The 57,671-nt window shown below is 50.1% G+C and carries 58 protein-coding genes (2 of these 58 cut by a window edge); 41 read left to right on the plus strand and 17 right to left on the minus strand.

The genetic code is table 11. The features are described 5' to 3' along the window. Positions 1-438: the 5' portion of a peptidylprolyl isomerase gene (locus GIW82_RS10445; RefSeq protein ID WP_154749888.1), read on the minus strand. Its footprint begins 3 nt before the window's first position; the window shows 438 of its 441 coding nt (coding positions 1-438); its start codon is at positions 436-438; its stop codon lies beyond the left edge, outside the window. Positions 439-514: 76 nt separating this feature from the next. Beyond that, positions 515-1,306, minus strand: coding sequence for an SDR family oxidoreductase (locus GIW82_RS10450; RefSeq protein WP_154749889.1), 792 nt, complete (start codon positions 1,304-1,306; stop codon positions 515-517). Between the two features lie 225 nt (positions 1,307-1,531). On the opposite strand from GIW82_RS10450, the gene GIW82_RS10455 reads away from it, so the two are divergent. The 5 genes from GIW82_RS10455 (at position 1,532) to GIW82_RS10475 (ending at position 5,846) form a co-directional block, all read left to right on the plus strand. Further along, positions 1,532-2,518, plus strand: coding sequence for an NAD(P)/FAD-dependent oxidoreductase (locus GIW82_RS10455; RefSeq protein ID WP_154749890.1), 987 nt, complete (start codon positions 1,532-1,534; stop codon positions 2,516-2,518). Positions 2,519-2,783: 265 nt separating this feature from the next. Further along, positions 2,784-3,581 carry a LysM peptidoglycan-binding and 3D domain-containing protein gene (locus GIW82_RS10460; protein ID WP_154749891.1) on the plus strand — a complete coding sequence of 266 codons (798 nt, stop codon included), beginning with the start codon at positions 2,784-2,786 and terminating at the stop codon, positions 3,579-3,581. Positions 3,582-4,654: 1,073 nt separating this feature from the next. Beyond that, entirely contained in the window at positions 4,655-5,125 is a 471-nt protein-coding gene (locus GIW82_RS10465) for a GNAT family N-acetyltransferase (RefSeq protein ID WP_154749892.1), read from the plus strand. Between the two features lie 80 nt (positions 5,126-5,205). Continuing rightward, the gene (locus tag GIW82_RS10470) at positions 5,206-5,616 is read left to right on the plus strand and encodes an NUDIX hydrolase (RefSeq protein ID WP_154749893.1); all 411 of its coding nucleotides are present in this window, start codon (positions 5,206-5,208) and stop codon (positions 5,614-5,616) included. 50 nt (positions 5,617-5,666) lie between these two features. Then, positions 5,667-5,846 (plus strand): hypothetical protein, encoded by a 180-nt coding sequence (locus GIW82_RS10475; RefSeq protein ID WP_154749894.1) that lies wholly within the window; start codon positions 5,667-5,669, stop codon positions 5,844-5,846. A 32-nt stretch (positions 5,847-5,878) separates the two neighbouring features. Here GIW82_RS10475 and GIW82_RS10480 read toward each other — a convergent pair whose 3' ends face one another. Continuing rightward, complete coding sequence (locus tag GIW82_RS10480) at positions 5,879-6,247, minus strand: winged helix-turn-helix transcriptional regulator (protein ID WP_154749895.1); 369 nt, start codon at positions 6,245-6,247, stop codon at positions 5,879-5,881. Between the two features lie 124 nt (positions 6,248-6,371). On the opposite strand from GIW82_RS10480, the gene GIW82_RS10485 reads away from it, so the two are divergent. Continuing rightward, complete coding sequence (locus GIW82_RS10485; RefSeq protein WP_154749896.1) at positions 6,372-7,223, plus strand: VOC family protein; 852 nt, start codon at positions 6,372-6,374, stop codon at positions 7,221-7,223. 55 nt (positions 7,224-7,278) lie between these two features. On the opposite strand, the gene GIW82_RS14750 is transcribed toward GIW82_RS10485, so the two are convergent. Next, a complete protein-coding gene (locus GIW82_RS14750; protein WP_195914027.1) occupies positions 7,279-7,419 on the minus strand; it encodes a hypothetical protein in 141 nt (46 codons plus the stop codon). Positions 7,420-7,669: 250 nt separating this feature from the next. Between GIW82_RS14750 and GIW82_RS10495 the strand changes: the two genes are divergently transcribed. From GIW82_RS10495 to GIW82_RS10505, 3 genes are all read left to right on the plus strand, one after another. Continuing rightward, positions 7,670-8,737 carry an NAD(P)H-dependent flavin oxidoreductase gene (locus GIW82_RS10495; RefSeq protein ID WP_370456201.1) on the plus strand — a complete coding sequence of 356 codons (1,068 nt, stop codon included), beginning with the start codon at positions 7,670-7,672 and terminating at the stop codon, positions 8,735-8,737. A 73-nt stretch (positions 8,738-8,810) separates the two neighbouring features. Then, complete coding sequence (locus GIW82_RS10500; protein WP_154749899.1) at positions 8,811-9,686, plus strand: DUF368 domain-containing protein; 876 nt, start codon at positions 8,811-8,813, stop codon at positions 9,684-9,686. A 133-nt stretch (positions 9,687-9,819) separates the two neighbouring features. Continuing rightward, complete coding sequence (locus GIW82_RS10505) at positions 9,820-10,917, plus strand: CAP domain-containing protein (protein ID WP_370456211.1); 1,098 nt, start codon at positions 9,820-9,822, stop codon at positions 10,915-10,917. Between the two features lie 66 nt (positions 10,918-10,983). Here GIW82_RS10505 and GIW82_RS10510 read toward each other — a convergent pair whose 3' ends face one another. Beyond that, positions 10,984-11,814, minus strand: coding sequence for an undecaprenyl-diphosphate phosphatase (locus GIW82_RS10510; protein ID WP_154749901.1), 831 nt, complete (start codon positions 11,812-11,814; stop codon positions 10,984-10,986). A gap of 151 nt (positions 11,815-11,965) precedes the next feature. On the opposite strand from GIW82_RS10510, the gene GIW82_RS10515 reads away from it, so the two are divergent. From GIW82_RS10515 to GIW82_RS15055, 6 genes are all read left to right on the plus strand, one after another. Then, positions 11,966-13,045: an AI-2E family transporter gene (locus GIW82_RS10515; RefSeq protein WP_154749902.1), complete on the plus strand. Its 1,080-nt coding sequence runs from the start codon at positions 11,966-11,968 to the stop codon at positions 13,043-13,045. Between the two features lie 441 nt (positions 13,046-13,486). After that, positions 13,487-13,930, plus strand: coding sequence for a MarR family winged helix-turn-helix transcriptional regulator (locus GIW82_RS10520; protein ID WP_154749903.1), 444 nt, complete (start codon positions 13,487-13,489; stop codon positions 13,928-13,930). 3 nt (positions 13,931-13,933) lie between these two features. Continuing rightward, the gene (locus GIW82_RS10525; protein WP_154749904.1) at positions 13,934-16,558 is read left to right on the plus strand and encodes an MMPL family transporter; all 2,625 of its coding nucleotides are present in this window, start codon (positions 13,934-13,936) and stop codon (positions 16,556-16,558) included. Between the two features lie 139 nt (positions 16,559-16,697). Continuing rightward, positions 16,698-16,958, plus strand: a complete 261-nt coding sequence (locus tag GIW82_RS10530) for a hypothetical protein (protein ID WP_154749905.1) — start codon at positions 16,698-16,700, stop codon at positions 16,956-16,958. A 137-nt stretch (positions 16,959-17,095) separates the two neighbouring features. Next, the gene (locus GIW82_RS10535; protein ID WP_154749906.1) at positions 17,096-17,548 is read left to right on the plus strand and encodes a hypothetical protein; all 453 of its coding nucleotides are present in this window, start codon (positions 17,096-17,098) and stop codon (positions 17,546-17,548) included. 212 nt (positions 17,549-17,760) lie between these two features. Continuing rightward, positions 17,761-19,437 (plus strand): serine hydrolase, encoded by a 1,677-nt coding sequence (locus GIW82_RS15055; protein ID WP_370456202.1) that lies wholly within the window; start codon positions 17,761-17,763, stop codon positions 19,435-19,437. A gap of 232 nt (positions 19,438-19,669) precedes the next feature. Here GIW82_RS15055 and GIW82_RS10545 read toward each other — a convergent pair whose 3' ends face one another. Continuing rightward, positions 19,670-19,870, minus strand: coding sequence for a cold-shock protein (locus tag GIW82_RS10545; protein WP_154749908.1), 201 nt, complete (start codon positions 19,868-19,870; stop codon positions 19,670-19,672). Between the two features lie 244 nt (positions 19,871-20,114). On the opposite strand from GIW82_RS10545, the gene GIW82_RS10550 reads away from it, so the two are divergent. The 4 genes from GIW82_RS10550 to GIW82_RS10565 all read left to right on the plus strand — a co-directional run bounded on the left by GIW82_RS10550 (position 20,115) and on the right by GIW82_RS10565 (position 24,101). Continuing rightward, positions 20,115-20,834, plus strand: coding sequence for a hypothetical protein (locus GIW82_RS10550; protein WP_154749909.1), 720 nt, complete (start codon positions 20,115-20,117; stop codon positions 20,832-20,834). A 218-nt stretch (positions 20,835-21,052) separates the two neighbouring features. Next, on the plus strand, positions 21,053-22,438 hold the full coding sequence (gene fumC, locus GIW82_RS10555) for a class II fumarate hydratase (RefSeq protein WP_154749910.1): 1,386 nt from the start codon (positions 21,053-21,055) through the stop codon (positions 22,436-22,438). 54 nt (positions 22,439-22,492) lie between these two features. Further along, complete coding sequence (locus GIW82_RS10560; RefSeq protein WP_154749911.1) at positions 22,493-23,146, plus strand: Dph6-related ATP pyrophosphatase; 654 nt, start codon at positions 22,493-22,495, stop codon at positions 23,144-23,146. A 16-nt stretch (positions 23,147-23,162) separates the two neighbouring features. Further along, positions 23,163-24,101 (plus strand): 1,4-dihydroxy-2-naphthoate polyprenyltransferase, encoded by a 939-nt coding sequence (locus GIW82_RS10565; protein WP_370456203.1) that lies wholly within the window; start codon positions 23,163-23,165, stop codon positions 24,099-24,101. A gap of 297 nt (positions 24,102-24,398) precedes the next feature. Here GIW82_RS10565 and GIW82_RS10570 read toward each other — a convergent pair whose 3' ends face one another. Further along, positions 24,399-25,448, minus strand: a complete 1,050-nt coding sequence (locus GIW82_RS10570; protein ID WP_370456204.1) for a glycosyltransferase — start codon at positions 25,446-25,448, stop codon at positions 24,399-24,401. A 232-nt stretch (positions 25,449-25,680) separates the two neighbouring features. Here GIW82_RS10570 and GIW82_RS10575 point away from each other — a divergent pair, with 232 nt between their 5' ends. After that, positions 25,681-26,379 (plus strand): ABC transporter ATP-binding protein, encoded by a 699-nt coding sequence (locus tag GIW82_RS10575; RefSeq protein ID WP_154749914.1) that lies wholly within the window; start codon positions 25,681-25,683, stop codon positions 26,377-26,379. 28 nt (positions 26,380-26,407) lie between these two features. Further along, complete coding sequence (locus GIW82_RS10580) at positions 26,408-27,637, plus strand: ABC transporter permease (protein WP_230309363.1); 1,230 nt, start codon at positions 26,408-26,410, stop codon at positions 27,635-27,637. Positions 27,638-27,722: 85 nt separating this feature from the next. On the opposite strand, the gene GIW82_RS10585 is transcribed toward GIW82_RS10580, so the two are convergent. Continuing rightward, positions 27,723-28,283, minus strand: a complete 561-nt coding sequence (locus tag GIW82_RS10585; protein ID WP_154749916.1) for a M15 family metallopeptidase — start codon at positions 28,281-28,283, stop codon at positions 27,723-27,725. Between the two features lie 103 nt (positions 28,284-28,386). On the opposite strand from GIW82_RS10585, the gene nfsA reads away from it, so the two are divergent. After that, entirely contained in the window at positions 28,387-29,118 is a 732-nt protein-coding gene (gene nfsA / locus GIW82_RS10590) for an oxygen-insensitive NADPH nitroreductase (protein ID WP_154749917.1), read from the plus strand. A gap of 48 nt (positions 29,119-29,166) precedes the next feature. On the opposite strand, the gene GIW82_RS10595 is transcribed toward nfsA, so the two are convergent. From GIW82_RS10595 to GIW82_RS10605, 3 genes are read right to left on the minus strand one after another with little or no spacing between them, the layout of a single operon-like run. Further along, entirely contained in the window at positions 29,167-29,871 is a 705-nt protein-coding gene (locus GIW82_RS10595; RefSeq protein WP_370456205.1) for an ATP-binding cassette domain-containing protein, read from the minus strand. After that, positions 29,868-30,227 carry a GntR family transcriptional regulator gene (locus GIW82_RS10600; protein WP_154749918.1) on the minus strand — a complete coding sequence of 120 codons (360 nt, stop codon included), beginning with the start codon at positions 30,225-30,227 and terminating at the stop codon, positions 29,868-29,870. Before GIW82_RS10600 ends, GIW82_RS10595 begins: the two co-directional genes overlap by 4 nt. Before the next feature lies 1 nt (position 30,228). Then, a complete protein-coding gene (locus GIW82_RS10605) occupies positions 30,229-30,999 on the minus strand; it encodes a hypothetical protein (RefSeq protein WP_154749919.1) in 771 nt (256 codons plus the stop codon). Between the two features lie 134 nt (positions 31,000-31,133). Between GIW82_RS10605 and GIW82_RS10610 the strand changes: the two genes are divergently transcribed. From GIW82_RS10610 to cydC, 4 genes are all read left to right on the plus strand, one after another. Continuing rightward, entirely contained in the window at positions 31,134-31,541 is a 408-nt protein-coding gene (locus tag GIW82_RS10610; protein WP_154749920.1) for a hypothetical protein, read from the plus strand. A gap of 447 nt (positions 31,542-31,988) precedes the next feature. After that, a complete protein-coding gene (locus GIW82_RS10615) occupies positions 31,989-33,626 on the plus strand; it encodes an AMP-binding protein (RefSeq protein WP_154749921.1) in 1,638 nt (545 codons plus the stop codon). 379 nt (positions 33,627-34,005) lie between these two features. Next, complete coding sequence (gene cydD / locus GIW82_RS10620) at positions 34,006-35,730, plus strand: thiol reductant ABC exporter subunit CydD (RefSeq protein ID WP_154749922.1); 1,725 nt, start codon at positions 34,006-34,008, stop codon at positions 35,728-35,730. After that, positions 35,727-37,433, plus strand: a complete 1,707-nt coding sequence (cydC, locus tag GIW82_RS10625; protein ID WP_154749923.1) for a thiol reductant ABC exporter subunit CydC — start codon at positions 35,727-35,729, stop codon at positions 37,431-37,433. The genes cydD and cydC overlap by 4 nt, the downstream gene beginning before the upstream one ends. Positions 37,434-37,491: 58 nt before the next feature. On the opposite strand, the gene GIW82_RS10630 is transcribed toward cydC, so the two are convergent. Continuing rightward, entirely contained in the window at positions 37,492-37,722 is a 231-nt protein-coding gene (locus GIW82_RS10630) for a hypothetical protein (protein WP_154749924.1), read from the minus strand. Positions 37,723-37,910: 188 nt separating this feature from the next. Here GIW82_RS10630 and desA point away from each other — a divergent pair, with 188 nt between their 5' ends. The 3 genes from desA to GIW82_RS10645 all read left to right on the plus strand — a co-directional run bounded on the left by desA (position 37,911) and on the right by GIW82_RS10645 (position 40,735). After that, entirely contained in the window at positions 37,911-38,930 is a 1,020-nt protein-coding gene (desA, locus tag GIW82_RS10635; protein ID WP_154749925.1) for a Delta(5) desaturase DesA, read from the plus strand. 66 nt (positions 38,931-38,996) lie between these two features. Then, entirely contained in the window at positions 38,997-40,139 is a 1,143-nt protein-coding gene (locus GIW82_RS10640) for a sensor histidine kinase (protein WP_154749926.1), read from the plus strand. Then, positions 40,136-40,735, plus strand: coding sequence for a response regulator (locus GIW82_RS10645; protein WP_370456206.1), 600 nt, complete (start codon positions 40,136-40,138; stop codon positions 40,733-40,735). The genes GIW82_RS10640 and GIW82_RS10645 overlap by 4 nt, the downstream gene beginning before the upstream one ends. Before the next feature lie 5 nt (positions 40,736-40,740). On the opposite strand, the gene GIW82_RS14995 is transcribed toward GIW82_RS10645, so the two are convergent. Beyond that, positions 40,741-40,863, minus strand: coding sequence for a hypothetical protein (locus tag GIW82_RS14995; RefSeq protein ID WP_255475169.1), 123 nt, complete (start codon positions 40,861-40,863; stop codon positions 40,741-40,743). After that, positions 40,864-41,226, minus strand: coding sequence for a DUF2188 domain-containing protein (locus GIW82_RS10650; RefSeq protein WP_154749927.1), 363 nt, complete (start codon positions 41,224-41,226; stop codon positions 40,864-40,866). A 108-nt stretch (positions 41,227-41,334) separates the two neighbouring features. Here GIW82_RS10650 and putP point away from each other — a divergent pair, with 108 nt between their 5' ends. Further along, positions 41,335-42,855 (plus strand): sodium/proline symporter PutP, encoded by a 1,521-nt coding sequence (gene putP, locus GIW82_RS10655; protein ID WP_154749928.1) that lies wholly within the window; start codon positions 41,335-41,337, stop codon positions 42,853-42,855. Positions 42,856-42,922: 67 nt separating this feature from the next. On the opposite strand, the gene GIW82_RS10660 is transcribed toward putP, so the two are convergent. Further along, positions 42,923-44,476, minus strand: coding sequence for a BCCT family transporter (locus GIW82_RS10660; protein ID WP_154749929.1), 1,554 nt, complete (start codon positions 44,474-44,476; stop codon positions 42,923-42,925). Positions 44,477-44,639: 163 nt separating this feature from the next. On the opposite strand from GIW82_RS10660, the gene hflX reads away from it, so the two are divergent. Further along, the gene (hflX, locus tag GIW82_RS10665; protein WP_154749930.1) at positions 44,640-45,920 is read left to right on the plus strand and encodes a GTPase HflX; all 1,281 of its coding nucleotides are present in this window, start codon (positions 44,640-44,642) and stop codon (positions 45,918-45,920) included. An 83-nt stretch (positions 45,921-46,003) separates the two neighbouring features. Here the strand turns inward: hflX and GIW82_RS10670 are convergent, their stop codons facing one another. Continuing rightward, on the minus strand, positions 46,004-47,734 hold the full coding sequence (locus GIW82_RS10670; protein ID WP_154749931.1) for an ABC transporter ATP-binding protein: 1,731 nt from the start codon (positions 47,732-47,734) through the stop codon (positions 46,004-46,006). Positions 47,735-47,893: 159 nt separating this feature from the next. Between GIW82_RS10670 and GIW82_RS10675 the strand changes: the two genes are divergently transcribed. Further along, positions 47,894-48,763, plus strand: a complete 870-nt coding sequence (locus GIW82_RS10675; protein ID WP_154749932.1) for a DUF6612 family protein — start codon at positions 47,894-47,896, stop codon at positions 48,761-48,763. Between the two features lie 174 nt (positions 48,764-48,937). Here the strand turns inward: GIW82_RS10675 and GIW82_RS10680 are convergent, their stop codons facing one another. Continuing rightward, positions 48,938-49,135 carry a hypothetical protein gene (locus tag GIW82_RS10680; RefSeq protein WP_154749933.1) on the minus strand — a complete coding sequence of 66 codons (198 nt, stop codon included), beginning with the start codon at positions 49,133-49,135 and terminating at the stop codon, positions 48,938-48,940. A gap of 178 nt (positions 49,136-49,313) precedes the next feature. Between GIW82_RS10680 and GIW82_RS10685 the strand changes: the two genes are divergently transcribed. From GIW82_RS10685 to GIW82_RS10725, 9 genes are all read left to right on the plus strand, one after another. Next, positions 49,314-50,264, plus strand: a complete 951-nt coding sequence (locus tag GIW82_RS10685; protein ID WP_154749934.1) for an ABC transporter permease — start codon at positions 49,314-49,316, stop codon at positions 50,262-50,264. Next, positions 50,257-51,207 (plus strand): iron chelate uptake ABC transporter family permease subunit, encoded by a 951-nt coding sequence (locus tag GIW82_RS10690; protein ID WP_154749935.1) that lies wholly within the window; start codon positions 50,257-50,259, stop codon positions 51,205-51,207. Before GIW82_RS10685 ends, GIW82_RS10690 begins: the two co-directional genes overlap by 8 nt. Beyond that, the gene (locus tag GIW82_RS10695) at positions 51,204-51,965 is read left to right on the plus strand and encodes an iron ABC transporter ATP-binding protein (RefSeq protein ID WP_154749936.1); all 762 of its coding nucleotides are present in this window, start codon (positions 51,204-51,206) and stop codon (positions 51,963-51,965) included. Before GIW82_RS10690 ends, GIW82_RS10695 begins: the two co-directional genes overlap by 4 nt. A 27-nt stretch (positions 51,966-51,992) precedes the next feature. Beyond that, positions 51,993-52,946: a siderophore ABC transporter substrate-binding protein gene (locus GIW82_RS10700; protein WP_154749937.1), complete on the plus strand. Its 954-nt coding sequence runs from the start codon at positions 51,993-51,995 to the stop codon at positions 52,944-52,946. A gap of 122 nt (positions 52,947-53,068) precedes the next feature. Continuing rightward, positions 53,069-53,677, plus strand: a complete 609-nt coding sequence (locus tag GIW82_RS10705; protein WP_154749938.1) for a phosphatase PAP2 family protein — start codon at positions 53,069-53,071, stop codon at positions 53,675-53,677. 88 nt (positions 53,678-53,765) lie between these two features. Beyond that, a complete protein-coding gene (locus GIW82_RS10710) occupies positions 53,766-54,410 on the plus strand; it encodes a uracil-DNA glycosylase (protein WP_154749939.1) in 645 nt (214 codons plus the stop codon). A gap of 89 nt (positions 54,411-54,499) precedes the next feature. After that, positions 54,500-55,309 carry a zinc transporter ZupT gene (zupT, locus tag GIW82_RS10715; RefSeq protein WP_154749940.1) on the plus strand — a complete coding sequence of 270 codons (810 nt, stop codon included), beginning with the start codon at positions 54,500-54,502 and terminating at the stop codon, positions 55,307-55,309. Positions 55,310-55,478: 169 nt separating this feature from the next. After that, complete coding sequence (locus GIW82_RS10720; RefSeq protein ID WP_154749941.1) at positions 55,479-56,696, plus strand: MFS transporter; 1,218 nt, start codon at positions 55,479-55,481, stop codon at positions 56,694-56,696. A gap of 283 nt (positions 56,697-56,979) precedes the next feature. Next, on the plus strand, positions 56,980-57,671 hold the 5' portion of the coding sequence (locus GIW82_RS10725) for an ABC transporter ATP-binding protein (RefSeq protein WP_154749942.1). It continues 289 nt past the right edge of the window; the window shows 692 of its 981 coding nt (coding positions 1-692); the start codon lies at positions 56,980-56,982; its stop codon lies off the right edge, out of view.

Here is a 57,671-nt window from a genome sequence, read left to right on the forward strand (position 1 = left end):
TTCTTCGTCAAATACGTGCACTTTTGTCATTGTGTCTCCAGCTTTCATTGCTTTCGCAGTATCGAGACCTGAAGTCACTTGACCGAATACTGTGTGTACGCCGTCTAGGTGAGGCTGTGCTTCGTGGACGATGAAGAATTGGCTTGAGCCAGTGTCGCGTCCAGCATGTGCCATAGACAAGCTGCCCGGTACGTGTTTGTGCGGGTTACCTTGTGTTTCACATTTGATTGTTTTGCCGCTTCCGCCTGTACCTGTACCAGTCGGGTCGCCGCCTTGTGAGACGAAACCAGGAATGATGCGATGGAAAATGACACCGTTGTAGAAGCCGGAATTCGCAAGCTCCTCGAAGTTTGCTACTGTGTTTGGTGCTTCATTCGGGAATAGGTCGAATTCGATGATTTCACCGTTTTCCATGTGAATGTGGCCTTTTTTTGCCATATGAAACATCTCCTTTTCTAATTACGTTCTTTCTTAGTATAACGACTTTTGAAGCTCCTGCCTAATCATTTGCCGCCTAGAGCGCCTTCAGAAGACCACCATCCACGACGAGCGATTGGCCCGTCAGATAAGCGTTGGCCGGGGAGGCGAGGAAGACGATGATCTGTGCGAACTCATCCGGCGTCCCAAGCCGCCCAGCCGGAATTTGTGCGATGCTGCGCCCGAGCATTTCTTCGGCAGAAATCCCTTGCTTCTTGGCGTTTTCTGCATTCAGCTCGGTCATGCGGTCAGTCGAAATCCGACCAGGTCCAACCGTATTGACCAAAATATTATCTGCAGCGACTTCACGCGCCAATGTTTTGGCGAAGCCGACCATGCCGGCACGGAATGTATTCGAGAGAATCAAGCCGTCGATCACTTCCTTCGTGGAAGAAGAAGAGATATTGACGATTCGTCCGAATTGCCGCTCCTTCATATATGGAAGCACAGCCCGGCTTGTCCGGATATAGCTCAGCAAGTTCTTCTCGAAGGCCGACAGCCAGTCGCTGTCCTGCACATCATTGAAACCGCCTGGGGCCGGCCCGCCGACGTTGTTGATGAGGATGTCAACGCCGCCGCTTTTCTCCGCTACTTGAGTGAAAAATGAAGTGATTGCTCCCTCGTCAGAGACGTCGCAAGTGATGGCATGCACGTCTTTATTGTTCGTTGCACTAATGATTTCATCGCGTGTTTTGTGCAGTTCTGCTTCTTGTCGGCTGGAGATATACACCGTTGCGCCTTCCATTGCGAATGCCAGTGCCGTTGCTTTCCCCAGGCCTTTACTTGCGGCCATGACCGCTACCGTTTTCTCTGCTAATCCAAGATCCATTTTCCTCGCTCCTTTTCATGTTTCTTCTAGCATAGCTGAAAAATGTGCCGAGGGGAGCAACTGGAGTCTTGGTGCACATGTTTAACCTTGTTTGGATTCGGAAATGGAGGTGTGGACCAGTGTGGAAAAAATGAATTATTTCCGATTTCCGTCATAAGTCCAATGGCGTGAAATAGGGGGGAATATGATAGGATATAAATAGTGACTAAATTAGGAGTGTTAACTATGACAGAACGTGAAGTTTACGATATTACCATCATCGGCGGAGGTCCGACCGGATTGTTCGCTTCCTTCTATGGCGGCATGCGTAAGATGAAAGTGAAAATCATCGACAGTCTTCCACAATTGGGTGGACAGCTGAGCGAGTTATATCCGGATAAATATATTTATGATATAGGCGGTTTCCAGAAAGTATTGGCGAAGGACCTTGTGACGAACCTTGTCGAACAAGCGAATTATGCCGATCCGGCAATTTGTCTCGAAGAAGCGGTGATGACAGTGAACCGTGAAGACGACATTTTCACGATTACGACGGACAAAGATGCGCATTATTCCAAAGCGATCCTTTTGACGGCAGGCGTCGGTGCATTCCAGCCGAGACGCATCGGGGTAGAAGGCGCAGAAGCATTCGAAGGCACATCGATCCATTACGGCGTGAAAGACTTGACGCTATTCAATGACAAGAAAGTCGTCGTCCTTGGCGGCGGTGATTCAGCTGTCGACTGGGCAATGATGCTTGAAGAAGTGGCATCTCACGTAACGTTGAGCCATCGCCGTGAAAAAATGACGGCACATGAAGCGAATGTCGAAACATTGCTCAATTCTTCGGTCGAAGTGAAAAAGCCATTCGGCATCAAAGAGTTGATCGGCGAAGACGGACAGCTTCGTGAAATCGTCCTGATCGATAAAGAAGGCAACGAAGAACGCATCGAAGCGGATCATGTCATCGTCAACTACGGCAACATTACCTCTCTTGGTCCAATAAAAGAATGGGGACTTGAGATGGAGAAGACGTCAGTCGTCGTCAACTCGAAGATGGAGACGAGCATCGAAGGCATCTACGCTGCAGGCGATATCGCGACATATGAGGGAAAAGTCAAATTGATTGCTGTCGGCTTCGGTGAAGCACCGACTGCCATCAATAACGCAAAGGCATACTTGGATCCAAAATCCAGAGTACAGCCACTGCACAGTACAAGCGTCTTCAAATAAACAATCGAAAGCCCGGCCAAGTGTCGGGCTTTTTGTGTGGATAAAAAAATGCGTATAGAACAGTCTGCACTGCTTACGACTTATTAAATAACGAAAGAAAAATAATAGTAAAGTAAAAAGAGTGAAAAGTGCTTATATAACACTGTGTAATAATTCCTATACCCGTGTAATACAATTGTTATGTTTCATCCGACGGTTTGTCATGTTCCTGCAATGTTAGGGTGTTATGATTCTGCTTGTTAGTGAAAAGGAGGAATTTCATTTTATGAAAAAACAAATTATCGCACTAACGGCAGCACTCACTCTAAGCGCAGGAGTAGCTGCTCAAGCGAGCGCACAATCATCTTATACAGTACAGTCAGGCGATACACTTTGGGCGATTTCCCAAAAACATAACGTTTCGGTACAAGAAATCAAAGGGTGGAATGACCTATCTTCCGACCTGATCTTCCCGAATCAGCAATTGTCAGTCGAAAGCAGCAAGCAAGCTGCTCAAGTAACACAATCAGCTCCTGCTAAGTCATCGGAAGCAAAATCGACATATACAGTTAAAAGCGGTGACACGCTTTACCGCATCGCGACAAACCACGGCATCTCATTGAACACATTGATGAGCTGGAACGGTATCACGGGCCACTTGATCTATCCAGGAGATAAATTGGTAGTCAACGGAGGAAGTGCAACAGCACCGAAATCTTCCCAACCAGCAAGCAATAAAAGCCAATCTTCAGCACCGGCTAAAACTTCTTCACCTGCAGCGTCAGCTCAGTCAGGTAAAGAAATGACTGTAACGGCAACAGCGTACACAGCATATTGTGCAGGGTGTTCAGGTGTGACAGCAACAGGAATCAACCTGCGTGCCAACCCGAACCAAAAAGTCATTGCAGTTGACCCATCAGTCATCCCACTCGGTTCAAAAGTTTGGGTTGAAGGATACGGAGAAGCAATCGCAGGCGACACTGGCGGAGCAATCAAAGGCAACAAAATCGATGTGTTCATCCCATCGAAAGACGCTGCTTTGAATTGGGGCCGCAAAACAGTCAAAATCAAGATCTTGAACTGATCGAACGAACCAAATAGAGTCCAAGCAACAAAGCCGAGGTGACCATTCCCTTGGCCTTTTTTTATTGCTGATTTTCCTTTCGCGAGGAGTGAATTAGCTAGAGATCGGCTGACCTGCATTCCAGAGATCGCGAGTTGGAGACGCGGTACCGAGCCACCTAGGTCGCTCGCGCTCTCAGAGTCGCTCAGTCGCTATGCTCCTTCACTGCTCCTCTAGCACGCTCACTCTTCCATTCCAGCTCAGCTCCTTCGATAATGGGAGTTTTATGTGATTTTAGGGAGTGGGACGATATCTGCATAAGGTGCTTACTTCGCTTTCTATCAGAAGGTGTTACATATTAGCAGGCAGGTCCAGCTGGCATACTCATCCTGCAGTTAGTCGCGACTCGCAGTTTTTGCACTTAAAATGAGCAGGTGGATTCCGTTGATCGCACGTCACAAGTATGCAGTCCTATCTCGTCAATTTCTAAGATCAATGTGATGCTGCCTAAGTATTCCTCGATGATGAAAAGCTCCCCATATTTTCCTCGCACACCAAATTAAAATCCCAGCGGTCTACGCAGTCAGCCGCCCCAACATATATGTGAAACCAAATTAGAAAGAAATGAAAATGATCACTCACTCCCAATCCAACTACTCTCAAAGCGAAGGGGCTGGCTTGGACTGGGCGGAGGAAGAAGACGAGCGTTCCCTAGCTTGGCTTCTTCCGGGAGCCCTGTCCGAAGCCCCGCAGCGGGTTCACATGCGACACCCGATTTCCCTCTGATACTCACCGCCCTAAGACCCCCGGCGGCCTACGCAGTCAGCCGCCCGAACATTTACCTCAACACCAACAATAGAAAGAAATACTCGTGCGCACTCTCTAACATTCAACCCGCACTCCAGCGAAGTGGGAGCCATGTCCTTAAGCCGCAAGCGATTTCCTATGCGACGCCCGAGCTTGCGCCTCCAAGCGACACCCACCACTCCATCTCACAACACCCTTTTAGAAAGAATTTTCTGCTTATTAAAGATATTTCGTCCAGCATCCGATATACTGAAGTAGAACACATCATTGACAAAGGAAGTGATCGAATGGCTGGACGAATCGAAAAAATCGAAGACTTACAGGCAAGTGAACTTTCGAAACTCGTGGAAGAAAGTGAAGCGGAAGGATACCGGTTTGTCAGAAGACTGGTCGATCAATATGAAGATGGAACGAACCGTTTCGATCAGACAGGCGAAATCCTCTATGGCATCCGGGAAGCGAACGGTGAACTCGTAGCAATCGGTGGCTTGAACAGAGATCCGTATGCTGGCAGCGCGGATGTCGGAAGGCTACGCCGCTTCTATATTTGTGAAGCGTCCCGACGGCAAGGCATCGGTACGCAATTGCTCGAAGCAATTGTGGCTCATGCCCGCAATCACTTCAGTGAAGTGGTGGTCCGCACAGACTCGTCGGCGGCAGACGCATTTTACCGCGCGAATGGTTTCCAAGGAGATCTCGGGCTTCCAGAAGCGACACACGGCATGTCATTGAGAAGCACAGAACAAGTATCAGGGTGATGGGAGAAAAGCGACAGGCGGATGCAGGTCGCTTTTTCCTATGCTAAAGTATAGAAAAACAGGTTCGAGGAGCGATTCAGATGGAAATGTCCAATTGGCAAGGAGCCGGCGCGATTTGTTTGAATGCCGAAGGGAAGGTATTGCTCGTGCGGCAAGGTCCGCCGGATGAAGAGAAGAAGTGGAGCGTACCTTCAGCTGGACTTGAGCAGGGGGAAAGCATGGAGCAGACGTGTAGCCGTGAGTGTTTGGAGGTGACTGGCGTGGAAGTCGAGCCGGTAAAAGAAATCGGTGTGCGGGACGGGCTGTACGAAGATGGAGCGGTATCATTCAAGTTGCATTACTTCCTCGTCAAACAGGTCGGCGGCAAAATCGTTGTCGCTGAGAATGATCCGTGGATTGCGGAAGTGGCGTGGAAAACGGTCGAAGAGATGGAAAAGCTGGATTTAGCCTATCCGGACGAAGTCGAGTGGGTGCGCCGCTGTCTTGTTTGAAAATCCATGAATGCGGGAAAATGAAGGGAAAGTAGTGAAGGAGGAGTTTGATGGACAAGGAGAAGAAAATGAAAGAAGGAGAAAAACTGATCCCGGACGTCGAACCGCGCCGTGATTCACCGAGTAAGCCTGAAATGGATCCGCAGCCTGACCGGGATTTGGAATACGAAGAGAATTCGAATGAGAAATACCGGGACCGCACGGAAGATGAGAAATCGGGAAGAAATTAACCAAATAAAAAAGAACTGCTTCCAATAGCCCGTCATGTAGTGGGCTTTGGAAGCAGTTCTTTTTTAGGTGCAGCGTCTTCCAGTTGGTCGACCGGCGCTACCCAGTCCTGGCTCCATTGCTGAAGTTCGTCCATGACGGGTTTCATTGCGAAGCCTTTTTCAGTCAAACCGTACTCGATACGGACCGGCGTCTCCGGATAAACTTGGCGCAGCACGATCTGCTGGGCTTCCAGGTTCTTCAGCCGTTCGGATAAGAGGCGTCCGCTGATCCCAATCGATTCGGTCAATTGGCTGAATCGCTGTGGGCCTTCGAGCAATTGATAAATGATTAATCCCGTCCAGCGCTGGCTCAGGATGGAAATGGCCGTTTCAAACCGAGGGCAAATGATTGTAGTATCCATTCACATCACTCCTTTAGTAAAGGATAGCATATTCTCATGTATTATAAAAGAATTTAGTTACTTGACTATGTTTGATATATAAAATATAATAAGTTACATAAAGTAACTGAAGGGATCGAAGAAAATGATTTTCCATGAAAAACCGATTACGTATGTGAGTGAAGTGCAACTGAAGGTATTGGATTTATCAGGCATGGTCGAGTTCTATCAAGAGGTGATCGGACTGGACGTACTCGAACAGACTGAGACGAGCGCAACACTTGGGACGGAAGCGAACCCGTTATTGAAACTGGATCAACTGGCAGACGGGGAAGCGAAGACAGGCCGCTATGCTGGGCTGTATCACTTTGCGATTTTGTTGCCGACGAGAGAAGATTTGGGGAGAATCCTCATCCATCTTCACCAAAATGGCATCCGTCTTGGTTCATCAGACCATCTTGTGAGCGAGGCATTGTACTTGTCGGATCCTGAAGGCAACGGCATCGAAATTTATCGTGACCGCGCGCCGGAGGAATGGCAATGGCAAGGCGATCAAGTAGCGATGGCGGTCGATCCAATCGATGCGGAAGGTATTATCGCTGATACGGAAAAAGCAGGCATCACTTGGAACGGGATGCCGGCAGGAACGGTAATGGGCCATATCCACTTGCACGTGTCGGACCTTACAGCAGCGAAGCGTTTTTATGAACAAGGCCTCGGCTTTGAAACGTTGCTGAACATGGGCGGACAGGCATTGTTCCTTGGGGATGGCAAGTATCACCACCATATCGGCTTGAATGTCTGGAATGGTGTCGGTGTCCCGGCACTACCGGAAAATGTGGCAGGACTGGGCGGCTATACGTTGATGCTTGCATCGGAAGAAAAGCGCCAGACGATTCTACAGCAACTTGCTGCACTTGATGTAGTGGTTTCGGAGAAGGGCGGCGTCTATGAGACTGCCGATCCATCGGGGAACCGGATCATCCTCGCAGTTTGATTCATTATAAGTAAGCAAAAAGCAGCGGGAAATCGATGATTTCCCGCTGCTTTTTTCAATCGTCATCCGGCTGCCCGCAGCTCATTTCGGTGTCGAAGTAAAAAATTGGTGCCGCGTCGTAGCTGATGGCCATGGATGCCGGGCTGACGTTGTTCAAATCCGTCTTCGGCTGTCCTTCTGTTTTTCTGATTTCCATATATGTTGTCAATCTTTCTTCCTTATAGAGCTTGTCGAGAGGGTTGTCGGAGAAAGACCATAAGATGAGTCCAAATGCAGTAACGATGACAGTGATTCCTATCAAGGAAAGAAATCCCTTCATAGCGTACCCCGCTTTCTAAAAATGTGCTTGTGCTAATGGGACGCAAAACATGTTCGCAGGTTCCCTTGCAGTCTGTAGTAATTTTAGCGATACTGAACAGAAGAAGCAATGGAAAGGTGTGGAAAGCGTGCTGACATTGAAAACATCCGTATGTGAAACATTCGGTATCACATATCCCATAATCCAAGCAGGCATGGCTGGCGGAGCGACGACTCCTGAATTGGTCGCGGCTGTCAGTGAAGCGGGAGGACTCGGAACATTAGGGGCGGCATATATGACTCCTGAGCAAGTGGAAGCGGCAGTCGAGATGATCCGTTCTTTGACGGATCAGCCGTTTGCCGTCAATTTCTTCGCCGCAACTCCGCCGGATGACTATACGAATCTTGCCGAAGTGCAGCAGGTGCTCCGGCTATTTCATGCGGAGCTTGATATCGCGGAACCCCAAGCGCCTAGTCAGACGGCTGACTTTAGCTCTGCCATTTTTGGCTTGTGTGTCGATCTCCGTGTGCCAGTCATTTCGACGGCATTCGGCTGTCTGACTACGGAGCAGATGCGGAAGGCGAAAGCACACGGAATCCGGACGACTGCGATGGTAACGACCGTCGGGGAAGCCCTGGAAGCAGAACACGCGGGAGTGGACGCCATCGTTGCGCAAGGAAGTGAAGCGGGCGGCCATCGAAGCATGTTTTCATTTGATGGCACACCAGCCGGGACGCAGATCGGATTATTTTCACTCGTCCCGCAAATCGTCGATGCCGTGAAGATTCCGGTCATCGCAGCGGGAGGCATCACTGATGGAAGAGGTCTCATTGCCGCGTTAGCGCTCGGAGCGGAAGGTGTACAGCTCGGCACCCGTTTTCTCGTCGCAGCAGAGGCAGGGACCCATACTGTCCATAAACAGGCAATCTTCGACAGCGGGGATGACAGCACGGTCGTGACACGGAGCTTTTCGGGACGGCCTGCAAGAGGGATCAAGAATCGTTTCATAGAAGAATTCGAGAAGAGTGGAACCTCACCGCTCCCATTTCCGTCCCAGAACACAGTGACGAAGGAATTGCGGCTGGCCGCCGCCAAAAATGGCAATGCCGACTTTCTCTCGCTATGGGCTGGGCAATCGGCGGGTATGCTGAAGGAAGAGGGGACGGCGGAAACGATTGTCCAATCTTTGGTTGCAGAAGCGGAGAAGCTGATCTGAAGTCTTTCTCGTATTCTTTTGCGGTGGATGGTATACTTGTGACTGTATTTTTTGATGTAGGGAGAGCGTATAAATGGAATGGAAAAACATACCCCGCGGTTTATTGATGGGGATCACAGATTTAATACCAGGCGTCAGTGGCGGTACGGTCGCTTTTATTCTCGGCATTTATGACCGTCTGTTGGCGTCGATCAGCGGCATCTTCAGCCGTGAATGGAAAAAACATGCAGCGTTTTTGATGCCACTCGGAATCGGGATCGTTATTGCGTTGCTGTTGTTCAGCCGCATCATCGATTATTTATTGACGAGTCATTTTGAAGCGACGCAGTTTTTCTTCATGGGACTTATTCTTGGGGTGCTGCCCTATTTAGCCCGGCAGGCAGAGGTCAAAAAGAATTTCAAGGCGCGTCATTTTACGGTTATGATCGTTCTCGGCATTGCACTTGCAGCGACTGCATGGATCCAGCCGAACGAAGCGGCAGAACCAATCGTTTCACTGACGGTGCCTGCATTCTTCCTGCTGTTCTTCTCCGGTTGGCTTGCTAGTATGGCGATGCTTCTACCAGGAATCAGTGGTTCGTTCATCCTATTGTTGATCGGTGTCTATTCGACTGCGATCAATGCTTTGACGACGTTCAATATTCCGGTTGCACTTGCGATCGGATCAGGTATCATCATCGGGTTTCTCGTTTCGAGTAAAGTCATCAGCTACTTGCTGCAGAACTTTACACATGTGATGTATGCAGCGATCATCGGTTTGATTTTAGGCTCATTGTTCGTCATTTTCCCTGGCTTCGCATCCGATACTTCCGCGCTCATTACGAGCGGGATTACATTTGCAGCAGGCTTGATTTTGACGTTGACGTTCAGTTCACCGAAGAAGACGGATCTTGCTGGAGCTGTAGAAGAAAAGCGGGTTTCCACTAACGCTATTTCAAATAAAGAGTAAGAGTATGAGACAGCTTTCTGTGAAAGCTGTCTTTTTTATCTGAAACCGTATTACTTTCAGAAATGACTAGCTGGCAGTAAAATGGAGAGAAGAGGTGATGTGGGTGCGGAGAATAGCAGGAGTTGTGCTGTTGGTGATTGTTCTGTTTCTGGCGCGGCCATTATGGGAAGAACCACTTGGGGCATATGTCGACTTAAGCTTTTTGGAGCGGATGGATCAAACGATCGAACGGGTGATGGAAGATCCGGGCGTCAGTGATGCCATCGACAGTGCCAAGGAATTGACGGTGTCGCTCGGTGGCCGATTTCAATCGATGGTGAGCGACGCCGGCGAACAATTGCCGGAAACAGAAGAAAAGCCGGAGCTTGCTGCGACCGACTCGCTCTTCGCTATCCACAACGTAACACTCGGGATGAGCAAGGAAGAAGCCCAAGTACAAGTCGGGCTGCCGCTCCGCCTCATGCGCAACGAGTACGGGACGGACTGGCACAGCTACCATCAGGACTATCAAAATTATTCGCTGCTTTCCTATGATAAGGATGGCCGGGTGAATGGCATGTATACGAATCAAGACATCATTTCATCGACGACAGGCCTGACGATGGCTTCGACAAAGACGCAAGTACGCGAGTCGCTTGGCACGCCGTTGACGTATATCCAAAAAGGGCGCATTCAGTACATGCTCGATACACGGGATGAATTCGATGTGTTCAAGACGGACGTGGGCTATGTGACTGTGTTTTATGACTTGCATGAAGGTGATACGATATCGGCTGTTCAAGTGGTCAGTGACAGCCTTGAGAATAGCAGGCCATCCATTTACGCTGCAGCCGGGGACGAAGTGAAGCAAGGTTTTGAACTGCTCTTGTTCGAATTGACCAATTCATCGCGGATCCAGCGGCAATTGCCACTGCTAAAGTGGGATGAACAAACACGTATAACCGCCCGTGCACATAGTGTCGATATGGCTGAGAACGAATTTTTCAGCCATACAAACTTGGAAGGGCAGTCGCCATTCGACCGGATGACTGAGGACGGCATCGCCTTCCAAGTTGCTGGTGAGAACTTAGCGTACGGCCAGTACAGCAGTATCTTCGCGCACGAAGGGCTGATGAATTCACTCGGCCACCGTGAGAATATCGTCAATCGGGACTTCGGCTATCTCGGAGTGGGAGCGGCGTTCAATGAAGAGGATCAGCCGTATTATACAGCGAAGTTCTTCAACCGCTGAATATTGTTGGAATTCAAAAAGAGTGGGAAATCAATTGATTTCCCACTCTTTTTCATTCTTTTTTAGTTACCCGAGAACCATCCATGACACTACGACAAGCGGTCCTACAATGAAGCAATAAATTGCAAAATACTTCAGTTGCCCTTTTGCCATGATGTTCATGAACCAAAGCAAAGAGAAGTAAGAAGCGACAAGGGATCCGAGAAATGCCACCAAATACGGCAATGCCAATGATGAGAAGTTCTCGTCTGTCAGAATATCAGAAATGCTGAGTACGGCACCTCCTAAAGAAACCGGGATGAACAACAGGAAGGAGAAGCGTAAAGCGGTTTCCTGATTGATGCCTCTTGCCATCGCGGCGACGATTGTTGCACCGCTTCGGCTAATGCCGGGAATCAACGCGACAGATTGGGCGACACCGATGATACTCGCATCTTTCATACTCATGTTGCCTTCTTTACGCTGTCCGCGCAGATTGCGGATGAACCATAAAGCTGCACCGGTCACGACTAAAGTGATTCCGACTGTCAGGATTGAGGATAAATGTTCGTCAATCGCATCCTGGAACAAGAGACCGATGATCGCAGCCGGAATAGTTGCAACGACCAAATAGACGATGAACATGAAATCACGCTTTGTCTCTTCATTTTTAACTTTGAAATAACCTAGGCCATTCACGATGAGCCGGCCGATATCTTTTCGGTAAATGACTACGACTGCAATTAGAGATGCCGTATTGACCAGCAAGGCAAACGTCGTCGGGCTTCCTTCGATCTCAACGCCAAGCAATGATTGGGCGATGAGCAAATGACCGCTTGATGAAATGGGGATCGGTTCGGTCAAACCTTGGAATACTCCCAAAAACAAAAACTTTATAATCAGCCATAATTCTTCCATTTTTTACTTCCTCCAATAATAAAATTGCGATTTTACTACCCGCTACTACCCGACGTCCCTTCAAAAATAAAGTTGCATCGATAAAGAGTTATAATACCACAAATTAGTGGTAAACTGAGGATAGAGTTTTAAATAAAGGGGTGTGCCGCTTTTGACAAACAAAGTCTGGTTTCAGGGCGCAATCGCGATTATCCTGACGCTGATCATCATTCGGCTATTCATTGAAGTACATGCAATTTTTGATCCGATCTTCATCATTGCGCAGACGATCTTCGTGCCGCTGCTGCTCGGGGGAGTCTTGTTCTATCTGACACGGCCGATCCTGTATTTCCTGGAAAGACGGAAATTCCCGAAATGGGCTGCGGTCCTGTCCGTCATCCTCTTGATTATTCTGGCATTTTACTTATTCTATGCGATGATCGGCCCGGCGGTTTCCAAGCAGGTCAATACACTTGTCGAGAATGCGCCAGGCATCATTGAAGACGTGGAAGGCTATGCACAATATTTGTTCGACCAGCGCGAGCGTCTGCCGGCTTCGATCGAAGAGCAGATCAATGAATTGCCTTCGCGGATCGGTGAACTGACAGCAGGTCTCGGATCTTGGGTGATTTCCTTCATCGGAAGCTTCATTTCAGGCATCGTGTCACTTGTCCTCGTACCGTTTTTCCTGATCTATCTATTGATCGACCACCGGAAATTCGTTCCGTTCATCACGAAGTTCTTTAACGGGGAAAAACAGATGTGGATCCGCAAGACGTTGCACGATGTCGATGAAACACTGCGCCATTACATCCAAGGGCAATTATTCGTTTCGTTCCTTGTCGGAATCATGCTGCTGATCGGCTATTGGATCATCGGTCTTGAATATGCGCTGCTCTTGTCGCTCATCGGGATGCTGACAAACGTCATCCCGTTTCTCGGTCCTTACATCGCGGTCGCACCCGCTATGCTGATCGCGCTCGTACAGGATCCAATCATGGCGGTCTATGTTGCAATTATCATGCTCGTGGCCCAACAGATCGAAAGCAACCTGATCACGCCGAACGTCATGGGCAATGCGCTCGACGTCCACCCATTGACCGTCATCACGCTGATCCTCGCTGCAGGAAACATCGCAGGTCTATGGGGAATCATCTTGGCGATCCCGTTCTATGCAGTCGTCAAGACGATTGTCACGAATCTATATGCAAGACGCCGCGAGATCCAACAAGCTGCGACGAAAGAAGTATAGCGGAAGCGCGTCCACTGATGTCGACCAGACGTTGGCGTGCGCTTTTTTTGTATTGCGTGTTCGGAGCGACAAGCGGCAATTCACCCGACGCCCGCTCACTTTTCCACTCATCCTGAAAAAACAGGGGCCTACGCAGTCAACCCCAAAATAACATTGCCGATGACAACAATTGAGCGAAACAACTTTGCATTCTCTTCCACTTCTCCCACAACACAAAGCGCAGGAGCGGCTATGGACGAGGCGGAGGAAGAAGATGAGCGGTCCTCAGCTCAGCTTCTTCCGTAAGCTTTGTCCGGAGCGACGAGCGGCAATTCACCCATCACTGCACTTGTTTTTCGCTCATAATAATCCAAAGTAACTATCTCTTTCAACTAAGCACTTCCTTCTTGACTTTAAATAGTACACCCCCTAAACTAATAATGGTTTAGGGGGTGTACTAATTTGGATAAACGAATAAAAGAAGCAGTGGATCTATTTACCGACGTGATGATCTACGGCACGGAACGAGTCATCAAAAAAGTCGATCATCCGCTCTGGAACGAATATTCACCCGAGCAGATGCAAATGCTGAAGTTCATCTACAAGGAAGGGACCGTGACCTCCAGTCGTCTTGCAGTTTTGCAGGGCGTCAATAAAAGTGCCATTTCCAACCGTCTGAAAAAACTTCTGCAAGATGAGTTGGTACAAATTGCGGAATCAAAGGACAAGCGGCAAAAGCTGCTGGAAATCACAGATGAAGGGGAAGCGAAAATGCGCCAATCGGATGCAGCGCTGACTGCCTATATCGAAAAGCTGATGCTCGAGCAAGTTGAAGACGAAGAAATCGATCAGTTCCTGCATATTTTCCGGAAACTGAAAGACATATTAATCATAGATGAGGTGTAAGAAATGCGTACAATCATTAAACTGAAATGGCCGATTTTCATCGGTTTGATCGTATTGACAGTCGGACTGTTTTTCCTGGCACCGAACTTAACGGAACAAGCGGAAAACGCAGGAGTGATCCAGTTATCCAGCGATGATTCTTCCCAGCAGGCAGCGAACATGAAAGTGGATGCCGGAGCGGCTGCGCAGATGATTTCGCTCGTCGTCACGCTCGATCAGCAGCTGACTGACGAGAACCGTACAGAACTGACGCAGCTCGTCGAGGATGTCGAGGAGCTCGGCGATTCTGTGACGGAGGTGCTGAACCCATTCGAAAGTGAAGAGCTGGAAGAACAGCTTGTCTCAGCAGATGGCAAAACCGTCCTTCTGCCGATCACTGTCGATGGGGATGATGCGGAAACGACTGCTGTCGCTGATCAGGTGCGGGAACTTGTCCCGTCTTCATTGACTGCTTATGTCACTGGGGAAGCGATCATCAATAATGACGTGAACGTCAGCGCACAAGAAGGGCTGAAACGGACGGAGATCATCACGGTTGTCTTGATCTTCGGATTATTGCTTGCGGTATTCCGCTCGATCGTGACACCGTTCATTCCGCTTGTAGCCGTCGGGATTTCGTATTTGCTGAGCCAATCGGTCGTGGCATTTTTCATCGACTGGTTCGGCTTCCCGGTCTCCAACTACACGCAAATTTTCCTTGTCGCCATCCTCTTCGGGATCGGTACGGATTATTGTATTTTGCTACTGAGTCGGTATAAGGAAGAATTATCATCAGGGAAAAACGTGGAAGACGCCATCGTCCAAACGTATAAAACTGCGGGACGTACGCTGTTCCTCAGTGGACTGGCTGTCTTTGTCGGCTTCTCGGCAATCGGCTTCGCAGAGTTCCCGATCTTCAAGTCGGCTGTCGCCGTAGCGGTCGGAATCTTCGTCTTGCTTTTGGTCCTGTATACAGTCGTACCGTTCTTCATGGCTGTGCTGAAGGAAAAGCTGTTCTGGCCTTCCAAGAAGTCAGCTTCCCATAAAGACAGTAAGCTTTGGATCAATATGAGCAAATTATCGGTCGGACGTCCGCTTCTCTCGATGCTGGTCGTCGCAATCATCACGGTGCCGCTGCTGTTCACTTACAATAACGACATCTCATTCAACACGGTTGATGAAATCGGTGATAGCTACGAATCGGTGAAAGGCTTGCGCGCAATCGAGGAAGGTTTCGGCAAAGGAGATTCCTTGCCGCTTGAAGTGTTGGTGAAATCGGATGCTGTGTTGGCGGATGAAGAGACGGTTCCTTACTTTGAATTGCTTGCACGCGAAATCGAGAAAGTGAATGGTGTCGATTCGATCCGTTCCATCACACGTCCGACCGGGGAAGTCATCGAAGAGTTGTATGTCGATGAACAGCTTGGACTATTGGCAGAAGGCATTGGAGAAGCACAAAATGGGCTGACGGAAATTGGCGACGGCTTGACAGAAATACAGGACGGCCTTGCTGAAGCGGGTGCAGGTGCCGACGGAGCAGGTGGTCTTGGGGAGGCAGCTGCAGGACTTGGACAATTGAACGAGCAGCTAGCGCTTGTGACGCAAGGGCTTCAGCAAACAGGCAATATCCAGCAGACGGTCGGTGGCTTGACGGCCATCAGCGGTGGGCTTGCTGAAATCCAGCAAGGACTAGGCGGAGCTGCTGCCCAGACAGAACAGCTTGGTGCAGGAATCGGCCAACTGACAGAAGGACTGACTGCTGCCTCTGAAGGCGTCACGGAAGTTGCGGATGGATTGACGGAAGCGGCGGACATGATGCAGGCGATGAGCGATAGCGAGTCAGTACGTGCAACAGGCATGTTCATTCCGGAAGGCACATTGGAAGAGGAAGACTTCGGCCAAGTGCTCGACCGTTACACGTTCGGGGAAGAAACGGGTATGTTGATGGAAGTCATTCTGTCGGATGATCCATATTCGGCTGAAGCGATCGAAGTGACGGCAGAAATTAAAGAAACGGTGGCGCGTACCGTGAGCGGAACGCCACTGGAAGAGATGGAGATCGCATTCGGCGGCATTTCAAGCGTCAACAGTGATCTTCAGGACATTTCCGGCGAAGATTTCACGCAGACGGTCATCATCATGCTCGTCAGCCTGTTCGTCATTTTGGCGATCCTGTTCCGTTCGCTGATCATGCCGCTTTATATGATCGGTTCGCTTCTGTTGACGTATTATACATCCATTGCGATCGCGGAATTGATCTTCGTCAATGGCCTCGGCTATGACGGCATTTCGTGGGCTGTGCCATTCTTCGGCTTTGCGATGTTAGTCGCGCTCGGTGTCGACTATTCGATTTTCCTGCTGGACCGGTTCCGTGAAGAATCGTTCAGAGGGTTGTCGGTCGGTGAAGCGATGCGCATTTCAATGGCGAAGATGGGGACGGTCATCATCACGGCTGCGATCATTCTGGCTGGCACGTTCGGCGCGATGATGCCGTCGGGCGTCATGAGCTTGATGCAGATTGCGACAATCGTCATTACAGGTCTTCTCCTGTACGGCTTGATTGTTCTGCCGCTGCTCATTCCGGCCGTTTCGGTTTCATTCGGACAAGGTGTCTGGTGGCCGTTCGGGGCAAGGAAGAAAAACAAATAAATTTGGATGAAGGACAGGGGAAAGTTCCTCTGTCCTTTTTTCTTGGGAAGATTCTTTTTGGGCTTAGAAATAAGTGGTTTTTATTATCGGAATATTCATGTAAAATGGAGGGGATAATTACTATTCGAGGAGGCTGAGTATGTATTTCGCAGTCGCTGTTTTGTTTCACTTGCTTTATTTAGCGCTCGGACTGGCGATCTTCAAGTCCTTGTTTCACAGAAATCGCAGAAATGGGATTATTGTTTTGGTGGTCATTAGTTCGGCGGCGGTGTATCAATTAACAGTCGGTTATAGCCATTCTCTTGTATTGGGGATGACGTTAACAGTGACCACTGTCGCAATGGGGATTATCACGTATGTCATGACGAAGAGAAATCCGTCTTTCAGTGAAGCCATGTAAAAGAAGGGGAGAGAGTACGATGATTAAACATTTGCACCGCACTCCAGCTCAGCTTTGCCGTATGTATGCTGACGTGTGATGATCCCGGTTTTTGTGGTAAACTGTGAACAAGGGCAAGAAGGAAAGAGGGAACATGCATGCTTACGTTTGAAGAGAAATTGGAGATCATTGAATCGTATCCGGAGCTGACACGGAAAGATGTGTCGATGAAGCGGGTGAATTTTCATTTTGAGGAAAGTCTGTACGACAAGAAAATCGTCATCTATCATTTACATCCGAACGGTAACGGCTTTGTATACGTCGGCAATTTGCCGCAATATGAAGCGGATGACCGCGGATTCATCAACATCCGGGAATTTTCCGAGAAGGAATTGCGCAGCGTCGTCGCGGATTCACTTGACTATTTGTCGCTTGAACCAGAGCCGCCATACGACAAAACGTGGACAAGCCGCACTGGAGACAAATTGGATCTAGTTTACGAAGAGCCTTTTTGGAATGTCTATACCGGCAAGAACTTGGAAGAAAGTTTCGGGACGTTTGAAGACGCTGAAACATATTTGCGCAGCGAAGGATTCAGAGAGCCGAAATAAGTGGAGTCCGGTTGTTGGAGAAGGCGGGAGAATTGCTGAGGACTGGGAGATTCTTCCGCGCCTCGTTTCTCGTTTATGAATGAAACTCTTCCTTATGGGAAGGGTTTTCTTATTCTTAGGAAGAATCGCTGATAAACGATCCAGAATCGCCGATAAATTGAAATTTACTGTTAATTCATGTGCGAGTGAGGAAAAAAACTGCGAATTTCGGTATGCTTGAAAATAGAGGTGAAGTGGAAATGTTCAAGAAAGTGACGCTCTATACTGACAAGTTGCATGAAATGAAAGGCTTTTATGAATACCAGCTCGGCTTCCGTATCATTGAAGAAGACGAAACGAGCTTCATGCTGGCAGTCGGCGACTCGCAGCTCGTCTTCAAGCAAGCTGCACAGCCGGCCTTGTATCATTTTGCCTTCAATATCCCGGGCAACCAGTTTTCGCTTGCGAAAGGATGGGCTAGTTCGCGCGTGGAATTGAACCGGCAGGAAGGAATGGATGAAATCTATTATGCCAACTTCGACGCGGACGCATTTTACTTCCTGGATCCGGCGGGGAACGTCGTCGAATTCCTTGGGCGGCGAGCTGTGGACCGCATGGGGAACTTCACGGTCGATTCATTGTTGAGCATCAGTGAAGTCAGCATCACGACACCGTTCGTCGAAGAAGTCGGCCGGCAAATCGAAGAGATGGACATCCCGGTGCGCGGCAATAAAGGAATCGATCCGGATTCCTTGAATTTCCTTGGAGGCGGAGATGCCTTCATCATTCTCGTGGCGCCAAAACGTACTTGGTATTTTTCCAAGCAACGCAGTGAAGTACATCCGCTGTCGATCGAATTGCTGGACGGGCGGCAGATCGATATTGATGAAGAAGGCAAGCTCGGCAAAGCAAAACCGGAAAACCCGATTTCGGATGGCATGGAAGAGATCGGGTTTTCCGGCGTAGCACTGCGGAAGACGGAAGAAGTATGGTCAGCAGCAAAAGACTTCGCAGACCGTGCGAACAAGCGGCTGAACTCGATGGATACACGCTTCGGCATCGCATCCGGCAGTAAGATCTTCACAGCGGTTGTGGTATTGCAGCTCGTGGAAGAAGGGAAGCTGCAGCTGGAAAACCGGTTATCGCAGCTGCTTCCGGAGGTATTCCCGGCATTCGATGTGACAATCCATCAATTATTGACGCACACTTCCGGCATCCCGGATTATTTCGACGAGGAAGTGATGGATGACTTCGAGGAATTGTGGATGGAGCATCCGATGTACCGCATGCAGACGGGAAGGGATTTCGTTCCATTGTTTGCGGAGCAGCCGATGATGTTCGAGCCAGGTGCACGTTTCCATTACAATAACGCCGGGTTCATCGCGCTCGGACTGGTCGTAGAGAAATTGACAGGGCGCCCGGTAACCGACATGATCGAAGAACGCGTCTTCGCGCTTGCAGGGATGGAGCGGTCGGGCTACTTCCGATTGGACCAGCTTCCTGCTGAAACGGCAAATGGCTATATCCAAGAAGAAACAGGCTGGCGGACAAACCAGTACGCCCTGCCGATTAAAGGCGGTGCGGACGGCGGTGCATTCGTCACAGCTGCGGACATGACACTGTTCTGGGAAAAACTGATGGCATATGAACTGCTCGGCGAGAAGATGACACGCGCGCTTCTGACGCCGTATGCTGAAGGGGAAGACGGAAAATACGGCTACGGCGTCTGGATCGAGGAACAGGGTGACGCAGTCGTGAAGTATCATGTCATGGGCTATGACCCTGGTGTCAGCTTCCACTCCGGTTTCTATCCGGCGAGTGGCACGGTATTGACGGTTGCGTCGAATGAAAGTGCTGGCGCTTCTGACGTCACGGAATTAATCGAGAAGACGAATGCATTGATCGAGTAACGGATCAGAAAGGGGAAGGCGATATGAACGGAAAGAAATTGGCGCTCTATGTGGCTATCGGTACGCTGGTGCTCGCACTCCTGATCTATCTCGGGTTTCAGTGGTACTTCACAGTCAATCCGGTTCAATGAAAAAATGGCAGTGCAACCCGATGATTCGGGTTTGTACTGCCGCTTTTTTTGCGCAAAAAAAGAACTCTTCCGAAGAAGAGCCCTTGAAAAGTCAAATTAGATTACGCTTTTTGAACGTTCGTAGCTTGAAGACCGCGTTGGCCTTGCTCGATGTCAAAAGTAACTTCTTGACCTTCATCTAAAGTTTTGAAACCTTCGCTTTGGATAGCTGAGAAGTGTACGAATACGTCGTCTCCGCCTTCGCGTTCGATGAAGCCGAATCCTTTTTCTGAGTTAAACCATTTTACTTTACCTTGTTCCATGTGTGTTTCCTCCTCGTATGCTTATGCATACATTGTATTACTATCCTTGCTCAAACCTTGCAGATGAACATCTGACACTCTTGAAAGCATCCGAACAAAAATAATTCTTCTTAAGAATAGCATGCTTCAAAAGGAAAAGCAAGCGATTATGTACTTTTCATGAAAAGAGTGTGGGCTCCCACATCTTTCAGGCTGTGAAAAGACATGATAAACTAATGCCACAAGGGGACGGAGGAGCGGGGCGATGGAAACTTTATATGAAGAAGAAATGAACGGACCACAAGGATGTGTGCGTGTATCGATCGAGCCGCTTGAGCGGAAGGAGCTGCCGGGGATGCTTGTGCTCCAGCAGTCCGTATGTGAAGCGTTGGAGGACCAAACGATCCTGCAAGCTTTGACGATAGAAGAGTTCGAATTCATCTTTGCCGGCAATGGACTGATGGTCGGCGCTTATGCGGAAGGGGAATTGATCGCGTTCCGCGCGCTACTGGCACCGCCGATCGACGCGGAGCATCTTGGCTATGATATTGGACTAACGGAAGACATGCTGCCGCGCGTCATCTACCAGGAAATCTCGGTTGTCCACCCGTCTTACAGGGGCAATCGGTTGCAGCAGAAGATGGGAGACGTCGTCATGCGTCAGCTGCCGCTCCTTGAACGGGAGTTCCGCTTCGTCTGCGCAACGGTCGCACCAGGGAATTTGGCGAGCTTGAAGGACAAGCTGGCACAAGGCATGGAAATCCATGCGCTGAAAGAAAAATACGGCGACTGGCTCCGTTATATCCTCGTCAAAGACCTGGAAGCACCCCGGAAGCCCGGTGGTGAGCGTGTATTGGTGGAAATCGAAAATCTGGATCGCCAAAAGCAATTGCTTGCAGATGGATTTGTCGGCGTCGGGATAGAGGAAAGGGAAAGACGGGGGCTGCTCGAATTTTTACAAATTGAGCGGAGTGATCGGAAATGAAGGAATCGATGGAAGCAGCGAAATAGACCTGGAGTTCAAAGTGGATCGAATAGCTGCAACCACGGCGCACAGATTATAGCATTCGGATGAAGCGGTCATTGAAGGCTTTTTCCTCATAAAAAGTTGACTTTTTCAGCCGGAAAGGTCGCTTTTTTTCGCGCGCTTGTGTTTAATAGAAGATGAAGTACATACGAAATAGATGAATTGGAGTGAATTACATGCAGTACCGTACAGAGCGGGACACAATCGGTGAGATTCAAGTGGAAGCGGACAAAATGTGGGGTGCGCAAACACAGCGCAGCCTGGAGAACTTCGCGATCGGAACTGAACGCATGCCTCATGAAGTGGTAATGGCATTTGCCCAATTGAAAAAAGCGACTGCAAAAGCGAACCATGAACTTGGCAAGCTGTCGGAAGCGAAAATGGAAGCCATCGCAGCAGCGGCGGACGAAGTGATCGCAGGTAAATGGGACGAGCATTTCCCGTTGGTCGTCTGGCAGACAGGAAGCGGCACGCAGTCGAATATGAATATGAACGAAGTGCTTGCACGTCGCGGGAACGAGATCTTGGCGGAGCGCGGATCTGAAGAGAAGCTTCACCCGAACGATGACGTCAACATGTCACAAAGCTCGAACGACACGTACCCGACTGCCATGCACGTAGCGGCATTGCTTGCTGTGCAGGAGAACTTGATTCCTGCTGTACAGAAGCTGAAAGCGACATTGAATGCCAAAGCGGAAGAATTCGATGGCATCATCAAGATCGGCCGTACGCACCTTCAAGATGCGACACCATTGACATTAGGCCAGGAAATCAGCGGCTGGCGCCACATGCTTGAGAAGAGCGAGCGCATGATTACAGAAAGCGCAGAATACATGCGTGAACTGGCAATCGGTGGGACAGCTGTCGGAACCGGCATCAATGCAGATCCGAAATTCGGCGGCCTTGTCGCAGGATTCATCAGCGAATCAGTCGGAACGAAATTCGTTTCAGCAGAAAACAAATTCCATGCATTGACGAGCCATGACGAAATGGTTTATGCACACGGTGCAATCAAAGCGCTTGCTGCGGACGCGATGAAGATCGCCAACGATATCCGCTGGCTGGCAAGTGGTCCACGCAGCGGAATAGGCGAAATCACGATTCCGGCGAACGAGCCGGGCAGTTCGATCATGCCAGGGAAAGTCAACCCGACACAAAGTGAAGCATTGACGATGGTCGCTGCACAAGTGATGGGGAACGATGCAGCAATCGGTTTCTCTGCGAGCCAGGGGAACTTCGAATTGAACGTCTTCAAGCCTGTCATCGCGTACAACTTCCTGCAGTCGGTTCGTCTGATGAGCGACAGCCTGGTCAGCTTCAACGATAACTGTGCGGTCGGCATCGAAGCGAACTTGGATGTCATCGACAATCACGTGAAGAACTCCTTGATGCTTGTAACGGCGTTGAATCCGCACATCGGTTACGAGAATGCGGCAGCAATCGCGAAACAAGCACACTTGGATGGTTCGACATTGAAAGAATCGGCAGTCAAGAGCGGTCATTTGACGGCTGAACAGTTCGACGAGTGGGTCCGTCCGGAAAACATGGTCGGCAAAAAATAATTCGGTGAGAAGCGGCCTGCATTTCCGGGCCGCTTTCCATTTGAGGAGGTACTTATGGGGAAATCATTTATCATGTCATGGAGCGGCGGCAAGGATTCGGCACTGGCATATTACCGGGCAGTGATGGAAGGCCACGTACCGGTCGCACTGTTCACGATGTTCGAAAGGGACGGCAGCCGCTCGCGTTCACACGGCTTGCCGCCGGAAGTGATGAAAGCACAGGCGGAGCGGATGGGGCTGCCGCTCGTGACCGGGCAAGCGGACTGGGAAGGCTATGAACAGGAATTCATCAGACAGCTAAAGCTGTTCCGTTCGGAAGGCATCGACATGGGAGTCTACGGCGACATCGATCTGGAAGACCACCGTTCATGGGTGGAAAGTGTCAGCGGCGAAGCGGACATCGGAGTTTATCATCCGCTCTGGGCCGAAGCGCGGAGAGACTTGTTGCTTGAATTCATCGAAGAAGAATTCAAGGCGATCATTACAGTCGTTGACACGTCACGCGTTGGCGAATCCTTCCTCGGCCGTGCCTTCACTGTGCAGTTGATCGAGGAACTGGAAGCGCTGGGCATTGATGCTTGCGGGGAAGAAGGGGAATTTCATACAATGGTGGTGGACGGTCCGATTTTTGTCGAGCCGGTCCCAGTGGAATTCGGTGAAGTCCGCACAGAAGGAAATTACCGGATGCTGGATGTAAAGCTGCGCTGAACAAGCGGGCATTTGAATGGGAGAGAAGAGGAAGAACATGGATATAGCACAAATTGAAACAATGTCGCCAGGCAAGCTGATGTGGAAGATGACGCGGCCGCATACATTGACGGCGACGTTCGCACCGGTCATTCTCGGCACCGTAATCGCTCTGGATGACACGAATATCAACTGGCTCTTGTTTGCGGCGATGATGATTGCGTGTCTTTGCCTGCAAATCGCCACCAATTTATTTAATGAGTACTACGATTTCAAACGTGGCCTCGATACTGCGGAATCGGTCGGCATCGGCGGCGGCATCGTCCGTCACGGCCTCAAGCCGAAAAATGTACTGACGGTCGCGCTGATCTTATACGTCATCGCGGCGTTCATCGGTCTCTACATTTGCTGGGCTACGTCTTGGTGGCTGTTGGCAATCGGGGCAGTCGGCATGGCTGCGGGCTACTTCTATACAGGAGGTCCGCTACCGATCGCCTACACACCGTTCGGCGAAATCGTCTCCGGCTTGTTGATGGGGACTGGCTTCGTCTTGATCTCATACTTCATCCAAGCGGGTACGGTGACGTTCGAAGCGGTGATGATATCCATTCCGGTCGGGATCCTGGTAGGGATGATCAATATGTCCAATAATATCCGTGACATCGAAGAAGATACACGCGGCGGCCGCAAAACCTTGCCGATCCTATTGGGCCGGGAGAACGCAGTCCGCTTCCTCGCTGTCAATTTCGTCTTTGCGTACGTCTGGATCATCGCGCTTGTCATCGTCGGCGCAATCAGTCCGTGGGCACTTGTTGTTCTGCTGAGCATCCCGAAACCGCTGCAGGCAATCAAAGGGTTCCAAAAAGGAAAAGAGCAGCCGCAATTCATGGGAGTTGCCATGAAGTCGACTGCGCTCACAAATACGTTCTTCAGCTTCTTGCTGTCGATCGGTTTGTTCATCTCGTTTATTTTGTGAAGAAAGAAAATGAAGCGGCAGGGGGAAGGGATTCCTCCTGCTTTTTATTTTGGATCTCGCAACCAAGTGCTCTTTGCTCCTGCATCGCTTCGCTGCTTCGTCGCAGAAGTAACCAAGTGCTTTTTGCTCCTGCATCGCTTCGCTGCTTCGTCGCAGAAGTAGCGGCCAGACTGCCTCTTCCCGCTACTTTGTAACCAAGTGCTCTTTGCTCCTGCATCGCTTCGCTGCTTCGTCGCAGAAGTAACCAACCACCAAAAAGGCCGTCTTCGCAATTGAAGACGGCCTTTCCACCCCGCTTTATTCTTCTTTCCGGAACACCCACGCACGCTGCACGACGAAGCCGAAGACAAACAGGACGGCGTCGACGAGCATTTTCAAAACGATTTCACCACGGCCGAGCCATTCCGCATACAGCAGATGGACGGAAGCGGCGGAAGCCAGCATAATGACGGCTGCCAGGATGAAGTACCGGATCAATGATTTCCGCGAGCCTTGTGCAAAGACTTTGTTGCGGTTGATGTAGTAATTGAACAATGATGACAGGACACGTGCGGATACAGTTGCCAGCACGATGAAGAATTCTGGCGACTCGTCCCGCAGGATCTGGACGAACATCCAGAACAGTGCGATGTCGAGAAGGAAGGAAGCACCCCCGGACAAAGCGTAAAAGACGAAGATTTTATAAATATGAAAGGAATCGCGCAACGGATGGAAATGCGACGACTTGTTTTCTTCTATGTATACGGTTTCGATAGTCACTTCAGAAATGGGAATGTCGTGATCCTTCACTTTCGCCAGCATGTTCATCTCGAACTCGTACCGCTCGCCCGCGACTTCAAGCATGAGCGGCAAGTGGCGGTACGGGATGCCTCGCAGGCCGGTCTGTGTATCCGCGAGCTTCAGCCCGGTCGATAGACGGAACAGGATGCGCGTCAGCTTGTTGCCGAAGCGGCTGCGGAACGGCACGTGCTTCTGAGTGAAATCCCGTGCACCGAGTACGACGGCATCGGGTTCTTCTTTCATCCGCTCCGCAAGCTTGATCATGTCGCTTGCCAAGTGTTGGCCGTCCGCATCGGCTGTGATGACTCCACCCAGTTGGAGCGGTCCGTCCAAGAGGTGCTCGAACGCAGTTTTCATTGCCCGGCCTTTTCCTTTGTTGGATGCATGTTTCAGAAGCGTCACTTCCGGAATTGCAGAGATCGAACGGAAAATCGGTTCGAATTCCTCTCCGCTGCCATCATCCACCACGATGACATGCTCAAATCCTGCGTCAATGACGTCATTGACGGTGTCCAAGCATTTCTGATCCGGTTTGTATGCCGGTATGATAATTCCAATTGGTTTCACGGGAAGCCTACTTTCTTTTTGCAGGATGGAAAGTCTCGTCGGTTCATGAACTTCTTCGTATACCTAGAATTACACAATCAGGGAAGGATGTCAAAATGGAGAGGAATTGTTTGGACGATGCCTCCCCTTCAAAAATCAGTGGGAATTCTTAAGAATTTCTTCAGAAAAATGACAGCTAAGTATTAAGAGTTTCTTTCTATACTGGGAACAGATAGTGGAAGGAGCGAGAAATATGATTGAAATGAATAGAGTGAACCATACATTTGCGATCGGGAAAGCCGGGAAAGAACGGAAAGTGCCGGTGCTGAAAGACGTGACACTCGATGTCCGTGAAGGGGAAATCATCGCCATCCTTGGGAGAAGTGGATCAGGGAAATCGACGCTGCTGAATGTCTTGGCAGGATTCATGCGTCCGGAAAGCGGGTCCATCCTAGTAGGTGGGAGGGAAGTTTCGACGCTGTCAGAATCAGCGATGGCGGATTTCCGCTTGGCTCATTACGGCTTCATCTTCCAGAACTTCCAGCTCATGCCCGGGTTAACGGCAGCCGAGAACATCGAATTGCCGCTGAAGATAAAAGGAATCCCGGTGCAGGAGCGGAAGCGGAAAGTCGGGGAACTGCTTGCACAAGTCGGCTTGACGGAAGTCGCGGCACATTATCCGAACGAACTGTCAGGTGGTCAGCAGCAGCGCGTATCGATCGCACGTGCACTCATTACCGACCCGCCGATCTTGCTTGCCGATGAACCGACGGGCAGTCTCGATTCGGAAACGGAGCAGGATATCCTGCATTTGATCCAATCGCTCAACCGAAAGCTGGGCTTGACGTTCGTGATCATCACGCACGATGCGGAAGTGGCGGATATCGCACATCGCCAATATCAGCTTCATGACGGGGAATTGGTGAAAGGGGAGAAACGCCATGCTGTTTAAGGACCAACTGGAATTCATCCGGACTCATATGAAACGGAACAAAATGCGCGTCTCCACGACGATCCTTGCTTCGGCAATGGGCTGTGCCTTCTTGATCGTCTTGGCATCGGTCGGTTTCGGCCTCCACAAGACCATTACGGAAGACGTGTTGGACAACAGCATGGTGACACAGATCGAAGTGCCTGGAAGAGAAAGTACGGATGACCCGATTACGTCAGCAGATACCGATGAGATGCGTGCGTTGGATCATGTCATTGCGGTAGTGGAACGTTCGCAGCCGGAAGTGGAGGGGCAAGTGTTTCTGGGGGACCGCAGTATTTATGCCCCGACGATTTTAACGAAACTGGAAGAAGAGAAGAAAGCCGGCTTGAAGCTGGCGGAAGGTGAAATGCCGACAGAAGCAGGGGAAGTGGTCGTCGGCTATCATTTCGCTGAGCATTTACTGACGGAAGCGGAAATGGAGAATGAAGAACGGACAGAGGACATGGGCTTCAAAGGGAGCCTGATCGGCCAGGAGATCGAACTTCAGCTGACGCCGTACGAAGGCGATGCCGAGCCGGCTACGTGGACGTTCACTGTTGCGGGTGTAGCAGCGGAGTCAGGGAAAGACTGGCAAGTGGATACGTCCGTCTATGCGGATGCCTCATGGGGTCCGGTTTTTGTGGAACAGCTGGAATTGCCGGAAGTTTATACATCGGTGCTCGTCTATGCAGATGACTTACAGAATGTCGCGGAAGTGACGAAGCATTTGAAAGACGACGGCTACTACGCTTATTCGGTGACGGAAGAACTTAAATCCATGGATACGTTTTTCGCCGCATTAAAGGCAGGACTCGTCTTCGTCGGAACGATTGCCGTCTTGATCGCATCGATCGGCATCTTTAATACGATGACGATGGCAGTGACGGAACGAACGCGGGAAATCGGCGTCATGAAAGCGATCGGCGCGAAGCCGAAGCTGATCCAGCGCTTGTTCTTGATGGAAAGTGCAGCGATCGGACTGATCGGTACTGCAATTGCGGTCGTGGTGTCGTACGGCGTGAGCATACTGGCGAACTGGATCGTCCCGATCATTATCCTCAGCTCGCTCGACGGGGAAGGCGGCGAGGATGTGGCGATCACGATCTCGACGATTCCTTGGCAGCTCGTCCTCATCGCCGCTGCCATCAGCATCACTGTCGCGATGGTATCAGGCTGGCGTCCAGCGCGCAAGGCGACACAAATCGATGTCATCCAGGCGCTGCGTCAGGAGATGTGAGGAGTGGAAATATTCTTAAGGGGGTCTACTTTGTAGGCTCTTTTTTCTTCATGAAAAAAGAGAGGGGCAGCCCTCTCTTTCCAGTTTATTCTTCACCGATGACGTCTTCTGGTCGCCAACCCTCCTGCAGTTCGGTGATCGACAGGCCGAATGTCATTTCGAGGTGTGGATAGTCCTTGAAGTTCCGCCAGTCACCACCCCATACGAAGCCGATTGCTTTCCCGAGATCAGCGACTTCGAACCAATCGGACATGCCGTTCCCGTTATCGTCGCGTTCTAGGTCCCAAACGACCGAGCCGTCTTCCAGCTTCAGGGCGAAGTCAATCGCGAGACCGAAGTTATGATAGGATTCGCCGCTCCGCACCGTCGTGACGATGTTGCCGGGGGCGCTCCGGCCTTGCGCGTACAAGCGGTCTTGCTCTTCGGCTGAGCGGAAACCGTCTGTGATGAGGATGGAAATCCCGAGATCCGCTGCATCCGCCACCAGTTGATCTCGTTTGTCCGCGACGAATGGGTGCAGGCGGTCAGGCATCGGGCGCTGCCGCAGGTCTTCACGGAAGGCCATCTCTTCTTGAACGAAGGAGATTGCGTAACCGAGCCCGACAAGCAGCAGTATAATGATGAAAATAGATGTGAGTCGTTTCAAGCGTTTCCCTCCATTATCCAAAGTTTAACAGAAAGCATAATCCGAGTAGAAGCGAGAAGGGTTTGTTAAGATAAAAGAAAAGTATTGTTTGGAGGGGAATGGAATGGTCTTGGAATTGATGAAGTCCCACGCTTCGGTGCGTGATTATGAGGAAACGCAATTAACGAAAGAGCAAGTGCATGAATTGGTGGAGGCGGCCCAGCACGCGGCGTCTTCCCACTTTGTCCAGTCATATTCGATCGTCTGGGTGACGGATCAGGAAAAAAGGAAGCAGCTCGGCGAACTGTCGAACAACGCGAAGCAGATGGAAGGGGCGGGAGCGGTCTTCTTGATGTGTGCCGATTATAACCGCCTTAAGCACGCAAGCGCCATGCACGGAGAAGAAATTGTCTTCGATCAGACGGAAAACTTGATCGTCGCTGTCACGGATGTCGGCTTGCTGGCCCAGAATTTGGTGCTCGCGGCTGAATCGAAAGGGTACGGCATCTGCTATATCGGAGGTGTCCGCAACAACATGGAAGCCATCAGCGAATTGGTCGGCTTGCCGGAAGGTGTCTTCCCGGTGTACGGTCTGACCGTAGGTGTGCCGAATGAAGAGAACGAAGTGAAGCCGCGCTTGCCGGTGGAAGCAGTTCTCCACGAAAACGCATACGACGAAGCGAAGCATCCGCAACTATTGCCGGCGTATGATCAGGCCATCCAGGAATATTATGAAAAGCGTTCATCCAACCGCAAATCCGCGACATGGACGCAGCAAATGGCGGACTTCCTGAAAGTTCCGCGACGCCAAAACTTGAAAGCATTTCTCGCGAAGCAAGGCTATCATCTGAAATGAACCGAAAAAATCCCGTTCGTGCACTGAAACATGCGCGAACGGGATTTTTTATCGAAGTTTTTCCATTTTCATCAAACTCGTCATCCAATCGACGGAATCCATGCCGCTCTCTTCGCGTACTTCTTCAAGCGTTCTGTGTGCGAGGGAAGTGCCGCCATGTAAAACGACCAACTCATCGAGCAGTGTCTCGACTTCGCGCAGCTCATGTGTCGATAAGATGAGTGTTTGCCGCTCGAGGTCGATGAAGCGGATCAAGCCTTTGACGAGGTCGGTCCGCACCAGCGGATCCATCCCGGAAAATGGTTCGTCCATCAAGTAATAGCGGGCTTCACGACCGAGCGTCGCTGCCATCTTGACGCGTCCGCGGTTCCCTTTCGAGAGCCTCTTCAATTTGATGGATGGATCGACTTGGAGAAACGCCAGCGCTTCCCGGGCTTTCGCCATTTGGAAATCAGCGAACTGACTTTCATAAAAGGTGAACAGCTCGGCTGCTGTGAAGTACGGATAAAACAGATCGGCATCCGGCAAGTAGGCGATGTCATCGGCGCGTCGCCGGTTTGCTGCTTGCCCGTCGATGAGGATCTGCCCGGCGTCGATCCTGCTGACACCCGCGATGCATTTCAACAGCGTCGACTTCCCGCTGCCGTTTTCACCGGCGATCCCGATGATCTTCCCGTTGTCCAACGTCAGGTTCAGCCCGTCAAGTGCACGGACGTTCCCGTATCGTTTTTTCGCGTGTTTGATTTCGATCACTGCAATTCCCTCCTGACGAGTTCGAGAATTTCCTGCCGTGTAAATCCGTAAGCATCCAAGTCCGCGAAGAACGAACGGACGAGCGAGGCTTTTGTCTCCTCACGCAATTCGTTCAGGCGCTGGAGATCTTCCGTCACGAACGACCCTTGTCCTCTCCGTGTTTCCGTTAAGCCCATCGCTTCCATCTCCTTATATACCCGTTGGACGGTATTGGCATTGACACCGGCTTCAACTGCGAAATCCCTGACAGAAGGCAGTTTGTCCCCAGGCTTCCGGAATCCCCGGATGATATCGCCGGACAACAGGTCGATCAATTGCTGGTAAATCGGTTTGTTCTTATCAAAATCAAGTGTCATCTCAGTCCCTCACTTTCCGATCGAACCAGTAGGATGCGAGGAAATACAAGACTGCGAGCAGAACGAAATGAATGAGCCAATCTCCGACTGCAAGTGTGGAAGCTGAATCGATGGAGAATTCGATCGATCCGGCGCTTTTTTCGACTTGAAGTCCATCACCTTCTGCAATCGTGACCACCCAGAAATCCGAGATGCGGCTGTAGAAGGCGGTTCCCTGGAAACGGGTCCACAAATCGATGGCGATGAAAAACAGACCGAACGTCACGATGTAAGCGAAAGCGCCGATTTTCGGCTTGATCAAATAGAAGACCGTCGCAAAAAAGTAAAAGACGATCACGATGATCAGTGAGAACAAGAAAATGTTGAGCATATACAAGGCACCCGAAGCAAGTACTTCTGGAATGCCTGCTTGTCCCGGTGCGAACAGCAGTGAAACGAGTGCAATCAGTGTGGCGAAAACGAATGAGATGAGTGTGCTGCCGATAGCGACCACCAGCTTGGCACCGTTCAGGAGATGAATCGATGCGCCGGAATGGAAGAAGATGTCCGGCCGTTCCATGTCTTTCGACAGCAGGATAGCGAGCAGAACGAGCGGCATGATGGCGTGCAAGCCCATCATCGCTGCCGAGAACGACAAGATTCCTTCGAACCAGCCGATCTGTAAAACAGCAGAAGCACCGACAGGGATGAGGAGATTCAGAAGCAGCGCCAAGAAAACATAGCCCTTTACGATTGTCCAATCTTTCTTTAAAAGTCCTTTGAATTGTTTCATGACAGCCTCCTTGTCTTACTGTATTAGTTAAATATTACACTTAGAAAAATAGACTGTCAAGTGGATTTTTCCTCCAGTTTTCCGTAGAATGAAAGTAGGGAATAGTTTAAATATTGGATAATGGAGGGGAAGAGATGAAGCAACTACAAGTGAAAGAGCAAATCATGTTGGCTTATTACGCACAGTATTTCAAAGGGGCTACGTATGAGGACATCCGTGAATTGGACCGAAAATTGGAGAAAATCGTCGGGGAAGAAGACTACAAGGACAAGATGGCGGAGCTCAAAATGAAAGGCTTGATCTGCGGGATGGATACGCTTGAAGAGGAGCAGAAAGAAGGCCGCGATACGCCGATGGCTACAAGTAAAGGCATGGTCTACGTCAACAACGTCTTGAACCTTCAATCCGAAACGGTGGAAGATCACCAACTCGAGTATTTAAAACGCGGGCTAGAGACGAGTCACCTTGAATTCACGATCGAACCGATCAAGAAATACATCGAAGAAGCTGTGAAAGCCGCAGCGGAGAAAAAAGCGGAATAAATCCATTTGAGTGAACGAGCTGCCGCTGAAGGTCATCATCCATGACTTTCAGCGGCAGCTTTTCTGGTTGGTTACAAAGTAGCGGACAGAGGCAGTCTGGCCGTTACTTCTGCGACGAAGCAGCGAAGCGATGCAGGAGCAAAGAGCACTTGGTTACTTCTGCGACGAAGCAGCGAAGCGATGCAGGAGCAAAGAGCACTTGGTTGCGGTATTTCGGATTTGGTTGCAGAATGTGGTCGCTTTGTTGCAGAATAATTGATTTGGTTGCAGTATCGACCGCTTTCGTTGCAGAATCCACTTTTTAAGCGTCACCACAAGCGGAAAAGCCGTCTTCAGTTGTGAAAACGGTCATTTTTGTAAAATAAGGCTTTATGATTTTTGATTAGTATAAATCTTATGATAATATAGAAGTATATTGAAAACGTTTACACAAGGGGTGGACACAGAATGGCGATTTTGCACAAAACAATCGGTCAGATCGTGAAGGAGCAGACAGCGCTTCATCCGGACACGGAGGCGTATGTATATCCTGAAAGGGGTATCAGGAAAACATACCGCGAATTCGACGAGGAGACGGATCTTTTAGCGAAAGCCTTCATGGGGATAGGCATCGCAAGAGGAGAGAACGTCGCGATCTGGTCTGACAATAAGCGGGAGTGGCTGCTCAGCCAGTTTGCGACGGGCAAAATGGGTGGCGTACTGGTCACCGTCAACACGAGCTACCAGTCGAGCGAGCTGGAATACTTACTAAAGCAATCGGAAGCGACGACTTTGCTTCTCGGCGAAGAATTCAAAGGCAACAATTATATCGAAATTTTAAATGCAGTATGTCCTGAGCTTGGGACGAGTGAAAAAGGCAATGTCCAAAGCGCCAAGCTTCCGCATTTGAAGCGCGTGATTGTAATGGGGGAAAACAATTATGCAGGTATTTACACATGGAGTGAATTCGAGGCGTTCGCGAGGGAAGTTTCCGACCGAGCATTCGAGGAGCGATTCAAGTCGATGGACCCGGACGATGTCATCAATATGCAGTATACGTCCGGGACGACCGGCTTCCCGAAAGGAGTCATGCTGACGCACAACAACGTCGTCAACAACGGGAAGATCATCGGTGATACGATGAAGCTGACGGAAAAGGATCGCATGTGCATCCCGGTGCCGTTTTTCCATTGTTTTGGCTGCGTGCTTGGAACGATGGCGGCGGTTACACATTCCACGACCATGGTGATCGCCGAACAATTCGAGCCGAAGACCGTACTGCAAATGGTGCAGGATGAGAAATGCACAGTGCTCCACGGCGTGCCGACGATGTTCATCGCTGAACTCAATCATCCGGAATTCAAGAGCTTCGACACATCGTCACTACGCACCGGCATCATGGCCGGCTCACCGTGTCCGATCGAAGTGATGAAAAAAGTGATCGATGAAATGGGGGCGACTGAAATCACCATCTGTTATGGACAGACGGAATCTTCGCCGGTCATCACGCAGACGCGCCCGGACGATGCCATCGAGAAGCGGGTCTCCACGGTCGGCCGTCCGCATGCACAAGTAGAAGTGAAGATCATCGATCCGGCAACGAATGAAACTGTCGCGCCAGGTGTGAACGGAGAGTTATGCACGCGCGGCTACCATATCATGAAGGGGTACTATAATAACGAAGAAGCTACGAAGCAAGCGATCGACGAAGACGGCTGGCTTCACACAGGCGATTTGGCCGTGGAAGACGACGAAGGTTATATCGCAATCACCGGCCGTATGAAAGACATGGTCATCCGAGGCGGGGAAAATATTTATCCGCGCGAAATCGAGGAATTCCTCTACATGCACCCGGCAATCCAGGATGTCCAAGTGGTCGGTGTTCCCGATCCGAAGTTCGGTGAGGAACTGATGGCGTGGATCATCTTGAAAGACGGCGCGCAACTCACCGCAGAAGAACTGCGCACATATTGCCAAGGGAAAATCTCGCGTCACAAAATCCCACGTTACTTCGAGTTCGTCTCAGAATATCCGATGACCGCCTCCGGGAAAATCCAGAAATTCAAGCTGCGTGAGCAATCTGCAGAGCTTGTTCAGCAAATATAAAAGAAAAGCCGTTCCGGAAAAGGGGTTTCCGGAACGGCTTTTTTGAGTGCTTGCGGTTATGGACTGTGGATGCCCGGTTATCCGTCCCGGATGCCCGGTTAAAGCCGAATAAATCCGTCGAATCTTAATTATTTTCAGGGAGCATGGAAAATCCACTGAATCACAGTTAGTTGCCGGAGAACACCGGTTATCGCCCGGACAATACCGGCTAACTCCTGCTAAACGCCGGTTATTCAACCGCGAACACCAGTTATCCAATATCCCTGTCAACATCCCGTAACAATTGCCGGGAAAACCTCGATTCTTCGATGGTCTCAAGGCGGAATCCGGACGCAGTTGTTTTATACTAGAAGAAAGGGAAATGAAGGAGAGGCTGTCGATGAAAGAGCTCAGAGCGCTGGCGATGGAACAGAGGAACATGATGGCATTGCTGACCGGTGCCGTTTTGATCAAAGGGCTTGCGATGGTGTTGCAGGCGCTGTTTCTCGTGCTCGTGGTCGATGGGATTTTCATGAAAGGGGACAGTTTCTCGGGCATCGTGCTGTACTTGTGGGGACTCGCGGGGGCTGTTCTATTGCGTTCAGTGAGTGGCTACGTAATCGGGCGGATCGGTGTGTCCTTGTCGACACGTATCCAAACGAACATGCGTGAACGGTTGATCCGCTCTTTTGCGAACGACCCGCTGCAAGCCTCGATGGAAGAGCAGTCGGGACGCAAAGTCGGCTTGCTACTTGATTCGGTGGATGAAGTGGACGGTTTTTTCCGCCAATTCATCCCGCAAATGGTGCAGACGGCGGTCATCCCGTCCATTTTGCTCATTGTCATTTTGACACAGCATTGGGCGACTGTGCTGATCATTTTGATCACAGCACCGTTCATTCCGGTGTTCATGGCACTTGTCGGCATGCGGACAAAGGAAAAGGCGGATGCGCAGATGGAGCAGCTGTCACGCTTTTCAGGGACGTTCCTTGATGTGCTGCAAGGGCTGCCGACGCTGCGCCTGTTCGGACAAAGCGCAAAGCAAAAAGAGCAGATCCGGAGCAGCAGCCTCGGCTTCCGTGATTCAACGATGGATGTTTTGAAGTCAGCGTTCTTCTCATCACTTGCGCTGGAATACATCTCGATGCTTGCGATGGGAATCATCGCGCTGGAAATCGGGATCGGTCTTGTCGTCTTTGACAACGTCACGTTCTTCACGGCGTTCTTCGTCATGGTGCTCGTGCCGGATTTCTTCAACTCGTTGAAAGATTACGGCAGTGCCTTCCATACAGCACGCGGCAGCTTGTCCGCGGCGGAACGGCTGACGGCAACGTTGGAGAGAGACCCTACACCTGTCGCTTGGGGAGAACGGGAAATGACGGCCGGACCGAAAACAATGACGCTCGAACAACTGAGCTTCTCCTATGGCACTGATTTTGCAGTGAAAGATTTCACGGCCACAATCGAGCCGGGGAGCCAAGTGGCGATTGTCGGGAAAAGTGGTTCCGGAAAAACGACGCTCATGCATTTGATTGCGGGGCTGTTGCCAACGGAGAGCGGGCGGATCGGAATCGGCGGAGAAGACCGCAGGACGTTGAGTGAAGCATCTTGGTTCCGTGAACTCGCCTACATTTCACAAAACCCGTATTTGTTTGCCGGTTCGATCCGAGACAACATGCTGCTCGGGATGGACCGCCGCGTAGAGGAATCTGAATTGCTTGCGGCCGCCCAACAAGCGGGTTTGCTGGAGCTGGCAGATTCGCTCGACGAAGGGTTCGACACGCCTGTCGGAGAAGCGGGAAGGGGATTATCGGGCGGGGAAAAACAGCGCGTGGCACTAGCGCGTGCGTTCCTGAAGAAACCGACTTTGATTTTATTTGACGAACCAACGACTGGACTTGATTTACGGACGGAAAAACTGCTGCAAGAAGCGATGCAAAAGCTTGGTGGACAAGCGACAGTCATTACAGTGGCGCACCGGCTGCATACGATCCGGGCAGCAGATCTGATTCTTTTCCTAGACGACGGCAAACTAGCTGCATCAGGTACACACGAACACTTGATGGAAACATTCGAACCGTATCGTGACATGGTCCGCCTTCAACAAGGAGGGATTGCTGGATGAGGGAATTGAGAGAAGTGCTGTTCTTCGTCTTAAAGGAAAAACGCGATGTCCTGCTGTCGATTTTCTTCGGTTTTTTGGCAGGGCTTGCGAGTGTGGCGCTACTTGCGTCGAGTGGGTATCTCATTTCGCGCGCAGCATTGACGTCCAACTTGACGATTTTGATTATCCTTGGAGCTTGTCTGAAGCTGTTCAGCCTCACTTCGGCACTTAGCCGATACGGCGAGCGGCTGTTTTCACACCGTGCGACATTTTCGATGTTGAGTTCGTTGCGGCTGTCGTTTTTCGACAAGATCGTCCCGCAAGCGCCGGGCATTTACCGGAAATATCGGAGCGGAGATCTGCTCGCACGGATCATCGGGGATGTCGAGAGCCTCCAAAACTTTCTACTGCGTGTATTTTATCCGCCTGTGGTATTGGCGGCTGTATTTTTGGCGACGATTTTCTTTACGAGTTTTTATTCTGCACAGCTTGCTTGGATCCTGGTCGCTGGCATGGTGCTCGTCATTTTCTTGATTCCTGTATTGTTCGCTTGGCGCATGCACCGGATCGATATCGATGTACGGATTGCGCGCAGTTCGCTTTCGACGGACGCAACGGAATTTCTGTACGGCTTCCGTGAATTGAAGATCCACCGCGAAATGGATCGCCGGCAGGAGCAGCTTCGCACGCTTGCGCTTGATTACGGAGAGCGGCAGCGGAAGGCAGGACTCGAGCGGAACTTCAACCAATCAATCAGCGGACTGGCTGGTTTGCTTGTCTGTCTAGCGGTGCTCGCAGTCGGCGCAGCGCTTGCTGATGCGGGAGAGCTGGATGCGATTTTCCTTGCGATGCTTGCGATGATCGCGATCGGCTTGTTCGAAAATGCACCGCAGCTCGCGGCGCTTCCATCATTTCTTGAAGAGAGCAGACAAGCGGCTGTCCGACTCGACTCGGTGACGGGTGGGGGCGAACGGACTGGTCACTTGGAAGCCGCTCCACTAGCAAAAGAAGTAGTGTTCGAAGACGTTTCATTCCGCTATCCGCAAGAAGCGCGGGACGCATTGAAGAATATTTCCCTCACGATTCCGGCTGGCGGGAAGACAGCGATTGTCGGGCCGAGCGGGTCTGGGAAGTCTACGGTCATGGCACTGCTCTTGAAAGTGCTCGAGCCGTCCTCAGGGAAAATCTTGCTCGACGGCCAAGCACTTGCTGACACGGAAGAGGAGAGCTGGTGGAATCAAGTGGCGCCTGTATTACAGGAGAATCACTTCTTCTACGGCACGCTACGGAGCAACTTGTTGATCGCGCGCGAAGACTCGACGGAAGAAGAACTGCACTTTGCGCTCGCACAAGTCGAACTGAGCCACTTCCCGCTTTCGAAAAACATCACGGAAAAAGGCGGGAATTTATCAGGCGGCGAAAAGCAGCGTCTTGCCATTGCACGGGCGATTCTGAAGAACCGCGGCATCTGGCTGCTGGATGAGCCGGTATCATCGGTCGACAGTGTCACGGCGCATCAGATTTACCGGAGCTTGTTCACGGCAAACCATGACGATACGTTCGTTATCATCAGCCACGACTTGTCGAAGCTGGAGGAGATGGACCAGATCATCGTCATGGACGGCGGCACGGTCGTCGAAGCTGGAACATTCGCTGCATTGATGGCCGAGCAAGGCTATTTCTACAAGCTGAAGCAAATCGAAAAAACGGTGTTCACCGTTTGATAGACAAAAGGAGCTGCCTTGGAGGTCATGAAGATGACTTCCAAGGCAGCTCCTTCTTTCATTTGATGAGGAATTGGTGGTCTTTCTTCGGTTCCTCCAGCCGCATCTGCTCGAGTTCGAGCCGCAGCTTCTCTGTCTCGATGAGGAAGTTCTCCTGCTTCACTTTCTCCAGTTCCAATTGGTCGGCAAGCATCGACTGCTTCAGCCTTGTCTGTTTGCGTGAATGGGTGGTGATAATCGCGGTCAGGGGGATGGAAAATATCATTACAACGGCAACCAGGTCGACCATCTTGAAAGCCTCCATTTCTGAAATATCTGATTATTAATCTATTATACACACTTTTTCGCGATAAAAAAGACATGACAAATGTCATGTCATATTCATGCGTTTATGCCTTCTGCAAACGGGTCGAATAATTTAAAGTAATGGTATCAGCTACTAACGGCATCTAAAAATTGTTCGAGGAGGAATTCTAAATGAGCAAAGAGAAAACAGCTCAACTGCGAAAGTCCATCAAACCATTCGAGAAATCCGATATGAAAGCAAGTACGAAACAACTTTTGAATACATTCCCGCCTTACTTCATCCTTTTGGTCCTGGCCTACTTGGCAATGGACGTCTCGATTTGGCTAACGGTCGGTCTTTCGATCCTGGCAGCAGGATTCGTCGTCCGGATCTTCATTATCTTCCATGACTGCACACACGGTTCGTTCTTCAAGAGCAAGAAAGCGAATGCGGTACTCGGCACGATTACCGGTACGTTGACGTTGTTCGCTTATGAGAAATGGAAACGCGAGCATTCGATCCACCACGCATCAAGTGGGAACCTTGACAAACGCGGCATCGGCGACATCTGGGTGATGACAGTCGAAGAGTATGTGGAAGCTTCTAAATGGGAGCGCATGAAATACCGTCTTTACCGTAACCCGCTTGTCATGTTCGGTCTTGGCCCATTGTTCCTTGTCCTCGTCTCAAGCCGATTCAACCGGAAAGACGCACGGAAGAAAGAACGGAACAACACGTACTTGATCAACGCATTGCTCGTTGTCATCTACACAGGACTGATCTTGTTGATCGGCTGGCAGGCATTCGTATTGATCCAAGGCGTGACGATGTTCACTGCCGGCGCGCTTGGCATCTGGTTGTTCTACATCCAGCACACATTCGAAGATTCGTATTTCGAAGATGAGTCGGAGTGGGATTATGTGAAAGCGGCTGTGGAAGGAAGTTCTTACTACCAATTGCCGAAACTTCTGCAATGGGTGACAGGCAACATCGGCTTCCACCATGTGCACCACTTGAGCCCGCGCGTTCCGAACTACCACTTGGAGCAAGCGCACGAATCGACGCCGCCTTTGCAAAAAGCGACGACGATCACATTGATGACGAGCTTGAAGTCTTTGCGCTATAAAGTGTACGATGCAAAAAACAAGACGTTCGTAACGTTCAGGGACATCCGTCATCTTCTGAGCGACAGAAAAACAGTAACAGAATAAAAACGGAAAACCGCTCTTTTGAAGAGTGGTTTTTTTGTTATGATAGAGGCAGGAGAGGAGTGTCCTATGTCTAAGTGGTATCAAATATTCCCGAAAAACCCGTGGCTTAGCCTGTATGCGTGGGTGGCGTTCTGCGTCTTGCCCTTCTTTTTCATCTTCAGGTCTTCGTCCCTTCTAGAAATCATCAGCGGCATCATCTTGCTTGCGCTGTTCTTCGTTTCTTACCGACTGTCCTTCAATTCCCGTACGGGGCTTGTGTATATGTGGGTAGCCATCGAAATGATCATCAATATTTTCATGACGTATGTGTTCGGATATGTATACCTTTCGATTTTTTTAGCATTCTTTATCGGTAACATCCGTCACAAAGTTGGATTCTTCATCGTTTACGGCATCCATATCGGGACGACGATCCTCACGGTGACGTATGGGCTCATCGTCCACAGCGAGCTCTACATGCAGCAACTGCCTTTCATTGCACTCAGCATTCTCGGAGTCATCCTGCTGCCGTTCAACACGTACAACCGGCATAAGCGTGAGAAGCTGGAGTGGCAGCTGGAAGACGCCAATAAGCGGATCGCGCATTTGAAGGTCATCGAGGAGCGGGAGCGGATCGCACGCGACTTGCACGACACACTCGGGCAGAAGCTGTCATTGATCGGCTTGAAGAGTGACTTGGCGGGACGTCTAGTGGAACAGGATCCAAGGAAAGCCCATAAGGAAATCCAGGATATTCAACAAACAGCCCGCATCGCTTTGAAGGAAGTGCGGGAGCTCGTGTCGAATATGAGAGGGAATAAACTATCGGAAGAAATCGTGCGGGTCCAACAAATCCTGAAGGCAGCGGGCATCGACTTCGTATTGTACGGAGAGACGACGCTCGAAGAATTTCCGCTGCTTGTGGAAAACGTCCTGAGCATGTGTTTGAAAGAGGCAGTGACTAACGTCGTGAAGCACAGCGAAGCGACGCGCTGTACGGTCTTGATCAAGAAGAGCGCCAAGGAAGTCCTGCTGCAAGTGCAGGATGACGGCATCGGCTTCAAGCGGGACCAACAAAATAGCGTGCTGGAAAGTCACGGACTCACGGGCATGCGTGAGCGGCTGGAGTTCGTTAACGGCCGCCTCGACATTGAGGAGCGGGAAGAGACGACGGTCAACATTCGCGTGCCGAATGTCATTTTGAATGAAAACAGAGGTGAAGCAGAGTGATCCGAATTGTATTGGCAGAAGACCAGCGCATGATGCTGGGGGCACTCGGTTCATTGCTGGAGCTGGAAGAGGATCTCGAAGTGGTCGGTCTTGCTTCGAACGGAGCTGAAGCGATCGAGTTGGTCCGCCAGCATCAGCCGGATATTTGTATCATGGATATCGAGATGCCGGTGAAGAGCGGTTTGGATGCAGCGGAGGAGCTGAAGGACGAGTCGTGCAAGATTATCATTTTGACGACTTTCGCGCGAACTGGCTATTTTGAGCGTGCCCGAAGCGCAGGGGTCAGCGGTTATTTATTGAAAGATAGTCCGAGTGAGGAGCTGGCGGCATCGATCCGGATCATCATGGATGGCCGTCGGATTTATGCGCCTGAACTGATTGATCTCGCCTACGAAGAGCCGAACCCGCTCACCGACCGCGAACGGCAAGTGCTGTCACTAATGGCGGAAGGGCTGAGCACAAAAGAAATTGCAAAAGAATTATTCCTCACATCAGGCACGGTCCGGAATTACATTTCCGTGATTTTGGATAAGTTGGATGTGAAGAACCGCATCGAAGCCATTTCCTTTACCCGCAAAAAAGGTTGGATCAAGTAGTCCGGTTACGCGGCGTCCAAATTAAAAAATCGTCCGAATCCTGCTTCAGCACCATTCGCTGTTTTTGTCAGGATCGGGCGATTTTTTCGTTTCCAACCGGAAAGAGTGGTCGGTTGCTTACGTGCCATTCATTCGTACAATGTTTCTTCCAGTTCATCGTCTTGCGTGTAAATGTGCAATTCCCCGTTATGTTTATTGACGTACCGCTTCGCTTCACCCATAAGTTCCTTTTTCGTTTCTTCGATCAGCAGTGCTTTCTTGCTGCCTTTCTTCTTTAATTGCCAGCCATCATCATGAACTCGGATTTCGTAGATCGGCTGGTCTTCCTCCCCGTGCACAGCGCTTCTCGAACGGTCGAGCGCAATCGGAATGGCCCGCCCTTCATCGTATCCGTCCCGTATCAAGGCATTCGCAATCTCAATCGCTTTCTTCCGGACATCCGTATCAAGATTTTTAAAGGAATCCGGATAGTCATTTTGATTCCATGGCATATAAATCGCCTCCTTGCCTGTTCTTTCCCGCTCCCTTTCGAAATGAAACAAAGTAACCCCTAGTAATGAACTCTCAGAATGTTAGAATGACAAAAGGGAGGAGATAACATGTCTGATTTGACTTATCAAAGCATAGCACTGGCTATCTACTTCATCGCTATGTTGGGAATCGGTTGGTACGCTTATCGTAAAACGGCGAACCTTTCCGATTATATGCTCGGAGGGCGCGGGCTAGGTCCATCCGTTGCTGCATTGAGTGCAGGAGCTTCGGATATGTCCGGCTGGCTCTTGATGGGGCTGCCTGGAGCTATTTATGTAAGTGGGCTTGGGGAAGCCTGGCTCGCAATAGGCTTGACGATCGGCGCGTACCTGAACTGGTATTTCATTGCGCCACGGCTGCGGATCTATTCGTTCGTCACGAAAGATTCCATTACCATCCCGAGTTTTCTGGAGAATCGCTTAAGAGATAGTTCCCGTCTTTTACGAATTGTGTCCGGTATCATTATTCTTATTTTCTTTACATTTTACGTATCATCCGGAATGGTGGCAGGGGGCGTCTTTTTCGAAAGCTCGTTCAATCTCAGCTATGAGCTGGGTCTGGTCATAGTGGCGGTCGTCGTCATCGCTTATACACTGATCGGTGGTTTTTTGGCAGTCAGCTACACGGATCTCGTACAGGGCATCATGATGTTGCTCGCGTTACTGGCGATTCCGATTGCAGGGATTTTCGTGACAGGTGGATTAGATGGGACAGTCGATTCGATTCAATCCATCGATCCGGCGCTGCTATCATTTACAGCAGGCACGACAGGTCTTGGCATCATTTCGGCTCTTGCTTGGGGACTCGGTTATGCGGGACAGCCGCACATCGTCGTCCGTTTCATGGCGATCAAATCGCTTAAGGAAGTCGCATCGGCTCGTCGTATCGGGATTGGCTGGATGATTTTAAGCCTTCTCGGAGCAGGTGCTACCGCATTGATCGGGATTGCTTACTTCCAACAAAATCCCGGCATGGAATTGACTGACCCTGAAGCAATCTTCATCGTGCTTGGTCAAATTCTCTTCCACCCGTTTATTGCGGGCATCGTTCTGGCTGCAGTTCTTGCAGCGATCATGAGTACTGTATCTTCACAGTTGCTCGTTAGTTCTTCGGCGCTGGTTGAAGACTTGTTCAAAATCATCGTCAAAAAAGAAGTTTCAGACAAAGTGATTGTCAACCTGGGCCGCCTTGGCGTATTGCTCGTCGCAATCTTTGCAGGCATTGTCGCCTGGGACCGCAATGATACGATCCTCGATCTTGTATCTTACGCATGGGCAGGCTTCGGCGCTTCATTCGGCCCGGTCATCATTCTTGCGCTATTCTGGCGTAGGTTGACATCTTGGGGTGCTTTGAGTGGAATGGTTGTCGGCGCAGTCACGGTCATCGTCTGGAAATTGCTCGGTACAACGCCTGAGAATGTGGAACCGACAGCAGTTAATGAATTTTTCAGCAGTATTTACGAAATCATTCCAGGCTTTGCTTTGTCACTGTTCATCACTTGGCTCGTTTCTATGTTCACTTACCGGTCGAACCCGGAAATTGAAAAAGAATATGATGAAACAGTCCGTCTAATCAAAGAAGCGAAATAATGAACATCGAAAAAAGCTGCTACGAAGCCAATTACATGGCTTCGTAGCAGCTTTTTCGTTAATAGGGTTATGGTTTACGCTTATCTTTCCGTGCTTCTCGTTCGAGCCGCTGGAATTGCCGCAGGTCGGACTTTTTGATTGGCGGTGTTTCGCTACGGATGATTTTCATGAATGACCAAACCATCATCAATAGCAGCACCGTAAATGGAAGTGCAGAAATGAGCGAAGCGGTCTGAAGTGCTTCGAGTCCGCCGGCATAGAGCAGGACAGCTGCGATGGCGGCCATCAGGAAGCCCCAGACGAGTTTTGCGAATGAACTTGGGTTCAAACTACCGTAACTCGTCATACTAGCCAGAATATAAGTAGCAGAGTCAGCGGATGTAACAAGGAATGTGAAAATCAGTAAAATTGCCAGCACCGACATAATTGTTGTCAGCGGCAGCACTTCGAATGTCTGGAACAAAGCGGAAGTGAGATCCGCGTTGACAGCTTCTGCGATTCCTGTTCCCGAATTCAAGTCATACCAAAGGGCTGTGCCCCCGAAGACAGCGATCCAGACACAAGCAATCGCAGGAGGAATAACGAGTACACCCATGATGAATTCACGAATTGTGCGACCTCTTGAGACACGTGCGACAAATGCGCCGACAAACGGTGACCATGCAATGGCCCATGCCCAGTAGAAGATGGTCCAGCCTTGAACCCAGCTTCCATTTTTATAAGGCTCAAGACGCAAGCTGTACTGAATGAAATTGGTCAAATAATCTCCGACCGCAAGCGTGAAAGTTTCCAAGATGAAGACGGTCGGTCCTGCGAAGAATACGAATACCATCAATACGAGTGCAAGACCTAAGTTCAAATTACTTAAGAAGGCGATTCCTTTATGCAGACCAGTTGAAGATGAAATAGTGTAAGCTAGAAACATCACCAAGATAATCAGCATTTGAATCCCGATTGAATTGCTGACACCGAATACCGCATTCAATCCGCCGTTCATCTGAAGAACGCCAAGCCCGATGGAAGTGGCGATCCCCATGACAGTTGCTACGACAGCGAGTGTATCGATCGAATGCTTGACCAGCGGCTTACTACCTATAGTCGGTTCCAAAGCTGTTGATACGAGACCAGGTTTCTTTTTACGGAATTGCAAAAAGCCGATGACGAGACCGACGATGGCGAAGACGGACCACTGGCTAACGCCCCAGTGAAAGAATGAGTAACCCATCGCGATGCGGGCAGCTTCTTCTGTTTGCGCTGTATCGCCGAATGGTGTAGTGAAGAAATGGCTCATCGGCTCGGCAACACCCCAAAAGACGAGACCTGCTCCGAAACCGGCGGAGAATAGCATGCCGATCCAAGTGAAGAATGGGAATTCCGGCCGGTCTGTGTCCGCGCCTAGCCGGATACTGCCATATTTACTGGCAGCGATGAAAATCAGGAATAGAATAATGATGAAGACGGCGAGTAAATAAAACCACCCGAAGTTGAGTGTAGTAAAGTTGAACAGCAGCCCTGCTGCGCTGCCAAATCCTTCCGGCCAAAAAGCGCCGAGAATAACAAGTGCTGAAATAATTGCAGTAGATATAATGAATACGGGATTTCTCAATGCTTTCTTATCCATAGCTTCCTCCTTCTAAATGCGAATCATGGATATCTATACCCTAACGTATCAAAATCATGCGATAAACAGGAAAAAAGGATGAGTTTATTTGCAAGAGAGTTAGGGATGTTTCAACCGTCTGGAAAAGGGCATAAAAAAAGACAAGGAAAGGACGGATCGATCTATGGAAAAAAATCAGGAAAAAGCGATTCTCGTAGGCGTCCAGTTACAGCGGGATCTGCACTTCGATTACGGGATGGAAGAGCTGGCGAACCTCGCTGCAGCTTGCGAATTGGAAGTGATCGGGGAGGTGCGCCAAAATCTCGACCGGCCGACATCCTCACACTATCTCGGAAAAGGGAAAGTGGAGGAACTGAAGCATTATTATGAAGAGCTGGAAGCGAACCTCATCATCTTCAACGATGAATTGACACCTTCCCAAATCCGGAACTTGGAGGAAGAACTGGAGTGTAAAGTAATCGACCGCACGATGCTCATTCTGGACATCTTCTCACGGCGCGCAAAAACACGTGAAGCTCAAGTGCAAGTCGAACTTGCACGCCTGCAATATATGTTACCGCGGCTTGTGGGACTACGTGCGTCACTCAGTCGGCAAGGGGGGAGCGGCTCAGGCGGAAGCGGCGGCTTCACGAACCGTGGTGCTGGAGAAACGAAGCTGGAGCTGGACCGCCGGAAAATCGAAGAACAGATCAGCAAGCTCAATAAAGAACTGCTGCAAATCCGCGATCAACGCATCACACAGCGCAAGCAGCGGGAGAAGAGAGGCATGCCGGTCGTCTCACTCGTCGGGTACACGAACGCCGGTAAGTCGACGGTGATGAATGCGCTACTTTCAGAAGCGGGTCGTCAGGAAGGAAAGCAAGTGTTCGAGAAGGACATGCTGTTTGCGACGCTCGAGACGTCCGTCCGAGAGATCAGCTTGCCGGATAATAAGAATTTCCTGTTGACCGATACGGTCGGTTTCGTCAGTAAGTTGCCGCACCATCTCGTCAAAGCGTTCCGATCGACACTCGAGGAGGCCCGTAATGCAGACTTACTGCTGCACGTTGTCGATGTAGCAAGCGAAGAATATCCGTATATGATGGAAGTGACGGAACAGACGCTGCGCGCAGTCGGAGTCGAAGGCGTTCCGACGCTTTACCTGTACAACAAAGCAGATCTGGCGGGAACTCCTTATCCGCGCGTCAATGGTGATAGCCTATGGATTTCCGCGAAGGAGCAGGCAGGGACGGATCGGTTGCTCGAAGCGATCAAGCAGCGCCTATTCTCTGATTACCGGAAATGCCGGATGCTTATACCGTTCGAATACGGGGACGTCGTCGCTTACTTGAACGAACGGGCGACGATTTTGGAAACGAAATACGAAGAAAATGGCACGATGGTTGACGTCGAGCTTTCCACTGCGGACTATGAACGATTCCGTGAATTCATCATCATCCAATAGAAGAAGATAAAAAATACACCACGACGTCCTCTGGAGAACGAAGTGGTGTATTTGTCTACGAGCTACTCGGTTTTTTCCGGTAATCAATCGAACGTGCGCTGTTCGAACTGGATGCGGTGCAGGTTGGCGAAGATGCCGTCGTGTTCGAGCAGCTCCTCATATCCGCCTTGTTCCGCAATCCCGTCTTCCGTCACGACGACGACTCGGTCAGCATCACGAATTGTCGCGAGACGGTGGGCGATGATCAATGTCGTGCGGCTCTCAGCGAGCTCCGTCAACGCCTCTTGGATCACGCGTTCGGTCTCGGTATCGAGCGCGGATGTCGCTTCGTCGAGAATGAGAATCGGCGGATTCTTCAGGAACATCCGCGCGATTGCAAGTCGTTGCTTTTGGCCGCCTGAGAGCTTCAAGCCGCGTTCGCCGATTTGCGTTTCGTATCCGTCCGGCAATTTTCGGACGAAGTCTTCCAAGTGGGCGCGTCGTGCTGCGTCCATGATCTCTTCCTCGGAAGCGTCGCGTCTGCCGTAAGCGATGTTCTCACGGATCGTACCTGTGAAGAGGAAGACATCCTGCTGTACGATGCCGATCTGTGAACGCAAGGAGTGCTTCGTCATGTCACGGATATCCATGCCATCGATCGAAATTGAACCTTCCTGAATATCGTAGAAGCGCGGAATCAACGAACAGATCGTCGTTTTCCCAGCACCCGAAGGGCCGACGAATGCGACTGTCTCGCCTTCTTGGATTTGTAGGTCGATGCCTTTCAATACTTGCTTATGTTCATCGTAGCCGAAGTGGACGTCATCGAAATGGATGTTGCCTTTCAACGTGTCCACTGTCACAGCATCCTTCCGGTCGACGATATCCGGGTCTTGCTCGATGAGGTCGCGGAAACGGCCGAACCCAGCCATCCCTTTCGGATAAAGCTCGAGCAATGCACTGATTTTATCGATCGGCTTGATCAAGACGTTCAGGAACAGGACAAACGAGACAAGCTCACCATAAGTCAATTCGCCTTGGTAGTTGAGCCATGCACCGTACACCAGGACGATGAGCGTCAATAGGCGCGTCATCATGTAGATGCTTGAATGAGTCGCAGCCATGACTTTGTAAGCCACGAGCTTTGCCAAACGGAATCGGCCGTTGTCTTTCTTGAAACGGCTGATCTCGAATTCCTCATTCGTGAACGATTGCACGACGCGTGCACCGGAGACGCTATCTTCCACGCGTCCGTTGACGTCGGCGATCTTGCCGTACATGTTGCGCCACGCTTCGTTCATCTTGATGTTACAGAACGTGATGAGCCAAACAAGGAACGGCACAACGATGAGCGTCACAAGCGCCAGTTGGGGGTTGATCCAGAACATGATGCCGAACGCGCCGAAGAACGTCATGATGGCGATGAAGAAGTCTTCCGGGCCGTGGTGGGCAAGTTCTCCGATGTCGAACAAGTCGTTCGTCACGCGGCTCATGATATGGCCGGTCTTGATGTTATCGAAGAAGCGGAACGACTGGCGCTGGACGTGTGTGAATAATTCTTCCCTCATATCGGTTTCGATATTGATCCCGAGCTTATGCCCGAGGTAGCTGACGATATACTGCAGGAACGTACTGAGCAGGAAAATCAGCAATAATAAGACTGAGACCGTGACGATCGAATTCCATTCACCGCTCGGCAGCAAGTCATCGATGAACCATTGGACAGCCACAGGAAACGCCAGTTCAAGGATCGCCACGATGACCGCACTTGTGAAGTCGATGATGAATAGCCGTTTATGCGGCTTGTAATACTTGAAGAAATGTTTTAATTGCAATGTGCTTCACCTCTATTAAAATTTCTGACATCAAAAGTATACGCCAATAATGTAGTGGAAACGATATCTATTTCAGAAAACGAAGTATTTTTTGAAACCTTTTCCGGACGGGACCGTACTAATAGGTATAGAAGAAACAACGAATGGGAGGCGGACAATATGCGCAAATGGACGATGGGAATTGGAACGGCCTTACTCGCAATCAGTCTGGCAGCTTGTGGGACGACAGCAGAACCGACAGAGGAAGTTGATGATAAAGCAGAAGTTAGCGAGATGACACTCGAGGAAGTATTCGCGAAATCGACGGAAGCTTCCGAGTCGGTCGAGAGCTTGCATGCAGATATGATTACAAATCAGAAGATCGATATGGGTGCTGAAGGCATGCAAATGGATATGGATATGGAAACATCGATGGACATGACAATCGAGCCGATGGCGTTTTACCAGCAAGCCGTAACGACGATCAACTCCGAGGACATCCAGAACGACAATCCGACGAACGAAATGGAAATGTATTTCACAGCGGAGGAAGGTTTGTTCCTATATGAACCGACGATGGGCCAGTGGATGCAAATCCCGGCTGAAGGAATGGAAGAGCTGACATCGCTTGCAGATCAGCAAACGGCGAACCCGGCAGAACAATTGGAGCAGCTGAAAGAGTTCCAGGACGACTTCACATTCGAGCAGACGGCGGATGAGTACATCTTGACGTTGGATGCATCTGGTGAAGAATTCGAGAAATTGCTCCAAAGCCAAGTGGAGAAGACATTCAGCGAAATGCAAGTTGACATGAAGACGTTGATGGAAGCGATGCAAGTCAATTCCATCTCATATGAGTTGTTCATCGATAAGGAAACATTCTTCACGAACAAGATGAACATGGTGATGGACATGGATATGGACATGGAAGACGAGACGATGAACATCAAGTCTGACATGAAAGCAGAGTACAGCAAGTACAACGAGATCGACGCGATTGTCGTGCCGGACGAAGTGAAAGCGTCCGCACAATCGATAGATATGCCTTGATGATTTGTATGTGAAGCTCCTGCTGGCCACCTCAAAAAGTGGCCAACAGGAGCTTTTTTAACCTTTTTAACCTTGCGGATAGTATTTTGCGAATGCGGATAGTATTTGGTCTGTTCCGGATAGTATTTGCATGAAATCGGACAGTAAGCCCGTTTACTGGAGGAGTAATTAATTTTAATAGAAAAAATTTCCTCCAAAACACCCCGAAAAAGCATCGAAACGCTTAAATCCAACTCCTTCAACATCCTCAGTAATCAAAACCACCACGAAAACGTCCAAAATCCATCCAAAACCGACTCGAATCGATCCGCTCTCGCCGGACAACTCAAAAACCACTGCCAAATCCCCGCACAATCCTTCGTTGTCAGCCACAATTATGACAACCTTGCAACAATTCCATCCCGTTCTCATCTAAATGAAAATTATTCTCATTTATCCATTGACGAGGTAATAGAACATGCTATACTAAGGATTGTGAGCCAGTGATAATGATTATCACTTTCATAATACTCAAATATTTCTACGATCAGTTAGGTGAGGACAGTTTATGATGAAAAAACGATTTTTAATACCGGCATTGATCATACTGTCTGTAATTTCCTTGTTCGTAGGAGTGAGCAGTATCGGTATCATGGATCTGCTTGATTTCGAATCAGAGGAGACGCAGATATTCCTGATCAGCCGTCTGCCAAGGCTGGTCGCGATTTTGTTGGCTGGGGCAGGGATGAGTGTGGCAGGACTCATTATGCAACAACTTAGCCGCAACAAATTTGTATCTCCTACAACTGCAGGAACGCTGGACGCGACAAGGCTCGGGATTTTGGTTTCGATGCTGATGTTCGCGAACGCGACAATACTGGAGCAGATGGCTGTCGCTTTCGCCTTTGCTCTCGGTGGAACATTCCTTTTCATGCAAATACTTAACCGCATCAAATTCAAAGATGCCATTTTCATTCCTTTGGTTGGTTTGATGTTCGGGAACATCCTTTCATCCATTACGACATTCTTCGCTTACCGCGCAGATGTCATTCAGAACATGTCTTCCTGGCTTCAGGGTGACTTCTCGATGATCATGAAAGGCAGCTATGAACTGCTCTACATTGCAGTACCGGTGTTCGTCATCGCTTATCTTTATGCAAATCGCTTCACAGTAGCAGGCATGGGGGAGGACTTCTCGAAGAACCTCGGTCTCAAGTACCGGAGCATCGTCAATATCGGGTTGACGCTCGTGGCATTGATCACGGCGACAGTCGTATTGACAGTTGGAATGATTCCATTTCTTGGCTTGATCATTCCGAATATCGTCTCGATCTTCAAAGGAGACCATCTGCAAAAAACTTTACCACACACTGCGATGCTTGGAGCGATTTTCTTGCTCGCGTGCGATATTTTAGGAAGAGTCATCATTTTCCCGTACGAGATTTCCATTTCTCTAATGGTGGGCGTCATCGGAAGCTTCATTTTCCTCTTCTTGCTGTTTAGGAGGAAATCATATGCGTGACTTATATAAATTGCTGATCATCGCCGGACTGGCACTGGCAGCATGTGGCGTGTACTTGTTCCAAGACCTGAACGGCAGTTTCGATTACGCACTTCCGCGTCGGGGCATCAAAGTTTTCGCGATGGTGCTGACGGGAGTGGCGATCGCTTATGCGACAGTCGTCTTCCAGACAATTACACATAACCGGATCTTGACTCCGAGCATCATGGGAATCGATTCGCTTTACTTACTGCTACAGACGGTGTTGATCTTTTTCTTAGGTTCGGCACACGTGACGATCGTCAATAAACAAGTGAACTTCATCTTGTCGATTTTGATCATGGTCGTCTTTGCTTTATTGTTCTATCACTTTTTATTCAAAAAAGGACAGCGGCCGATTTACTTCCTGCTGCTTGTCGGCATCATCTTCGGAACGTTCTTCGATAGCATTTCGACATTCCTTCAAGTGCTGATCGATCCGAATGAATTCCAAGTCGTACAGGATCGGATGTTCGCCAGCTTCAATAACGTCAACGCCGATCTCGTGTGGCTATCACTCGGATTGATCACCATCCTGATCGGAGTGGCTTGGCGGAAGAATTCCCAGCTGGACGTGCTATCACTCGGTCGAGATACGGCGGTGAACTTAGGTGTCGATTACGACAAACTGGTCAGATTCATGCTTATCTTATCTTCAGTGCTGATTGCGGTTGCGACGGCACTTGTCGGACCGATCACGTTCTTCGGTTTGATCGTCGCGAACCTGTCTTACCAGTTTTTCAAGTCATACAAGCATTCCATCATCATTCTGGGTGCTTCTCTCATCAGTATTCTGGCCTTGGTCGGCGGGCAGTGGGTTGTCGAAAGAGTTTTCACTTTCAGTACGACACTGAGCGTCATCATCAATTTCATCGGTGGAGTTTACTTCATCTATCTGTTATTAAGGGAGAGTCGATCTAAATGATACAAGTGCGCGAATTGACGAAGTTTTACGGAAAAAAACAAGTGGTTGAAGATGTTACAGTCGATATCCGGCCTGGCCAGATCACTTCTTTCATCGGTCCGAACGGCGCTGGGAAATCCACGCTGTTATCGATGGTCAGCCGACTGCTCGATGCGGATACGGGAGAAGTGCTGATCGACAAGACAAATGCGAAGAAGATGAAGGCGAACGAATTCTCGAAGCGCGTTTCGATCTTGAAGCAATCCAACTACATGAACGTCCGTTTGACAATCCGCGAACTCGTTTCATTTGGCCGTTTTCCTTATTCTAAAGGTCGCTTGAACAGCGAAGATGAAAAGATGGTCGATCAGGCTATCGAGTATATGAACTTGGGAGACATGCAGGATTCCTATTTGGATGAACTGTCAGGCGGTCAGCGCCAGCGCGCATTCGTCGCGATGGTCATCGCCCAGGACACGGATTACGTCCTATTGGATGAGCCACTGAACAACTTGGACATGAAACACTCGGTCCAGATCATGAAGATTTTGCGCCGCCTTGTCGATGAGCTCGGCAAAACGGTTGTCATCGTCCTTCACGACATCAACTTTGCGTCTGTCTACTCGGATCGCATCGTGGCACTAAAGAACGGTCGCGTCGTCAAAGACGGACCGACGGAAGAGATCATCCAGTCGGATGCATTGAAAGAGATTTATGATATGGACATTCCGATTCAGCAATTGGATAACTGCCGGATCTGCGTTTACTTTAATTCTTAATTCTTAAAAATAGAGGAGCAATTGAAGATGAAAAAACTATTACCTTTCCTACTAGTGTTAGTGCTAGGGATTTTCCTTGCAGCATGTGGTTCAGAAGACGCGAAAGATGAAACGAATGCAGCAGAGCCTGAAAGCGAAAAAGCTGAAACGATCACAGTAACACACGTACTTGGTGAAACAGAAGTACCGAAAAATCCTGAGAAAGTTGTCGTATTCGACTTCGGTATCCTTGATTCAATGGATAAATTGGGCGTTGAAGTAGCAGCTGTTCCACAAACGAACATCCCTTCTTACCTTGAAAAATTTGAAGGTGAAGAATACGTAAACGCAGGTTCATTGAAAGAGCCGGACTTCGAAGCAATCCACGCGATGAGCCCGGACTTGATCATCATCTCTGGCCGTCAAGCCGAGATGTACCCGGAACTTGAAGAAATCGCACCAACAATCTCAATGGCTCTTGATACAACAGACTACATGAACTCGTTCGAAGGGAACATGCAGCTGCTAGGCGAAATCTTCGGGAAAGAAGATGAAGTGGCGGAAGAGCTTGTTGCAATCAACGAAACAATCGACGGCATCAAAGAGATATCTGCAGCTTCTGACGAGCGCGGCTTGATTCTTTTGGCGAACGAAGGCAAAGTAAGTGCTTACGGTCCATCTTCACGCTTCGGTATCATCCATGACGTGTTCGGCGTGGAAGCGGCTGATCCTGGAATCGAATCATCGACTCACGGACAGAGCATCACATTCGAATATGTACTTGAGCAAAACCCTGACATGTTGTTCGTCATTGACCGCACAGCGGCAGTAGGCGGCGAAGTCGGCGCGCAAGAAACAGTTGAAAACGAATTAGTCCAAAAAACGAATGCATACAAGAACGGCAAAATCTTCTACTTGGATCCAGATTTCTGGTACCTATCAGGTGGCGGTTTGCAGTCGGTTAACCAAATGGTTGAAGACATCTCTGCTGCATACGAATAAGACTCCATTAATCAACCACCTTGGAAGTTCATCTTAGATGACGTTCCAAGGTGGTTTTTTCATTTCCAGTGTTTAGGAAGTGCTGGTTTGTGCAAAACTGATAACAAGGAAGAGGTGGCGAGATGAAACGAATTTTCTATCCGCTTGGCATGGCGACGCTGCTCGGCTTTTTCGGGATTTTACTGACGTATGCAAGTGAACCGATTGCACGGCTCGATGCACGTATGGACAGTTACTTATATGGCATCGGCCTGCTTGATGCCATGTCATTCTTCGGCGGCCAGCTCGTCATCTTAAGTATCAGTGTGTTGCTTCTCTTATATTTATGGATTCGCGAGCGGAATTACCGGGGGATGCTGTTTGTCTTCTTCGCGGTCGGTGCAGGGAATATGCTGAACCAGGTGTTGAAGTTCAGCTTTGAGCGGCAGCGTCCGGACTTGCCTCATGGGCTGGAGACGTTCAGTTTTCCTTCTGGACACGCGATGATGGGGATTCTTTACTTACTGACACTCGCTTACTTCATTACGAGCCGTGTCGCATTAAGGACGACTCGTACAACCATCTGGGGACTTGCGGTAGTGTTCGCTATTGTGATCGGTCTGTCGCGAGTGGCAGGGGGCGAACATTACTTCTCGGACGTGCTGGCAGGATGGTTTCTCGGCTACTCATGGTTCGTCGCAGTAGCAGTTTGGTATGAATGGCGGACGTGGCAGTTCGAGAACAAGAGCTAGGCGTCCCGTTCCGTCTGGCTTTTTAGTTTGTCCGCCGGCAGGAAAGGGAAATGTGGATGTGAACGTGCGACATGATGGAGGGAGACATATGTACAGGATTCCGGAAGATTTGGCGGAATGGGCACAACAACGCATCGAGGGCTTTGCGGTGGAAGGCTTTGTGTGGGGCAGTGGTCCGGCACATCCACGCATAATGCTGGTCGGGGAAGCGCCAGGGGAGAACGAGCTGGTGACGGGCATCCCGTTCACCGGACGAGCTGGTGTCGAGCTGATGGCTTCGCTCGAAAGTGCTGGGCTCACACGCGACGAAGTATATATTACGAGTGCTGTCAGGAGCCGCCCGTACAGGTGGGGTGAGAAGACCAACCGCGACGGCAGTAAGACCCGCAGAACGTACAACCGGGCACCGGTCATGCAGGAAATCATCGCGCATGCGCCAGTACTCGACCGGGAAATCAAAGATCTCAAGCCGCCGCTGATTGTGACGCTTGGCAATGTCGGACTGCGCCGTTTGGTCGGCAAGGAATTCAAAGTGACCGAATGCCACGGCAGGCTGCTAGAAACGCCGGTGCTTAAATGGGATGAAGCGCAAGGTGACTTCATCTTTACAGAGGAGCGATATAAGATTTTCCCGACGTTCCACCCGGCGAGCGTCTTTTACAATCCGAAGACACGGGCGTGGACTGCGGAAGATTGGAAGCGTATCGGCGAACTATTGGAATTGGGGGAATAGATGAAAATTTTTCCTCAGAACAAAATGTTGCACTAAGGAAACATTGGCGTTATAATAGCAGTAAATCTGTAAGTGAGAGAAGGATAACAATGGATTCAACCGTTTTATTTGCACTGGGATTGACGATTTTTGCGGGATTGGCGACCGGGATCGGCAGTTTTATCGCTTTTTTTGCATCGCGCACAAATACAAAATTTCTATCGGCTTCTTTAGGATTCTCTGCGGGCGTCATGATTTACGTGTCGTTGGTCGAGATTTTCTTCAAAGCGAAAGACGCCTTGACAGGAGCACACGGCGAAACGCAAGGCTATTGGCTGACACTTCTCGGCTTTTTCGGCGGCATGGTGTTCATGGCGCTTATCGACCGGATCTTGCCGCAGCTCGGGAATCCTCATGAAGTGAAAACGGTTGAAGACATGGCAGTCGGGCCGACGAACGATGAGTATGCACGTCTGCGGAAGATGGGGATTTTCACGGCGATTGCCATCACGATCCATAACTTCCCTGAAGGTATCGCAACGTTCATTTCTGCGATCCAGGACCCGGCGCTTGGTGTGGCGATCGCCATCGCTGTCGCTATCCATAACATTCCTGAAGGGATTGCTGTGTCGGTGCCGATCTATTATGCGAGCGGCAGCCGGAAGAAAGCGTTCAAATATAGCTTTCTCTCGGGGATGTCCGAGCCGTTCGGGGCGATCGTTGCGTGGCTGTTCCTAATGCCTTTCCTCAGCGATACGATGTTCGGCATCGTTTTTGCAGCGGTTGCAGGCATCATGGTGTTCATTTCGATCGATGAATTGCTGCCAGCTGCGAAGCGGTATGACGAAGCCCATTTGTCAATCTATGGGTTGATTCTCGGGATGGCTGTCATGGCAGTCAGTCTCGTGCTAGTTACGTAAAAAAATGATTTGAAGGAGTGGACGGCTCATTGGTCCACTTCTTCTTTTTTCGTTCGAATTGTGAGAATAAATAATTATTTTCGCCAATCCTTGAATGCGTCTCCGTGTAAGCGTATAGTGGGTGTGTAAAGACAGTTGTAAACTAATAAGGATAGACAGGAGAAACGACATGGCAACTGCAACTGATGAAAAACCAACAACGATTTCTAGGAATAAGCTGCTGACGGTGGCTGGTCTCGGCTGGTTATTCGATGCGATGGACGTAGGAATTCTGTCCTTCGTCATCGCGGCACTTGCAATCGACTGGAACTTGACTTCCACCGAGATGGGACTCATCGCCAGTGTCAACTCGGTCGGTATGGCAGTCGGTGCGTTCGTCTTCGGCATTTACGCTGACCGCATCGGACGTAAGAAAGTCTTCATCATCACACTGCTTCTGTTCTCCATCGCGAGCGGCTTATCTGCCCTGACGACAAGTCTTGCTGCCTTCATGATCTTGCGCTTTTTTGTCGGCGCAGGCCTTGGCGGGGAATTGCCGGTTGCATCGACACTAGTATCAGAAAGTGTACCGGCGAAGGAACGCGGACGTATCGTCGTCCTCTTGGAGAGCTTCTGGGCGGGCGGTTGGCTGCTCGCAGCGATCATCTCGTATTTCGTCATTCCGGAATATGGTTGGCGGATCGCGTTATTATTGACAGCACTTCCAGCATTCTATGCGCTCTACTTGCGCATCAACTTGCCGGATTCGCCACAGTTCTCTGCGAAGAAAAATGTCCTGCAATCGGTCACGAACAATATCAAAGGCGTTTGGTCGAAAGAGTACCGCAAGCCGACGATCATGCTTTGGACGGTCTGGTTCACGGTCGTGTTCTCTTATTACGGCATGTTCCTTTGGCTGCCGAGCGTCATGGTGGCGAAAGGCTTCCCATTGATTCAGAGCTTCGGCTACGTCCTCTTGATGACACTGGCGCAGCTTCCGGGTTACTTCATCGCAGCGTGGCTGATCGAGCGGATCGGTAGAAAGTTTGTCCTGGTGACGTTCCTTCTCGGTACAGCCTTCAGTGCACTCGCTTTCGGGAATGCTGAAACGATTATGATGCTCTTGATCTCTGGTGCATTTCTGTCCTTCTTTAACCTTGGTGCATGGGGCGCGCTCTATGCTTACTCACCGGAACAATACCCGACGATCATTCGAGGGACCGGTACAGGAATGGCAGCATCATTCGGCCGGATCGGTGGCATTTTCGGACCGCTACTTGTCGGTGTGATGCTAGGAGCGGGTTACGGATTCCCGGTCATCTTCGGCGTCTTCTGTGTAGCGATCATCATCGGCGCTGCGGCTGTCGCCTTCCTTGGAACCGAGACGAAGCAAATCGAACTCGAATGACTCTTAATAAGAAACTGTTTCCGAATGTCATGAATCATGGCTGTCGGGAACAGTTTTTTGCATCCGCCGAAACGAGTAGACAGCAGCTTCAGCTTTTATTTTTTCAGAAGAAATGGCATTTTGGAAGGGATTTCTATTAAGAATAGCCAATTACTATTTAATAGAAAAAGAGCGCGTTACGAATCTGGGGATTGGGGAATAGAATGACATGAATCATTGATCGGGATCCCGATCGATGAAGTGCTGTGAGGAAGCTGTTGTTGGATCAGGAAGGGGGGATTCCATGATTGAATTTGACCGCGTGACGAAGCGTTTCCCGGATGGGACCAAGGCGCTGAAAGAAGTGAGCTTGACACTGCCGGCGAGCAGGTTGACCGTCATCATCGGGCCCAGTGGCTGCGGGAAGACGACATTGATGAAGATGATCAATAAACTTGAAAAACCATCTTCCGGCGATGTGTTGATCTCAGGCCGTTCGATTGCGGACCTGGAAGACGTGCAGCTTCGGAGGTCCATCGGCTACGTCATTCAGCGGATCGGGCTATTTCCACACATGACGATTCTCGATAATGTCATGCTCGTCCCGAAGCTGCTTGGATGGGACAAGGACAAACGGAAGAAGCGTGCGCTAGAGCTGCTGGAGCTGGCAGGACTGGATGCGGAAGTCTTTGCCGACCGTTATCCACTTGAACTGAGCGGCGGACAGCAGCAACGGGTGGGCGTCATCCGTGCGCTTGCCGGCGACCCGAAAATCTTATTGATGGATGAGCCGTTCTCTGCACTCGATCCGATCAGCCGCGAACAGCTGCAGGACGAGTTCCGGAAGCTGCAAAAGGATATCCGGAAGACCATTATTTTCGTTACACATGACATGGATGAAGCGTTGAAGATCGCAGACTTCCTTGTTGTCATGCGTGAAGGAGAAGTCGAGCAGACGGGTACACCGCAAGAAGTGGTGGCACAGCCGGCGAACGA

It is taken from the genome of Planomicrobium sp. YIM 101495 (assembly GCF_009707665.1).
Classification (GTDB): Bacteria; Bacillota; Bacilli; order Bacillales_A; family Planococcaceae; genus Planococcus.

Coding starts and splice junctions, on each gene's coding strand:
- GIW82_RS15055 (WP_370456202.1), top strand. CDS start 17,761: ATGCTTGAAAATAGAGGTGAAGTGGAAATGTTCAAGAAAGTGACGCTC.
- GIW82_RS10700 (WP_154749937.1), top strand. CDS start 51,993: ATGAAAAAACTATTACCTTTCCTACTAGTGTTAGTGCTAGGGATTTTC.
- GIW82_RS10480 (WP_154749895.1), bottom strand. CDS start 6,247: ATGGATACTACAATCATTTGCCCTCGGTTTGAAACGGCCATTTCCATC.
- GIW82_RS10545 (WP_154749908.1), bottom strand. CDS start 19,870: ATGGAACAAGGTAAAGTAAAATGGTTTAACTCAGAAAAAGGATTCGGC.
- GIW82_RS10710 (WP_154749939.1), top strand. CDS start 53,766: ATGTACAGGATTCCGGAAGATTTGGCGGAATGGGCACAACAACGCATC.
- zupT (WP_154749940.1), top strand. CDS start 54,500: ATGGATTCAACCGTTTTATTTGCACTGGGATTGACGATTTTTGCGGGA.
- GIW82_RS10650 (WP_154749927.1), bottom strand. CDS start 41,226: ATGCCATGGAATCAAAATGACTATCCGGATTCCTTTAAAAATCTTGAT.
- GIW82_RS10530 (WP_154749905.1), top strand. CDS start 16,698: ATGTATTTCGCAGTCGCTGTTTTGTTTCACTTGCTTTATTTAGCGCTC.
- GIW82_RS10470 (WP_154749893.1), top strand. CDS start 5,206: ATGGAAATGTCCAATTGGCAAGGAGCCGGCGCGATTTGTTTGAATGCC.
- GIW82_RS10675 (WP_154749932.1), top strand. CDS start 47,894: ATGCGCAAATGGACGATGGGAATTGGAACGGCCTTACTCGCAATCAGT.
- GIW82_RS14750 (WP_195914027.1), bottom strand. CDS start 7,419: ATGGAAATCAGAAAAACAGAAGGACAGCCGAAGACGGATTTGAACAAC.
- GIW82_RS10705 (WP_154749938.1), top strand. CDS start 53,069: ATGAAACGAATTTTCTATCCGCTTGGCATGGCGACGCTGCTCGGCTTT.
- GIW82_RS10660 (WP_154749929.1), bottom strand. CDS start 44,476: ATGGATAAGAAAGCATTGAGAAATCCCGTATTCATTATATCTACTGCA.
- GIW82_RS10525 (WP_154749904.1), top strand. CDS start 13,934: ATGCGTACAATCATTAAACTGAAATGGCCGATTTTCATCGGTTTGATC.
- hflX (WP_154749930.1), top strand. CDS start 44,640: ATGGAAAAAAATCAGGAAAAAGCGATTCTCGTAGGCGTCCAGTTACAG.
- GIW82_RS10640 (WP_154749926.1), top strand. CDS start 38,997: ATGTCTAAGTGGTATCAAATATTCCCGAAAAACCCGTGGCTTAGCCTG.
- nfsA (WP_154749917.1), top strand. CDS start 28,387: ATGGTCTTGGAATTGATGAAGTCCCACGCTTCGGTGCGTGATTATGAG.
- GIW82_RS10615 (WP_154749921.1), top strand. CDS start 31,989: ATGGCGATTTTGCACAAAACAATCGGTCAGATCGTGAAGGAGCAGACA.
- cydD (WP_154749922.1), top strand. CDS start 34,006: ATGAAAGAGCTCAGAGCGCTGGCGATGGAACAGAGGAACATGATGGCA.
- GIW82_RS10600 (WP_154749918.1), bottom strand. CDS start 30,227: ATGACACTTGATTTTGATAAGAACAAACCGATTTACCAGCAATTGATC.
- desA (WP_154749925.1), top strand. CDS start 37,911: ATGAGCAAAGAGAAAACAGCTCAACTGCGAAAGTCCATCAAACCATTC.
- GIW82_RS10575 (WP_154749914.1), top strand. CDS start 25,681: ATGATTGAAATGAATAGAGTGAACCATACATTTGCGATCGGGAAAGCC.
- GIW82_RS14995 (WP_255475169.1), bottom strand. CDS start 40,863: ATGGCACGTAAGCAACCGACCACTCTTTCCGGTTGGAAACGAAAAAAT.
- GIW82_RS10630 (WP_154749924.1), bottom strand. CDS start 37,722: ATGGTCGACCTGGTTGCCGTTGTAATGATATTTTCCATCCCCCTGACC.
- GIW82_RS10460 (WP_154749891.1), top strand. CDS start 2,784: ATGAAAAAACAAATTATCGCACTAACGGCAGCACTCACTCTAAGCGCA.
- GIW82_RS10450 (WP_154749889.1), bottom strand. CDS start 1,306: ATGGATCTTGGATTAGCAGAGAAAACGGTAGCGGTCATGGCCGCAAGT.
- cydC (WP_154749923.1), top strand. CDS start 35,727: ATGAGGGAATTGAGAGAAGTGCTGTTCTTCGTCTTAAAGGAAAAACGC.
- GIW82_RS10610 (WP_154749920.1), top strand. CDS start 31,134: ATGAAGCAACTACAAGTGAAAGAGCAAATCATGTTGGCTTATTACGCA.
- GIW82_RS10605 (WP_154749919.1), bottom strand. CDS start 30,999: ATGAAACAATTCAAAGGACTTTTAAAGAAAGATTGGACAATCGTAAAG.
- GIW82_RS10465 (WP_154749892.1), top strand. CDS start 4,655: ATGGCTGGACGAATCGAAAAAATCGAAGACTTACAGGCAAGTGAACTT.
- GIW82_RS10565 (WP_370456203.1), top strand. CDS start 23,163: ATGGGAGAGAAGAGGAAGAACATGGATATAGCACAAATTGAAACAATG.
- GIW82_RS10695 (WP_154749936.1), top strand. CDS start 51,204: ATGATACAAGTGCGCGAATTGACGAAGTTTTACGGAAAAAAACAAGTG.
- GIW82_RS10550 (WP_154749909.1), top strand. CDS start 20,115: ATGGAAACTTTATATGAAGAAGAAATGAACGGACCACAAGGATGTGTG.
- GIW82_RS10560 (WP_154749911.1), top strand. CDS start 22,493: ATGGGGAAATCATTTATCATGTCATGGAGCGGCGGCAAGGATTCGGCA.
- GIW82_RS10475 (WP_154749894.1), top strand. CDS start 5,667: ATGGACAAGGAGAAGAAAATGAAAGAAGGAGAAAAACTGATCCCGGAC.
- GIW82_RS10485 (WP_154749896.1), top strand. CDS start 6,372: ATGATTTTCCATGAAAAACCGATTACGTATGTGAGTGAAGTGCAACTG.
- GIW82_RS10685 (WP_154749934.1), top strand. CDS start 49,314: ATGAAAAAACGATTTTTAATACCGGCATTGATCATACTGTCTGTAATT.
- fumC (WP_154749910.1), top strand. CDS start 21,053: ATGCAGTACCGTACAGAGCGGGACACAATCGGTGAGATTCAAGTGGAA.
- GIW82_RS10510 (WP_154749901.1), bottom strand. CDS start 11,814: ATGGAAGAATTATGGCTGATTATAAAGTTTTTGTTTTTGGGAGTATTC.
- GIW82_RS10535 (WP_154749906.1), top strand. CDS start 17,096: ATGCTTACGTTTGAAGAGAAATTGGAGATCATTGAATCGTATCCGGAG.
- GIW82_RS10455 (WP_154749890.1), top strand. CDS start 1,532: ATGACAGAACGTGAAGTTTACGATATTACCATCATCGGCGGAGGTCCG.
- GIW82_RS10500 (WP_154749899.1), top strand. CDS start 8,811: ATGGAATGGAAAAACATACCCCGCGGTTTATTGATGGGGATCACAGAT.
- putP (WP_154749928.1), top strand. CDS start 41,335: ATGTCTGATTTGACTTATCAAAGCATAGCACTGGCTATCTACTTCATC.
- GIW82_RS10690 (WP_154749935.1), top strand. CDS start 50,257: ATGCGTGACTTATATAAATTGCTGATCATCGCCGGACTGGCACTGGCA.
- GIW82_RS10580 (WP_230309363.1), top strand. CDS start 26,408: ATGAAACGGAACAAAATGCGCGTCTCCACGACGATCCTTGCTTCGGCA.
- GIW82_RS10720 (WP_154749941.1), top strand. CDS start 55,479: ATGGCAACTGCAACTGATGAAAAACCAACAACGATTTCTAGGAATAAG.